Annotated in this window: 55 protein-coding genes; 27 read left to right on the forward strand and 28 right to left on the reverse strand. The window is 57.2% G+C overall.

The window, feature by feature from the left end; all coding sequences use genetic code 11:
- Window positions 1-107: 107 nt before the first annotated feature.
- From E5J99_RS16120 to E5J99_RS16130, 3 genes are all read right to left on the reverse strand, one after another.
- Window positions 108-440 (reverse strand): hypothetical protein, encoded by a 333-nt coding sequence (locus E5J99_RS16120; protein ID WP_135498848.1) that lies wholly within the window; start codon window positions 438-440, stop codon window positions 108-110.
- Between the two features lie 84 nt (window positions 441-524).
- Window positions 525-1,118 (reverse strand): Crp/Fnr family transcriptional regulator, encoded by a 594-nt coding sequence (locus E5J99_RS16125; protein ID WP_135498849.1) that lies wholly within the window; start codon window positions 1,116-1,118, stop codon window positions 525-527.
- Between the two features lie 388 nt (window positions 1,119-1,506).
- Complete coding sequence (locus tag E5J99_RS16130) at window positions 1,507-3,432, reverse strand: DNA topoisomerase IV subunit B (RefSeq protein WP_135498850.1); 1,926 nt, start codon at window positions 3,430-3,432, stop codon at window positions 1,507-1,509.
- A gap of 195 nt (window positions 3,433-3,627) precedes the next feature.
- Between E5J99_RS16130 and E5J99_RS16135 the strand changes: the two genes are divergently transcribed.
- From E5J99_RS16135 to E5J99_RS16155, 5 genes are all read left to right on the forward strand, one after another.
- Window positions 3,628-4,812, forward strand: a complete 1,185-nt coding sequence (locus E5J99_RS16135; RefSeq protein WP_135498851.1) for an AI-2E family transporter — start codon at window positions 3,628-3,630, stop codon at window positions 4,810-4,812.
- Between the two features lie 212 nt (window positions 4,813-5,024).
- A complete protein-coding gene (locus E5J99_RS16140) occupies window positions 5,025-5,495 on the forward strand; it encodes a ferritin-like domain-containing protein (RefSeq protein WP_135498852.1) in 471 nt (156 codons plus the stop codon).
- A 298-nt stretch (window positions 5,496-5,793) separates the two neighbouring features.
- Window positions 5,794-7,308 carry an exonuclease domain-containing protein gene (locus E5J99_RS16145; protein ID WP_135498853.1) on the forward strand — a complete coding sequence of 505 codons (1,515 nt, stop codon included), beginning with the start codon at window positions 5,794-5,796 and terminating at the stop codon, window positions 7,306-7,308.
- 160 nt (window positions 7,309-7,468) lie between these two features.
- Complete coding sequence (locus E5J99_RS16150) at window positions 7,469-7,888, forward strand: hypothetical protein (protein WP_135498854.1); 420 nt, start codon at window positions 7,469-7,471, stop codon at window positions 7,886-7,888.
- 208 nt (window positions 7,889-8,096) lie between these two features.
- A complete protein-coding gene (locus E5J99_RS16155) occupies window positions 8,097-8,522 on the forward strand; it encodes a hypothetical protein (protein ID WP_135498855.1) in 426 nt (141 codons plus the stop codon).
- Between the two features lie 49 nt (window positions 8,523-8,571).
- Here E5J99_RS16155 and E5J99_RS16160 read toward each other — a convergent pair whose 3' ends face one another.
- Window positions 8,572-10,182, reverse strand: a complete 1,611-nt coding sequence (locus E5J99_RS16160; RefSeq protein ID WP_135498856.1) for a hypothetical protein — start codon at window positions 10,180-10,182, stop codon at window positions 8,572-8,574.
- Between the two features lie 153 nt (window positions 10,183-10,335).
- On the opposite strand from E5J99_RS16160, the gene E5J99_RS16165 reads away from it, so the two are divergent.
- Window positions 10,336-11,922, forward strand: coding sequence for a hypothetical protein (locus tag E5J99_RS16165; protein ID WP_135498857.1), 1,587 nt, complete (start codon window positions 10,336-10,338; stop codon window positions 11,920-11,922).
- Between the two features lie 92 nt (window positions 11,923-12,014).
- Here the strand turns inward: E5J99_RS16165 and E5J99_RS16170 are convergent, their stop codons facing one another.
- From E5J99_RS16170 to E5J99_RS16185, 4 genes are all read right to left on the reverse strand, one after another.
- Complete coding sequence (locus E5J99_RS16170) at window positions 12,015-13,133, reverse strand: DNA topoisomerase IB (RefSeq protein WP_135498858.1); 1,119 nt, start codon at window positions 13,131-13,133, stop codon at window positions 12,015-12,017.
- 154 nt (window positions 13,134-13,287) lie between these two features.
- Window positions 13,288-13,818 (reverse strand): DUF6705 family protein, encoded by a 531-nt coding sequence (locus E5J99_RS16175; RefSeq protein ID WP_167852183.1) that lies wholly within the window; start codon window positions 13,816-13,818, stop codon window positions 13,288-13,290.
- Window positions 13,819-13,905: 87 nt separating this feature from the next.
- A complete protein-coding gene (locus E5J99_RS16180) occupies window positions 13,906-14,433 on the reverse strand; it encodes a DUF6705 family protein (RefSeq protein ID WP_135498860.1) in 528 nt (175 codons plus the stop codon).
- An 11-nt stretch (window positions 14,434-14,444) separates the two neighbouring features.
- Window positions 14,445-15,854 carry a hypothetical protein gene (locus E5J99_RS16185; RefSeq protein ID WP_135498861.1) on the reverse strand — a complete coding sequence of 470 codons (1,410 nt, stop codon included), beginning with the start codon at window positions 15,852-15,854 and terminating at the stop codon, window positions 14,445-14,447.
- 535 nt (window positions 15,855-16,389) lie between these two features.
- Here E5J99_RS16185 and E5J99_RS16190 point away from each other — a divergent pair.
- On the forward strand, window positions 16,390-17,205 hold the full coding sequence (locus tag E5J99_RS16190; protein ID WP_135498862.1) for a M48 family metalloprotease: 816 nt from the start codon (window positions 16,390-16,392) through the stop codon (window positions 17,203-17,205).
- 141 nt (window positions 17,206-17,346) lie between these two features.
- Window positions 17,347-18,513, forward strand: a complete 1,167-nt coding sequence (locus E5J99_RS16195) for an App1 family protein (protein WP_135498863.1) — start codon at window positions 17,347-17,349, stop codon at window positions 18,511-18,513.
- Between the two features lie 488 nt (window positions 18,514-19,001).
- Here E5J99_RS16195 and E5J99_RS16200 read toward each other — a convergent pair whose 3' ends face one another.
- Complete coding sequence (locus E5J99_RS16200; RefSeq protein WP_135498864.1) at window positions 19,002-19,436, reverse strand: nuclear transport factor 2 family protein; 435 nt, start codon at window positions 19,434-19,436, stop codon at window positions 19,002-19,004.
- A 30-nt stretch (window positions 19,437-19,466) separates the two neighbouring features.
- The gene (gene mtgA / locus E5J99_RS16205; protein WP_135498865.1) at window positions 19,467-20,234 is read right to left on the reverse strand and encodes a monofunctional biosynthetic peptidoglycan transglycosylase; all 768 of its coding nucleotides are present in this window, start codon (window positions 20,232-20,234) and stop codon (window positions 19,467-19,469) included.
- Between the two features lie 110 nt (window positions 20,235-20,344).
- Here mtgA and E5J99_RS16210 point away from each other — a divergent pair, with 110 nt between their 5' ends.
- Both E5J99_RS16210 and E5J99_RS16215 read left to right on the forward strand, forming a co-directional pair.
- Window positions 20,345-20,980, forward strand: coding sequence for an LON peptidase substrate-binding domain-containing protein (locus tag E5J99_RS16210; RefSeq protein ID WP_135498866.1), 636 nt, complete (start codon window positions 20,345-20,347; stop codon window positions 20,978-20,980).
- Between the two features lie 106 nt (window positions 20,981-21,086).
- On the forward strand, window positions 21,087-22,373 hold the full coding sequence (locus tag E5J99_RS16215; RefSeq protein WP_135498867.1) for a metallophosphoesterase: 1,287 nt from the start codon (window positions 21,087-21,089) through the stop codon (window positions 22,371-22,373).
- Here E5J99_RS16215 and E5J99_RS16220 read toward each other — a convergent pair.
- Both E5J99_RS16220 and E5J99_RS16225 read right to left on the reverse strand, forming a co-directional pair.
- Complete coding sequence (locus E5J99_RS16220) at window positions 22,324-23,229, reverse strand: diacylglycerol/lipid kinase family protein (RefSeq protein WP_135498868.1); 906 nt, start codon at window positions 23,227-23,229, stop codon at window positions 22,324-22,326. The genes E5J99_RS16215 and E5J99_RS16220 overlap by 50 nt on opposite strands.
- Before the next feature lie 106 nt (window positions 23,230-23,335).
- The gene (locus tag E5J99_RS16225; protein ID WP_135498869.1) at window positions 23,336-24,145 is read right to left on the reverse strand and encodes a M48 family metallopeptidase; all 810 of its coding nucleotides are present in this window, start codon (window positions 24,143-24,145) and stop codon (window positions 23,336-23,338) included.
- A 186-nt stretch (window positions 24,146-24,331) separates the two neighbouring features.
- Between E5J99_RS16225 and E5J99_RS16230 the strand changes: the two genes are divergently transcribed.
- Entirely contained in the window at window positions 24,332-24,526 is a 195-nt protein-coding gene (locus E5J99_RS16230) for a hypothetical protein (RefSeq protein WP_135498870.1), read from the forward strand.
- A 505-nt stretch (window positions 24,527-25,031) separates the two neighbouring features.
- Here E5J99_RS16230 and E5J99_RS16235 read toward each other — a convergent pair.
- The 4 genes from E5J99_RS16235 to E5J99_RS16250 all read right to left on the reverse strand — a co-directional run bounded on the left by E5J99_RS16235 (window position 25,032) and on the right by E5J99_RS16250 (window position 28,025).
- Window positions 25,032-25,955 (reverse strand): IS3 family transposase, encoded by a 924-nt coding sequence (locus tag E5J99_RS16235; RefSeq protein WP_135498871.1) that lies wholly within the window; start codon window positions 25,953-25,955, stop codon window positions 25,032-25,034.
- Entirely contained in the window at window positions 25,952-26,329 is a 378-nt protein-coding gene (locus E5J99_RS16240; RefSeq protein ID WP_135498872.1) for a transposase, read from the reverse strand. The genes E5J99_RS16235 and E5J99_RS16240 overlap by 4 nt, the downstream gene beginning before the upstream one ends.
- A gap of 170 nt (window positions 26,330-26,499) precedes the next feature.
- Window positions 26,500-27,033: a GNAT family N-acetyltransferase gene (locus tag E5J99_RS16245; RefSeq protein WP_135498873.1), complete on the reverse strand. Its 534-nt coding sequence runs from the start codon at window positions 27,031-27,033 to the stop codon at window positions 26,500-26,502.
- Window positions 27,034-27,218: 185 nt separating this feature from the next.
- A complete protein-coding gene (locus E5J99_RS16250; RefSeq protein ID WP_135498874.1) occupies window positions 27,219-28,025 on the reverse strand; it encodes a murein L,D-transpeptidase catalytic domain family protein in 807 nt (268 codons plus the stop codon).
- 145 nt (window positions 28,026-28,170) lie between these two features.
- On the opposite strand from E5J99_RS16250, the gene E5J99_RS16255 reads away from it, so the two are divergent.
- Window positions 28,171-28,596 carry a hypothetical protein gene (locus E5J99_RS16255; RefSeq protein ID WP_135498875.1) on the forward strand — a complete coding sequence of 142 codons (426 nt, stop codon included), beginning with the start codon at window positions 28,171-28,173 and terminating at the stop codon, window positions 28,594-28,596.
- 107 nt (window positions 28,597-28,703) lie between these two features.
- Here the strand turns inward: E5J99_RS16255 and E5J99_RS16260 are convergent, their stop codons facing one another.
- Together E5J99_RS16260 and E5J99_RS16265 are read right to left on the reverse strand one after the other, a co-directional pair.
- Window positions 28,704-29,105 (reverse strand): hypothetical protein, encoded by a 402-nt coding sequence (locus tag E5J99_RS16260; protein WP_135498876.1) that lies wholly within the window; start codon window positions 29,103-29,105, stop codon window positions 28,704-28,706.
- A gap of 244 nt (window positions 29,106-29,349) precedes the next feature.
- The gene (locus E5J99_RS16265) at window positions 29,350-29,820 is read right to left on the reverse strand and encodes a DUF4199 domain-containing protein (protein ID WP_135498877.1); all 471 of its coding nucleotides are present in this window, start codon (window positions 29,818-29,820) and stop codon (window positions 29,350-29,352) included.
- 366 nt (window positions 29,821-30,186) lie between these two features.
- Between E5J99_RS16265 and E5J99_RS16270 the strand changes: the two genes are divergently transcribed.
- Together E5J99_RS16270 and E5J99_RS16275 are read left to right on the forward strand one after the other, a co-directional pair.
- A complete protein-coding gene (locus tag E5J99_RS16270) occupies window positions 30,187-31,809 on the forward strand; it encodes an ABC-F family ATP-binding cassette domain-containing protein (protein WP_135498878.1) in 1,623 nt (540 codons plus the stop codon).
- Between the two features lie 17 nt (window positions 31,810-31,826).
- A complete protein-coding gene (locus tag E5J99_RS16275) occupies window positions 31,827-32,627 on the forward strand; it encodes a hypothetical protein (protein ID WP_135498879.1) in 801 nt (266 codons plus the stop codon).
- 88 nt (window positions 32,628-32,715) lie between these two features.
- Here the strand turns inward: E5J99_RS16275 and E5J99_RS16280 are convergent, their stop codons facing one another.
- The gene (locus tag E5J99_RS16280; RefSeq protein WP_135462063.1) at window positions 32,716-32,886 is read right to left on the reverse strand and encodes a lmo0937 family membrane protein; all 171 of its coding nucleotides are present in this window, start codon (window positions 32,884-32,886) and stop codon (window positions 32,716-32,718) included.
- A gap of 366 nt (window positions 32,887-33,252) precedes the next feature.
- Here E5J99_RS16280 and E5J99_RS16285 point away from each other — a divergent pair, with 366 nt between their 5' ends.
- Both E5J99_RS16285 and msrA read left to right on the forward strand, forming a co-directional pair.
- Window positions 33,253-34,143 (forward strand): 3-hydroxybutyryl-CoA dehydrogenase, encoded by an 891-nt coding sequence (locus tag E5J99_RS16285; protein WP_135498880.1) that lies wholly within the window; start codon window positions 33,253-33,255, stop codon window positions 34,141-34,143.
- Window positions 34,144-34,456: 313 nt separating this feature from the next.
- Window positions 34,457-34,996, forward strand: coding sequence for a peptide-methionine (S)-S-oxide reductase MsrA (gene msrA / locus E5J99_RS16290; protein WP_135498881.1), 540 nt, complete (start codon window positions 34,457-34,459; stop codon window positions 34,994-34,996).
- An 88-nt stretch (window positions 34,997-35,084) separates the two neighbouring features.
- Here msrA and E5J99_RS16295 read toward each other — a convergent pair whose 3' ends face one another.
- Window positions 35,085-35,903 (reverse strand): 2,3,4,5-tetrahydropyridine-2,6-dicarboxylate N-succinyltransferase, encoded by an 819-nt coding sequence (locus tag E5J99_RS16295; protein ID WP_135498882.1) that lies wholly within the window; start codon window positions 35,901-35,903, stop codon window positions 35,085-35,087.
- A 130-nt stretch (window positions 35,904-36,033) separates the two neighbouring features.
- Between E5J99_RS16295 and E5J99_RS16300 the strand changes: the two genes are divergently transcribed.
- From E5J99_RS16300 to mnmE, 4 genes are all read left to right on the forward strand, one after another.
- Window positions 36,034-37,176, forward strand: coding sequence for a glycosyltransferase family protein (locus tag E5J99_RS16300; RefSeq protein ID WP_167852185.1), 1,143 nt, complete (start codon window positions 36,034-36,036; stop codon window positions 37,174-37,176).
- Between the two features lie 101 nt (window positions 37,177-37,277).
- Entirely contained in the window at window positions 37,278-38,288 is a 1,011-nt protein-coding gene (locus E5J99_RS16305; protein ID WP_210114464.1) for a 3-oxoacyl-ACP synthase III family protein, read from the forward strand.
- Window positions 38,289-38,463: 175 nt separating this feature from the next.
- Window positions 38,464-39,123 (forward strand): metal-dependent transcriptional regulator, encoded by a 660-nt coding sequence (locus E5J99_RS16310; protein WP_135498884.1) that lies wholly within the window; start codon window positions 38,464-38,466, stop codon window positions 39,121-39,123.
- Between the two features lie 91 nt (window positions 39,124-39,214).
- Window positions 39,215-40,606 (forward strand): tRNA uridine-5-carboxymethylaminomethyl(34) synthesis GTPase MnmE, encoded by a 1,392-nt coding sequence (mnmE, locus tag E5J99_RS16315; protein ID WP_135498885.1) that lies wholly within the window; start codon window positions 39,215-39,217, stop codon window positions 40,604-40,606.
- Window positions 40,607-40,614: 8 nt separating this feature from the next.
- Here the strand turns inward: mnmE and E5J99_RS16320 are convergent, their stop codons facing one another.
- Window positions 40,615-41,511, reverse strand: a complete 897-nt coding sequence (locus E5J99_RS16320) for an aldo/keto reductase (protein ID WP_135498886.1) — start codon at window positions 41,509-41,511, stop codon at window positions 40,615-40,617.
- A 314-nt stretch (window positions 41,512-41,825) separates the two neighbouring features.
- Here E5J99_RS16320 and E5J99_RS16325 point away from each other — a divergent pair, with 314 nt between their 5' ends.
- Entirely contained in the window at window positions 41,826-43,115 is a 1,290-nt protein-coding gene (locus tag E5J99_RS16325; RefSeq protein WP_135498887.1) for a citrate synthase, read from the forward strand.
- An 81-nt stretch (window positions 43,116-43,196) separates the two neighbouring features.
- Here E5J99_RS16325 and E5J99_RS16330 read toward each other — a convergent pair whose 3' ends face one another.
- The 7 genes from E5J99_RS16330 to lepA all read right to left on the reverse strand — a co-directional run bounded on the left by E5J99_RS16330 (window position 43,197) and on the right by lepA (window position 50,297).
- Window positions 43,197-43,436, reverse strand: coding sequence for a hypothetical protein (locus E5J99_RS16330; protein WP_210114465.1), 240 nt, complete (start codon window positions 43,434-43,436; stop codon window positions 43,197-43,199).
- Window positions 43,437-43,847: 411 nt separating this feature from the next.
- A complete protein-coding gene (locus tag E5J99_RS16335; protein WP_135498889.1) occupies window positions 43,848-44,213 on the reverse strand; it encodes a hypothetical protein in 366 nt (121 codons plus the stop codon).
- 309 nt (window positions 44,214-44,522) lie between these two features.
- Window positions 44,523-46,472 carry an OmpA family protein gene (locus tag E5J99_RS16340; RefSeq protein WP_135498890.1) on the reverse strand — a complete coding sequence of 650 codons (1,950 nt, stop codon included), beginning with the start codon at window positions 46,470-46,472 and terminating at the stop codon, window positions 44,523-44,525.
- Between the two features lie 11 nt (window positions 46,473-46,483).
- Window positions 46,484-47,134: a 7-carboxy-7-deazaguanine synthase QueE gene (locus tag E5J99_RS16345; protein WP_394345955.1), complete on the reverse strand. Its 651-nt coding sequence runs from the start codon at window positions 47,132-47,134 to the stop codon at window positions 46,484-46,486.
- Window positions 47,135-47,274: 140 nt separating this feature from the next.
- The gene (locus tag E5J99_RS16350; RefSeq protein WP_135498891.1) at window positions 47,275-48,189 is read right to left on the reverse strand and encodes a bifunctional 5,10-methylenetetrahydrofolate dehydrogenase/5,10-methenyltetrahydrofolate cyclohydrolase; all 915 of its coding nucleotides are present in this window, start codon (window positions 48,187-48,189) and stop codon (window positions 47,275-47,277) included.
- 17 nt (window positions 48,190-48,206) lie between these two features.
- Window positions 48,207-48,404 (reverse strand): hypothetical protein, encoded by a 198-nt coding sequence (locus E5J99_RS16355; RefSeq protein ID WP_135498892.1) that lies wholly within the window; start codon window positions 48,402-48,404, stop codon window positions 48,207-48,209.
- Window positions 48,405-48,509: 105 nt separating this feature from the next.
- Window positions 48,510-50,297 carry a translation elongation factor 4 gene (lepA, locus tag E5J99_RS16360; RefSeq protein WP_135498901.1) on the reverse strand — a complete coding sequence of 596 codons (1,788 nt, stop codon included), beginning with the start codon at window positions 50,295-50,297 and terminating at the stop codon, window positions 48,510-48,512.
- A 147-nt stretch (window positions 50,298-50,444) separates the two neighbouring features.
- On the opposite strand from lepA, the gene E5J99_RS16365 reads away from it, so the two are divergent.
- The 6 genes from E5J99_RS16365 to E5J99_RS16395 all read left to right on the forward strand — a co-directional run bounded on the left by E5J99_RS16365 (window position 50,445) and on the right by E5J99_RS16395 (window position 56,317).
- Window positions 50,445-51,284 (forward strand): hypothetical protein, encoded by an 840-nt coding sequence (locus tag E5J99_RS16365; protein WP_135498893.1) that lies wholly within the window; start codon window positions 50,445-50,447, stop codon window positions 51,282-51,284.
- 478 nt (window positions 51,285-51,762) lie between these two features.
- Complete coding sequence (locus E5J99_RS16370; RefSeq protein WP_135498894.1) at window positions 51,763-52,170, forward strand: GlcG/HbpS family heme-binding protein; 408 nt, start codon at window positions 51,763-51,765, stop codon at window positions 52,168-52,170.
- A gap of 53 nt (window positions 52,171-52,223) precedes the next feature.
- Entirely contained in the window at window positions 52,224-53,417 is a 1,194-nt protein-coding gene (fdhA, locus tag E5J99_RS16375) for a formaldehyde dehydrogenase, glutathione-independent (RefSeq protein WP_135498895.1), read from the forward strand.
- 411 nt (window positions 53,418-53,828) lie between these two features.
- On the forward strand, window positions 53,829-54,689 hold the full coding sequence (locus E5J99_RS16380) for a carboxypeptidase-like regulatory domain-containing protein (RefSeq protein WP_135498896.1): 861 nt from the start codon (window positions 53,829-53,831) through the stop codon (window positions 54,687-54,689).
- Window positions 54,690-55,163: 474 nt separating this feature from the next.
- Window positions 55,164-55,454, forward strand: coding sequence for a transposase (locus E5J99_RS16390; RefSeq protein ID WP_135498897.1), 291 nt, complete (start codon window positions 55,164-55,166; stop codon window positions 55,452-55,454).
- Window positions 55,445-56,317: an IS3 family transposase gene (locus E5J99_RS16395; RefSeq protein ID WP_135498898.1), complete on the forward strand. Its 873-nt coding sequence runs from the start codon at window positions 55,445-55,447 to the stop codon at window positions 56,315-56,317. The genes E5J99_RS16390 and E5J99_RS16395 overlap by 10 nt, the downstream gene beginning before the upstream one ends.
- Window positions 56,318-56,471: the final 154 nt, after the last annotated feature.

The raw sequence follows: 56,471 nt of genomic DNA on the forward strand, positions 1-56,471 counted from the left end.
GCTGAGCCTGTCGAAGCATCTCTCCCGCTTCGTTCGCATGGTTGAGAGTACTGTTGCGGGAGAGATGCTTCGACAGGCTCAGCATGACGTCCTTTTTTCGTTTCGCTTTATTCAGGAACAAGTCTATACTCTTCCCCGCTGGCTCCCGGCGAACCACCAGCCCCGAAAACCTTGGCCCGCACCCCCACACCCAACCCGCGCCACGTGGCCGGTGCGACATAGAACGCCACCAGGAAATTACCCCCGGCGTTGGGCGTAAAATCATCGGCTCCAATGGCGGCCCGGAGCTTCTGCCGGATGTCGCCGAAAAACAGAGCCTGGCCGAAGCCCAGACCCACCTCGCCGTACACGGTTTGCTTGGTCTGGGTTTGGGCGTGGGCGCCGCGCGGCACAGCCGCCAACGTTAAGACAGTGGCAAGAAAAAATCGGGCAGTTTTCATGGCAAGCAAGGTTTTGGTGATTAGTTGGACTAAATGAACTGCCCAAAGTTCCGGTCAGGCCGGGGTCCAAAACGATGACTTGAGTTAAGAAAGCCGGCGGTTGTCCAGCAGCCGCTTACGAATCCGGCTCAGGCTTTCGGGCTTGGGGCCCAGGTGGGAAGCAATGTAGTGCTGGGGCACGCGCGCTACTACTTTGGGCCGCTCGGCCACTAGGCGCAGGTAGCGCTGCTCGGGCGTCAGATTCAGCAGCGCGTCGTTGCGGGTGCGCAAGCCCTGAAAGGCGTGCTCGGCCATGAGCCGCCCAAAACGCTCGAACACGGGCCGCTCGGCATAGAGGCGGTATAGGTCGGCGTGGGGCAGCAGCCACAGCCGGCAGGGCTCCAGGGCCTGAATGTTCTGGGTGGAGGGCACGTGGCGCAGGAAGCTGTCGTAGTCGGTATACCAGCCGTGCTCGAAAAAGAACTGCCCGGTATGCTCCTCGCCCTCTACGGTGTAGAAATAGCGCAGGCAGCCACTTTCGATGTAGGCCACGTGCTGGCAGATTTCGCCTTCGCGCAACAACAGCTCCTTCTTGCGGAGCTGCCGGGGCTGCAAGGCAGCGGCAAAGGCCGCGAAATCCTCCGCTGTCAGCGGAATCAGGGCTTGTAACTGAGCGTACAGGGATTCGGACGCGGGCATACTGCTAGGTCAAAAGCAACGGGTACTGGTCCTTTCTGAGAACACAACTTGCAGACAAAAAACGAATTGCGCACCGGCCACCTATGCTGGCTGAGATGGAGTGAGAATTTTATAAAAAGTCGATTCAGTCCCGCTTGATCTGGCGTCCGCTTGCCGAAGCCTCTCTCCCACTCCGTCAAGTGGTTCCTACGAAGCGGTAGAGATGCTTCGACTTCGCGGGCGCCAGATCAAGCAGGACGTTCTTTTGACTTTCTAAACAGCTTCATACGCTTTCCGCTATCCTGCTGCCTCTTGCAAGTATAAAAAACGCCCCACCCGACGCTAAGTCAGGTGGGGCGTTTGCTGTATCAGAACGGTGCACGGACGCAACGGTGCGTCGCTACATGTTTTAGGCGAAGGCCATATCCTCCTCGGCCACTTCGCTCACGGGCAGCACGTCGGAGGTTACCAGGTCTTTTTCCTGGCGCAGGTTGTCGATGATGAATTCCTGGCGGGCGGGCGTGTTCTTGCCCATGTAGTAGGTGAGCACCTGCTGAATCGAGCGGTCGGACTGCAGAATGACCGGCTCCAGCTTGATGTTGTCGCCGATGAACTTGCCGAACTCGTCGGGGCTGATTTCGCCCAGACCCTTAAAGCGGGTTACCTCGGGGTTGCGGCCCAGCTGGCGCATAGCGTTCTGCTTTTCCTGCTCGTTGTAGCAATAAATGGTCGTCTTCTTGTTGCGCACCCGAAACAGCGGAGTTTCGAGAATAAACACGTGGCCGTTACGGACCAGGTCGGGGAAGAATTGCAGGAAAAACGTGAGCAGCAGCAGCCGGATGTGCATACCGTCCACGTCGGCGTCGGTGGCAATAACCACGCGGTTGTAGCGCAGATTTTCGATGCCTTCCTCAATGTTGAGCGCGTGCTGCAAGAGGTTAAGCTCCTCATTCTCGTACACAATTTTCTTCTTGAGCCCGAAGCAGTTCAGCGGCTTGCCCCGGAGACTGAATACGGCCTCCGTCTCCACGTTGCGGCTCTTGGTGATGGAGCCCGACGCCGAGTCGCCCTCGGTGATGAAGAGTGTGGTCAGGGCTTCGGCCTCCTGCTTGCCCTCGCCGAGGTGGAAGCGGCAGTCGCGCAGCTTGCGGTTGTGCAGGTTGGCTTTCTTGGCGCGCTGGTTGGCCAGCTTTTTCACGCCCGCCATGTCTTTGCGCTCCCGCTCGCTCTGCTCGATGCGCTTTTTGAGCGCCTCCTTCACGGCCGGGTGCTTGTGCAGGTAGTTGTCGAGGTGCTCCTTGATGAAGTCGAGGATGAAGCCGCGTACCGTGGGCCCATCCTCGCCCATATTCAGGGAGCCGAGCTTGGTTTTGGTCTGGCTCTCGAACACCGGCTCCTGCACCCGCACCGAAATGGCGGCGATGATGGAGGCTCGGATGTCGGTGGCGTCATACTCTTTGCCGTAGTGCTCACGCACGGTCTTGACCACCGCCTCGCGGAAGGCCGCCAGGTGCGTACCACCCTGCGTCGTGTACTGACCGTTGACGAAGGAGTAGTATTCCTCGCCGTAGTCGTTACCGTGGGTCAGGGCCAGCTCAATGTCGGGGGCCTTGAGGTGAATGATGGGGTAGCGCAGGCTGTCGGCATCGGCTTTGCGGGAGAGCAGGTCGAGCAGGCCGTTTTCGGAGTAGTACTTCTGGCCGTTGAAGTTGATGGTGAGCCCCGCGTTGAGGTATACGTAGTTCCAGATCTGGTTTTCGAGGTACTCCGGAATGAAACGGTAGTTCTTGAAAATCGTCTCGTCGGGCTGAAACACCATCAGCGTGCCGTTGCGCTGGGAGCTTTTCACCGGCTTGGGGTCTTGCACGAGCTGGCCCTGGCTGAACTCGGCGGCCTTCATGATACCCTCGCGCACGCTCTGGACCAGAAAGTAATTGCTCAGGGCGTTAACCGCTTTGGTACCGACCCCGTTTAAGCCCACAGACTTCTGGAAGACTTTCGAGTCGTATTTGCCGCCCGTATTGATTTTGCTCACCACATCCACCACCTTGCCCAGCGGAATGCCCCGGCCGTAGTCGCGCACCTGCACGCGCTGGTCGGAGATTTTGATATCGATGGTACGGCCGTGGCCCATCACGTGCTCATCAATGGAGTTGTCAATGACTTCCTTTACCAGCACATAGATGCCGTCGTCGTAGGCCGAGCCGTCGCCGAGCTTCCCGATATACATGCCGGGGCGCAGCCGGATGTGCTCACGCCAGTCCAGGGAACGGATGCTGTCCTCGGTGTAGCCGTGGTCGGGAATAGCAGCAAGGAGTAGGTTTTCGTCAGCCATGGAATGTTGCGGAATTCAAATTTGAGGTAAAATAACGCAGAAAATAGAGCTTTCCCGCGCGTTTCTTTCGCTACTCAAGTTAGCAACCAGACGCTTCACAACCTATTACCCAAGCCCAAGGTTCCGGCAAAAATCAGCATTCCTTACTTTCAAGCACTCTTTTTACCCTCTTTCCTCTCCAATTACTTTAGCACTATGCTCCCTCCCGCTACCCAACACAACCTGCCGCCCTCGGGTCACAGACCCCAGCCGGAAGTAAAGCAGCGCCCCATCGTGCAGTTCACGGTTATGCTGCTGGCCGGGGTGTTGCTGGTCTACACCCTCAAAGTGCTTGACGACGTGCTGCTGCCGCTGGCCTTCGCGGCCGTATTCACGCTGCTGCTGCTGCCCATCTGCCGGTGGCTCGAAGCCAAAGGGCTGGGGCGGGTGTGGGCCATCATCATTTGCCTGCTCCTGCTGATGCTGCTGTTCGCGGGCATCATCATCGGTTTTGGCTCCCAGCTCACGCAGTTTAAGGACGAATTGCCCAAGCTCCAGGTCAAGTCCATGGAGTTCTTCGACCAGGCCCAGGAGTGGGCCCACCGGCGGTTTGGCTACCAGCCCATGACCATTGCCGACGTAAAGGAATCGACGATAAAGGCGCTGAAGAAATCGGGCGGCACCTACCTGGGCACCACCCTGAACGTGACGACCTCGGCCATCAGCAATCTGCTGCAGGTGCTCATCTACATCTTCTGCTTGCTGCTCTACCGCGACCATCTGCGCCAGTTCATGTTTCGCTTCGTGGCTCCTGATAAGCGCACGGGCGTGCTGCATACCGTCGATAGTATTCAGACCGTGGTGCAGGCGTATATCTCGGGGCTGCTCAAGGTTATCGTTATCGTGGCGATACTCAACGGCGTTGGGCTGCTGGTGCTGGGGGTAAAATTTGCCATCTTCTTCGCCATTTTTGCCTCGGTGCTGGCCGTCATTCCCTACATCGGCATCCTGATCGGGGCCACTATTCCGGCCATTATTACCTTGGTCGAAACCGGCTCGCCCTTGCAGGCCGCAGGCGTTATCGGGGTATTTGTGGTGGTGCAGTTTCTGGAAGGCAACTTCATTACGCCCATGATTACGGGCTCCCAGGTGAGCATCAACCCGCTGGCCGCTATTCTGGCCCTGATTCTGGGCAATGAGCTGTGGGGCACGCCCGGCATGATTCTGAGCATTCCGATTATCGCCGTTATTAAGGTGGTGCTCGATGCCAGCAAGACGACGGAGCCCTGGGGCTTCCTGCTCGGCGACACGGCCGAGGGCGAAGACTCGACCAAAGCCAACCCCAAAGAGCTGAGCTGGTGGGACCGAATCATGGGCCGCAAGACCAAGGAAGCCGGGTAGCGGGGCGTTGCGCCCCGCTTCTTCCGCACCCCTGCCGACTAGTGTTAGCAGGGGTATTTTTTTGGGTAACAGGCTAATGCCTCCTTCTCTAAGCAAAATTTTATAACCCGCTTTGGGCAACCCCACTGCACGGCGGAAAGTATACAAGTACAGACCAGCAGCGCACCGCTGGTTGTCTGCACTCTTACTTTCACCTAACGTCTTCTTGTTTTATGGCAATAATCACCGGAGAAACCGCCCGCGCGTACAATGACCTCGTAGAAATCAACAAAACCGCTTCCAAAGGCTACCAGGAAGCGGCGGAAGGCGTCACCAGCCCCGACCTGAAGTCGAAGCTGAGCCAGTTCAGCCAGCAGCGTGCTCAGTTTGCCTCGCAGCTCTCGCAGCACGCCCAGCAGCTCGGCATCAATACCGACGATACCAATACCGTGGAAAGCGTGCTGACCGATGCCGCCGCGGCCTTGCACCGGGGTTGGATCAACATCAAATCGACCGTGACGGGCCAAAACGACTCGGCCATTCTGGGCGAGTGCGAAACTGGCGAAGCCACGGCCCTGACCGCCTACGAAACGGCCCTGAAATCGACCGAAATACCGGCTGAAGCCCGTACCGTTATCGAAAAGCAGCACAGCGAAATCCTGACGGCAAAGAACTGGGTAACCCAGCAGAAAGGCAGCCGCTAGGCATTTGAGACTTCCTTTCAGTGAAAAGCCCGCCCGCAATGGCGGGCTTTTTTTGCGTTTGAGATACCCACGGTACTAGCGCAATCCGATAGTGCGGCGCTACCGTTTACCTTGTCTCTGCCGCTGTCTTAGCAGCACTGGTTCGGCAAACTTCCCGGCGTGCAACCATCGGGTATGTTATCTTTGTTAGTAATCTTGTTAAAGCCGTTTTGGGGGCAGGGCGCGGTAGCGGGCCCTGTGGCTATGCTGACTTCGAAACCGCCGCCGCATCTTATTTTCTCCTGAATTCGCCCCGCTTTTGTACGCTATAATCGACCTTGAAACTACTGGGGGACAGCCTGCCCAGGACCGCATCACGGAAATAGCCATCTTTATTCACGACGGCGAAAAAGTCGTTGACCAGTATGATACGCTACTGAATCCGGGCCGGTCTATTCCGTTCTTTATCACCCAGCTCACGGGCATTACCGATGCTATGGTGCGCGACGCGCCCAAATTTCACGAAGTAGCCCGCAAAATCGTGGAGCTGACCGAAGGCTGCGTGTTCGTGGCCCACAACGTGCGGTTCGACTACTCCTTTTTGAAGAAGGAATTTGCCGACCTGGGGTACAACTACTCGCGCAAAACGCTGTGCACGGTGCGCCTGAGCCGTTCCCTGATTCCGGGCCAGCCCAGCTACAGCCTGGGCAAGCTGTGCCAGAACATCGGGATACCGCTGGAAGGCCGGCACCGTGCCGCCGGCGACGCGGCCGCCACGGCCATCCTATTCGACCGGCTGCTCAAAATCAGCCAGCAGGATGAGGACCTTCGCAACCAGGCGTTGTCGCCGGCCGATACGCTGGCCTCCGTCGATGCTCTGGCTCCATCGGGCCGCCCACCCAAGGCGGCCCCGGCAACCCAGCCGGGGGCGGTGCCCGTCAAGCAGCCCAGCCCTAGGCGGCTGGCGGCGGTGCAGGAAGCAATTCGCACGGCTCTGCTGCCGCCTAATATTACACCTGACAAAGTAGCCTCCCTGCCCCAAACGGCCGGGGTGTACTACTTCCACAACGAGCAGGGCGAGGTGATTTACGTGGGCAAGAGCATCAACATCTATAAGCGTATTCAGCAGCACTTCGCCGTCGACTACAAGTCGCGCAAGTCGCTGGAGTTTAAGAATAGCATTTCGGACATCACCTGGGAGCTGACCGGCTCGGAGCTTGTGGCCTTGTTGTACGAGTCGGCGGAAATCAAGCGGATGAAGCCACTCTATAACCGGGCGCAGCGGCGGTCGGTGTTTCCGGCGGGCATTTTTCTGCGCACCGATGAAAACGGCTACAAGCGCCTGTACTACGGCAAGGCCGACGACCACGCCGAGTCGCACCCGCTCATTGCCCTCGGCAACCAGTACAAGGCCAAAGGTTTCCTGTTTCACAAAGTGGCCAAATTCAACCTCTGCCAGAAGCTCTGCGACTTGTATAAAACCCCGGGGGCCTGCTTCGACTATCAGGTGCACCGCTGCCTGGGCGCTTGCCTGGGCCTGGAAGCGCCCGAGGAATACAACAAGCGTGTGGAGGAAGCCGTGGAGAGCTTTACGTACGAGCACGGCTCGTTTGTCATCATCGGCCAGGGACGCCGGGAAGACGAAAAAACCGTCGTCGTAGTGGAGCACGGCCGCTACCTGGGCTTCGGCTACGTCGACTCGGACTTCTCGGCCCGCAAGCTCAACGACTTCAAGGAAATCATCGTGCGCTACAATGACAACAAGGACGTGCAGCAGATTATTCGGCAATATCTGCGCACCAAACACAAGGACAAAGTCAAGGTATTCAGATAGTTGCAACCCTTTCGCATCAAAAAGTCTACCTCGTGAGGGGGCAGGCTTTTTAGTTTTTACGGCGTAAATTTTACGTGCCAGACCCGGATGTTCATATAATATTAACTATATTAATTGAGCCGTTTTTCCGTCCTTTCCGCTCTCGTAAACTCCTACTGCTATGCAAACACTGTTTACAACGCCCTACCTGCAGATTTCCCATGATGGCTTCGCTCACGCCCTCGAGTTGGAGTGGCTGGACTTTGCCAACAGCGCGGAGCTGCGCACCGGCCTGGATACCGGCCTGCGGCTGGCTGAGCAGTACCACGTACGGGCCTGGATCGGCAACCTGAAGCTGATGCGCGTTATCCGGCCCAAGGATCAGGAGTGGATCAATACCGATTGGTTTCCCCGGTTTTCCCAGCTTGATATTCTGAACATGGCCGTCGTAGAATCCGATGACGTGCTCAACCGGCAGGGCGTAACCCATGTGATGCACAACGCTACGGGGCTGGCTCCGCTCAGCACGGCCTATTTCAGTCATGTAGAAGACGCCCGTCATTGGGTGCGCACCCATGCCTACGCCTTCCAGCCGCACTAAACCGGCCCGTGGGCCCGGCAATGGAGCCGCCCTCCAGGAGCGGTAAGCGGCGGGCTCTAACCCGAATAATCTCCGCAAAATAAAAAGCTCAAGCCGCGCTTTAAGCTCAATAATTACCCGTATACTGGTTTCCCGCTCTACCCTCCTTCTGTACAGATCTATTGCACCTGCCGAATTTTTGTTTCGTTCCTTTCTGCACCGTGCATTTATGGCTAATTTACTGTATCCCTCTAACGCGTCCCTGTACTTTCACAACGAGCTGGCCACGGTTATCGAGCACGCCGACGGCTATGCGCGCATCGACTGGAATCCGGTCCCGATCAGCAGCAGTTCGTTGCGGGCCGTGTATGAGCACGTGTTGCGCCTGTTGCGCAGCCGGGGTTTCTCCAAAGTTCTATCCGACCATTTGCTGATGCCGCCCATTCAGCCCGACGACCAGCAGTGGCTCATTCAGGACTGGGCCCCGCGGGCGGTGCGGGAAGCTGGCTACCGGCACTGCGCCATCATTCAGGCATACGCGGCTGCCAACCGACTCGCCACCACGCGTGTCGTGCAGCAGCTGGAGCCAACGATGCTGACAGTGCGGTATTTCGACGATAACCGGGCAGCCGAACAGTGGCTCTGCTGCGCCTGAACACCCTGAGTGCAACTACTTGAAAGTGAGGCGCAGCAGCGGTTAGCCTTTAAAACAGCCGGTGGCGTAGCAGCCAGCCCGCCGCGTCAAATTCGGTGGCAGCAGGCACGTAGCTTTCCACCTTCACGGGTTTAGCTACGCTAATGGTATTGCCGTCGCCACTATCGTACACTACCACATTGGTAGGCCTATCGGCTTGCCCGGCAACGCTTTTCAGCTCCACTATGTCCTGGCCGGCTCCGTCGTAGATTCCGACCGTCAGGCGATGATCGGGCAGACCGCGCAGCTCAAATACATCGTTGCCGCCCAACCCGAACACCTTGATGGAGCGCGTTTGGCGATAATCGAACGTGCGCTGGCCCACGAGGCTATCGGGGCGGCCTGCGTGCAGGCTGAAGTGGCTGACGCGCACCATGCCCGGCCCGGTGGGCTCGATGATGAACCGCTCGGGCTGGTCGGTGCCCGGGATTTCAATTTCCTGGGCCAGCAACTCGTAGAACCGGGCGGCTACGGCCCCGAACTGGTCGCGGCGACCCCGCAGATTTTTGTCAAACTCTGCTCCGGCTTCCGCATACACTTCCTTGGGCCACACAGCCAGCGCGTTCCGAATTACCTGGTCCGAGAGGCTGCGCTGCATCGAGTCGGCTACCTGCTGAAAGTCCTGGGCGGTGAGGTACACCAGCAACGACTTATCCAGGGGACGGGCTGCGCGGTTGAGGCCTTCCACGTCGGCCAGGCGGATTTTCTGGTGGAAGCTCTGGTAGTTAGACTTCACCCAGCCGATGATGTGGGTCAGTAAGCCGTCGTCGAACTTAAAAAAAGCGTGGTCCCGGTCGCGCGGAATGGCGCGGTAAACCGTGGCCCCGCCGGCCGCCGGGAAGCCAGCCCAGCGCCACTGATCCTCGCGGCGGCTCCAGTCGCCGAGCCACATATCGAAGAGGCGCGCCCGCAAGTACCACCGCGCATCGACTCGGTGCCGGGGGTTATAGACCAGATTGGTAAATACTTTACGGGAGCTTTCCACCTTGGCCGAGCGGCCGAAGCTGCTCACTGCCCGCTGGTCGCCCTCAGGCCGCTCCTCAAAAAGGTAAAGCGCGTTGGCGAAGCTCTGACGGAACTCGCCCAGGGCCGGGTCGTCGCCCACATACACCAGGCGCGGGTTGGTGTGGTACACGCCGGCGGCGGCGGCCAGCGGCGCCACAATGTAGGCCCCGTAGGGATTTATTACGCTGGTCTGGTCTTTCATGAGCCGGCCAATGACTCCGTCGCGCATTCCCTCGGGCAGCGCTTTGGTCGCGTCTTTGTCGACGGAGCGCAACACGTATTGCACGCCGTTGGGAGCCAGCAGGCGCAGGTTTTTAGTCTGGAAGCTGCCTCCTTCCTGCAAGGGCTTCAGGCCCCCGGGCACGGCCGTGCCCAAGTTGAAGACGGGTGCCTCCACGGGCACGGCCCAGACGCGGCGGTAGTGCTTGCCCCAGAAAAACCGGTGGATGGGCCCGCGCATATACTGCGGGCCGGCCGCCACGCGCACCGTAGAGTCGGGGCCAATGACGGGCGGGGACCCAGCGGGCGCGGCCGGAGCCGAGCAGGAGGCCAGCAACAAGACACCGCCTAGCGCAGTGGCAGCCGCGCTAGGGCTTACGAAGTGAGAAAGACGCACGTATTGAGAAGGAGAAGGAGCAAAAGAATGACTGGCCGGGGCCAATCCTGACCTTATAGCGCAAACCAGCGGCCAGCGGTTGTGCTGGCTTGGCTGTTCACCTTTATGGCGCAGCTTCGTTCAAGGATTCGAGCCGCGCCTTTCCCCGCCCCTATGACCTACCGTTTAGCTTGCTTTTTGCTCCTCTTGTGCTCTTCTGCCTGCGTTCGGCCAAGCTATTTTCAGACCGACGCCCGAGTCGACCCCGCCACGGCTACGGCACCCGACAGCGCCCGTGTGACCGTGGGGCGGCACTACCAACGTAAAGGAATCCATACTTTTTTCTGGGGCAAGCACTACCGCCACGTCTGGGCCGCGCCCGTCACGCTGCCCGTGCTGGACCTGGGCACGACCGTACCCGGGGGCTTGCGGGCCGGCAAAATGGGAGGCGGCTTCCAAAGCATCAGCATAACAGTACTCGGGCTACAGGGCCGGCAGTATGCCCTGCGCACCCTCGACAAAGATCCCTACAAAACGTTGCCGAAAGTGGCCCGCAAGTCGTTTCTGCTGAACATCGTGCGCGATGCGACGTCGGCGGCCAATCCGTTTGGGGCGTTCGTGGTGCCGCCGCTGGCCCAGGCTGCCGGAGTGCTACACACCAACCCGCGCGCCTACTATGTGCGCCCCGACGAAACCGGGCTGGGCGCTTCGGGCGGGTTATTTCAGGGTAAAGTGGTGATGCTGGAGGAAAAGTACGAAGGCCGGGAAAACCTGACGCCGGCCTTCGGAGCGGCCCGCGACTTAGTTGATAGTGACAAGATGCTGAAGGAGCGCTACGCCAACCCAACGCACCAGATCGACCAGCTGGCGTTTGCGCGGGCCCGCCTGCTCGATATCTGGCTCGGCGACTGGGACCGGCACGAGGGCCAGTGGCAGTGGGCTGTGTATGAGCAAGCGAACCGTACGCTCTACCGGGCCGTGCCCAAAGACCGGGACCAGGTTTTCTATCGGTTTAATGACGGCGTGATTCCGTGGCTGGCCAGCCGACGCTGGGCGGTGCGCAAGTTTCGCACTTTCAAGCCGCAGTACGAAGACGTGGGCGGGCTGGTAAAAAACGCCAGCTTCATCGATGAGCGGGCGCTGTCGGGGGTGAACCGGGCCCAGTTTCAGCAACTGGCGCAGGACCTGCAGAACCGTCTGACGGACGAGGTAATCGACCAAGCGATGCACCGGTTTCCGCCGGCGGTATATGCCTTGGAAGGAACACGCACTGCGGCAGCCCTACGGGCGCGGCGCGCCAACTTGCCCAAGGCCGCCGACACCTTCTACCGACTACTGGCGCAGCACGTAACGCTAGCCGGCACCGACAAGGCCGAACGCTTCGTGGTGGAGCGCCGCACCGATACGACGACAATCGTGAGCATGTACCGCCTGGTCGACAAAGACGAGAAGGCTCCTACGGATACGCTCCTCTACCAGCGCACCTTTCGCTCGGCCGAAACCAGCCGTATTACCCTGCATGGTCTGGAAGGCGAGGATATTTTTGAGGTGCATGGTGCGGTTACGCGCGGCATTCGGGTCGACATATATGGTGGCCCGAACGAAGATACGGTCGTTAACACGTCGCGGGTGCGGCACGGCGGCAAACGGACGTTTTACTACGATACGAAGCGCGGCAATTTCATCGAGCCGGGCCACGACTTCAAGGATAACACCACCACAGGAGTCGAAATGCACGCCTACGACCGGGAAGGCTACTAACGCCCGCGCATTGCCGGTCCCATAACGCAAGAGGCGCTGCCAACTACGTAGTTGGCAGCGCCTCTTGCGTGTAGTGCCTCGGAGCTACTATGCTAGCTGGCGACACTTAGCTCCTGCAGCATATCCAGCACCATGTGTTCGGTAGGCGTGAGCAGGTCGTTTTCCTGGGGGTCAACGTCGTGGCGGCGCAGGTATTCGATCAGCTTATCGGAGTGAAACAGCTCGACTACCTGCGGATGGATGTAGTATTTGCTGCACACGGTGGGCGTATTGCCCAGGCCCGAGGCCACATCTTTCACGGCCTTTTTCAGCACTTTGTCTTTGGGCAAATCGGGCTCCTCATGCAGCACGGCTTCCAGGCACTCCACCATTTTCACGGTGCCGCCCCAAGTACGAAAGTCCTTGGCCGATAGGTTCAGACCGGTTACGGTGCGCAGGTATTCGTTTACGTCCCCCGATTCCAGCTCCTGGCGGTGGCCATCGGCGGCGTAGTACTGAAACAGGTGCTGGCCCGGAATTTCCTTGCACTTCTGCACCATGCGGGCCAGCTTCCGGTCGTGCAGGCTCACATCGTGGGGCACGCCTTTTTTGCCCACGAAGCTGAAATGCACCTCGTCGCCGGCTACCTGCACGTGCCGGTCGCGCAGCGTGGTGAGGCCGTAGCTCTTGTTCTTCTTCGCATATTCCTTGTTGCCGACCCGGATAAACGACTGATCCATGAGCGTGAGCACCAAGGCCACTACTTTCTCCCGGTCCAGCGTGGGGCGCTCCAGGTCCTGCTGAATATGCTGGCGCAGCTCGGCCAGCTTCTCCCCAAAGGCCCGCAGCCGGCTGAACTTGGTCAGGCTCCGGGCCTGGTCCCAGGTAGGATGATAGATATATTGCTTGCGGCCCTTGGCGTCGCGCCCCGTCACTTGCAGGTGAGAGTTGGCACTGGGTGAAATCCAGAGGTCGTTCCAGGCCGGGGGAACCACGAAGCTGCCGATGCGGGCCAGGGTTTTCTCGTCGGCTATTTTCTCGCCCTTGGCATCGAAGTAGCTGAATGTGCCAGTGCGGCCGGCTTTGCGGGTAATGCCGGCTTTGGTATCGGGCAGGTAGCGCAGGCCGGCCAGCTCGGCCTGGCGGGCGGGGTCTTTGTAGAGGATGTGCGCCTCTTCCTGGGGCGGCAGGTGTTTTTTCTTGGTTTTGGGGCGGGGAGCAGTAGTGGGCATGCTGGCACGAAATGAGCCGCCAGCCGAAGTTGGCGCGACGGGTTTCTGTCTACGCAGAAACCCCGTCCCAGGCTACACCGCTGCATTTAACCCCGCGCTCTATCTTTGAAGCTGTTTAGGAAGTAGCTAAAATCCAATAGAACAGGAAGAATACTTACGGAACCCGAGTAAGGGTCATTGCAGTGGGAATGGTGAATCCTACTACATTTGGAGTGTTCAGTGAAACCGTGCCCATAGTTTCTTTTAAAGAAAAGCTTAGCTGATTGGGTGTATTTGGATTAATAATAAGTTCCGCACTACCGCTCTTCTGTTTCGTTTGATCCATGAATCCCATAACTAGCCTCCATTCTTCCCGCGGAATTGTTAACAGAGACCATTCCTTAGGAACGCTGGGTGATTTCGTGAACGTCTCTTCTATAACTACACCATTCTTCGCATACGAATGACGCCCTAAAATAACAGAGTAAAGTTTCCCATTTGGGGCCGGATAAGCGTTGTCACGAGTGAGAACAATCCGAAAAACATCGGTTCCGGAATGCCATTCCCAGGTTCCCAGAAAGGATGAGGCAAGTGGCAGCACCTGATTTCCCCCTCCAGGCGCTGCTTTGGCAGCCGAGTTTCTTTGAGCGAAAGAACTCGCGCTTAGCGCCAACAACAATGCTAGAAGCAGTGCATTTTTCATCATATTATAGCTATTACTGATACCGCCCATTTTTATTTATTTTCACCAATAGCTCTCCCAATTTTGTTTAATACGTCTAAAACTAAGTTATTATGGAACCCGAGTAAGGGTCATTGTAGTAGGAACGGTGAATCCTCTTACATATTCGGTGTTTAATGAAACAGTGCCCGTTGGTTCTTTTAAAGAAAAACTCATTTGATTAGGGGTAGCAGGATCAATAATAATTTCTGCTTTTCCACGTTTATCCTTTTTTTGATCCATAAATCCCATAAATAGCCTCCATTCTTCCCGAGGAATTGTTAACAGAGACCATGCCTGCGGGGTATTGGGTGATTTCGTGAAAGTCTCTTCTATAACCACCCCGTTCTTCACGTACGAATGCCGGCCTAAGATGACAGAATAAAGTACACCATTTGGAAATGGGTATGACGTGTCACGCGTAAGAACTAGCCGGAACACGTCGGTTCCGGAGTGCCACTCCCACGTTCCCAGAAAAGCGGAAGCAAGGGGCAGCGCTTGCCCTCCTCCTCCAGGCGCTGCTTTGGCAGCCGAGTTTCTTTGGGCGAGAGAATTTGTGCTCAGCACTAATACCAATGTTAAAAGCAATATATTTTTCATCGAGTCGTGTGTTATAAGCAAGGAGTTGAGACTACTTCGTTTTGATCATTCACGCTGAGCGTGGTCCAGGTATCCGCTGCTCTGTCATGCTTCAATATTGTTATACCGGCACCGTTCTGATCTAGCATACTTAGAAATGCTTTTTCACTGGCAGATACGGCACTATTTTTGTACCCAATTCCTCCTGGCCTATCATAGTAATACAAATTTTCAAGTGAAATGACTGCATCTACATCGTGCAACCAAATACTTCCGAAATTTAAAAATTGATTATAATTAGTAATCATTATTGAATAGTCAACGCCATTTTGAGTAAACAAAGAACTGGTAAACGCTTTATCATCTCTCATATGCCCGTCCTTCATTATATCAAACATTGCTTTTAAATCACCACCCGAATGCACATCTAAGCATTCAACATAATGATTATGGCTGATCCCATCTAAAGGAATGCTTTTATCATAAATCATGCTTACAACGGGCTTACCTGGAATACCAGGAGTGCCTACATATGTTGAAAAATCGTGCTTGTCATTAAAGGCGTAGCTATATTCTGCATTTCCAGATGTTTTGGCTATCAGCTCATTTTGGGCTGCTTTGAAGGCCGGTATCTGGTTCTGCGCATTCATGCCTTCGCAAGGGGGAAGAGGAGGATTGTTGTCATCATCTGGATCAATATCACCATTATCGTCTCCACCATCTCCGTCTCCATCTCCATCACCTTCCCCACCATCGCAGAGCCTGTAGGTATTCCAGGCTCCCAGATGATAGACCGTTTCCGTTCCGCAGGAAAGCGTAGTGCCCCAAGGCTCTATACAAGTACCTTCTCCGTCGTTATGCACTATCTGAAACTCCGGAAATGAGTATGGGCGAGGGCAGGTCAGAAGCCATGAGCAAGCACGATATTCCACACATTGAGTGGTGCCTTGCGGAGAGGAAGCCGTGTTGCCGGTGAGCGTACGTTGCCCTGGTCGTAGGCTGGTGCCTCCGTTACCGTACGTGTGCTCTCTGCTTCCATTTTTATACTTGTATAACACTACCCGCCCCGTACCGAGGTAGCCAATGAGCACGTCGCCGCTGTAGGTTTTCAGAAAACCAGGCATACCGGGCGTAGCCGCTGATCCACGCAATTTATTTTGTGGCGCACGGTAGAAGAATGAAAGCAAGCTGCACTCCCAACCGCTATAGGTACGCTTGAAGCGCAGATACCTTTTTTCTCCAACCGTTTGTAGTGCATACGGCTGGCTGGGCAGCTGTGGTCTTACCGGAACAAAAACGTACCCTTCAGCTCCCGGCTTCGTTTTGATTAGCGCCTCCTGCCACATCAGCTTCCAAGCCAGCGTGCCCGTAGCTTGGCCGGTTCCGCCTATAAAATCAGCGAGAAGCACTTCGTACTGTTTTGCTGCAACAAGAAGCTGCAACTCTTCTATAGTCGCTCTTTTTGCATCTACTCCACTTACCAACGGGGAAATTTTTCATCGTCTGGCAGGGTGCAACCAGGGGCTACTATACAGGCAAGGCCACCAATGAGCAGCAGATTGCGTAATCGCAAGAGGAAATTAAACATGAAATAGAGTAGAGCAAAAGGGATGATGCGACCAGCACGAGCGCATATGTATAGACACCTACTAGAGGAAGGAGCCAATAAAAAATTATAGGTCAAGCCAGAGCGGATGGGCACAATAAGGCACGACAAACTTAGTGAATATGCTCTATAAACTGGTAGAAGCGCAAACATGTCGGAGCGGTCTTCGGGGGCCAGCTTACATGTTTTTGCCCCAACGCTAAGCGCCCGAAAATCAGCGCTGAAAACGGCCTATATCGTTATGAACGGCCTAAAAACGCGGCCGGAGGCAACGCGGGGCGGTTTGGGGGCGTATCGGAGCCAAAGACTTTTGGCACCGTTTTTTCTTTCGCCTGTCTATTCCCGCTTCTCTCCTTCCTAATTTCTGTCCTATGCATCGCTCATTCCGCAAGTCTTGGCTTCTCTTTAGCCTCGCGGCAGCTTCCCTCGGCTCGGTTTCCTGCTCCAAAGACGGCGACGGCGTCTTGCTATTCTCCATTGAAGACGACCGCACCCTCGGCGACCAGGTAGCCCGCCAAACCGACTCGCTGATGCGCGTGAAGCCCAACGAATACGGCCGCCTGCTTACCCGCACCCAGAATCCTGCCGCCTACGCTGCCCTCGACCAAGTGGTGAACAAAGTGCTGGACTCGGGCAAGCTCACCTACCGCACGGAGTTTCCCTGGGATGTAAAAATTGTGGAAAAGGAAGACAAAAATGCCTTTGCCACGCCCGGCGGCCATATCTACGTGTATACCGGCCTCATTAAGTACCTCGACCGGGAGGCCGAGCTGGCGGGCGTTATCGGGCACGAAATTGCCCACGCCGACCGCCGCCACACCTCCAAGCAGCTGCAAAACGACTACGGCATCAGCCTGCTGCTGAGCTTGCTGCTGGGCGACAACCCGAACCAGCTCGTGCAGATTGCCGCCGGCTTGGGGCAGCTCAAGTTTGGCCGCGAGTTCGAAACCGAAGCCGACGACTACTCGGTACGCTACCTCAGCGGCACGCAGTATGCCTGCGACGGGGCGGCGGGTTTCTTTATCAAAGCCCAGAAGGAAAGCCCCAGCAACCAGCCTACCTTCCTGAGCACCCACCCCGACCCCAACAACCGGGTAGCGGCTATTCAGGCAAAGGCGCAAGAGCTTAACTGCCAGAACAAAACCCAGACGGATACCAACCTGATTAACCTCAAGAATTCGCTGTAACTCCCTCAGCACTATCGTGACAAAGGCCCGCTACCTGGTGTAGCGGGCCTTTTTGTTTGGGCGCTGGCCACCGCTGCGCGCAACTTGCCGGGGGCCTGTCTGCGTACTACGTAGCCACAGTATGCTTTCTTTACGCGCACTATGTCACTTCTAAACCACCTCGGCGACTGGGCCGAAAAAGCCGACGACCTGATGCTGCGAGCCCGCACCCGCCTGGGCCTGCTCGACCCCATCCAGATTGTTACCTACCGCAGCTACGGCACGCCCACGCGCCTCTACGTGAAGGGCCGCCTGCTTACCGATAAAGGCATTGGGAAAGCCGATCCGAGCGACTCGCGCTGGCACAACCTGATGAACATGTATCGGCGATTCGAGAGCAATGAAATTGCCGGCGCGCAGGTTGTCGTGCGCCCCACCGACAACTCCGAGCATACGATAGTAACGGATGACGAAGGCTACTTCACTTTGAATCTGGAGCCGAAGACGTTGCCCGAGCCCATCGATTTTATGTGGTATCCGGTCGATGTGCTGCTCAAGTCAGTACCCGCGCCGCTGCCGCTGCCCGCTGGCCTGTCGGCCCAGGCTCCGGTGATGATTCCGCCCGTCGACGCCGAATATGGCATCATCAGCGACCTTGACGACACGGTGATTCAGACTTCGGTAACGGATATTATGCGCATGGCCCGCACCGTGCTGCTGCGCAACGCCCGCTCGCGCCTGCCCTTCAAAGGCGTAGCCGAGTTTTACCGGGCTCTGCAGCTGGGCCGCAATGGCAAGCGCAACAACCCTTTCTTCTACGTCAGTAGCAGCCCCTGGAATCTCTACGACCTGCTGGAAGACTTCCTGACCCTGAACCAGATTCCGCCCGGCCCGCTCCTGCTGCGCGATTTTTCCGTAGTGCGCAAGTCGGCCAAGGACACGTCGGAACACCACGGCCACAAGCTGCGCGAAATCGACAATATCCTGCTCACCTACCCCAAGCTGCCTTTCGTGCTCATCGGCGACAGTGGGCAGGAAGACGCCAACATTTACCGCGAAGTGGTGCGGCGTCACCCCGGCCGCGTGCTGGCCATCTACATCCGCGACGTGCTGCACCCCGAGCGGGCCATGCTGGTAGAGAAAGTATCGGAAGAGCTGCGCGGCGACAACGTGGAGATGCTGCTGGTGCAGGACACCGTGCAGGCCGCCGAGCATGCCGCCCGCACCGGCCTGATTTTCCGCGAAGCTATTCCGGCCGTGGTGGAGGAAAAGCACAAGGACGAAACCACACCCGCCGACCCCGGCGAAGCCCAGGACCAAGGCGCGTAAATCCTTCAACGAGCCAAACTGAGCGTTTTCGGTAACCTGTTGCAATGCCTCAGATAGTCTTTAGCAGCACAAGTGGACCGCTCGTTCTCGTGTTACGCTGATCTTTTTTCTTGTCTTGCCTTATCTGGCGTCCGCTTGTTGAAGCATGACTGCCGTTTTGCCAAAATAGAGTTTCCAGACACAGCCTGGAGCGGTTTCGAATTCAGTGTACGGGGCAACAGTAGCGCGAACTGTGTAGTTCGCATCCCCGCTCCGATAATACGAATGCGAACAGCGCGGGGACGCGAACTACACAGTTCGCGCTACTGTCCATTGACCTCGAAACCACTCTAGTGTGACAGTAGAGATGCTTTGAAAGCGTGGACGACAGAGCAAGCAGGACGCTCCCGTAGCTTTTTTATTCAATTTCAAACCCGCGTTACCTGCTAAGCCCTACTGCCGGCACCGATAGTAGGGCTTGGTAGGTAACGCGGGTTTGAACTACTTTTTTAGCTCGAATGGTCGGCGACGATAACCCACTGGCCGTTGATGCGGCGAAACACCAGCAAAAAATGGCCCGTCAGGTCGCCGGCGGCGGGGCGGGCCAGGTGCCAGCGCCCTACCACCTGCGCGGCCTGGGCGCTGATGGGCGTGATATGCAGACCCGAAAACGTGAGATGGCCCATAGCGGCGGCATCGGGGTAGCTACGGCGGTAGTTGTCTAGCGTGGGCTGCCACCCGTAGGTCAGTCCGCGCTTGCCGATGAACACCAGCGAATCGGACTGCCAGTAGCCCTGCATGAAGCTGGCCACGTCGCCCCGGTTCCAGGCAGCCGTTTGCGTGGCCAGCACCTGCTCAATAGTGGCGCGCGTGTTGATAGGTGCCGTAGTAGCACAGCCCCCCAAGGCGGCGCTGAGCAGGATGGCCACAAACAGTTTTTTCATGTGCGAGAGACCTATAGTAAGCAGTTAAAATCAGTCGGCAACCAACTCGCGCACGTAGGTCGTGCCGCCCAGGCGGCGCATGTTGCGCATCACGCGGCGCTGCTTGGCGCGGGCTGCCGGGCCGGGGTTGCTGGCCCGAAACCGCAGCGGATTGGGTAGCACCCCAGCCAGTAAGGCCGCCTCGGCCGGCGTCACGGCACTGGCCGACTTGTGGAAGTAGCGCTGCGATGCCGCCTCCACGCCAAAGATACAGTCGCCCATTTCGGCCACGTTCAAATACATTTCCATGATGCGGTGCTTACTCCAGAGCAGCTCGATGAGCATGGTGAAATAGGCCTCGGCGGCTTTGCGAACGTAACTGCGGCCATGCCACAAAAACACGTTTTTGGCCACCTGCTGCGATATTGTACTACCGCCTACCAACTGCTTGCCATCCTGCATATTGGTTTTTACGGCTCGTTGCAGCGCGTTGAAATCGAAGCCGTGGTGGCGCAGAAACAGTTGGTCTTCGGCCGCAATAAGAGCCAGCGGCACGTGCGGCGATACTTCGTCGAGCGTCAGGAAATCGTAGCTGATGCGGCGCTCTTCTTCCCGAATACCATAGTAGCCTTTGCCCACCGGCGCGTGCGCCCGGCGCTCCAGCATAAGCCAGGTAGCCGGCGGCGACACCCAGCGGTAAATCAGCACCCAGGCAATGGACACCAGAAATAAAGCTACTCCTACCTGCAAGGCCACCCGCCAGGTTTGCCGCCAATACCGTTTATAGTCCGTCACGCTCTCCGAAATAGGCTGATTCATCGGGAGCTTTCTTACTGGCTCCTCGCGCAAAAATAGCGGAATTATGTCCGTGCCGCCGTACCCAACTGGCTTTTAGCCGTACTTTTCGTTGGTTTCTCTGTTGTGTCTCTATGTCCCGTACGTTAGCCCTGTTTCCGTTGAGTCTGGTGGTTTTTCCCGGCGAAAAACTCAATCTGCACATTTTTGAGCCCCGCTACCGCCAGTTGGTTCGCGACTGTCTGGAGTCGGATATCACCTTTGGCATTCCGCCCTACCTGAACGAAGGCGTTAGTGAGTTGGGCACCGAAATGCGCCTGCTCGGCGTCGATAAGCACTACGACAATGGTGAGCTCGACATTCGGACCAAAGCCGTGGGCGTGTTCCGGATCAGGGAGTTTCACCGCCAGGCCCCCGGCAAGCTCTACGCCGCCGGCACCGTAGAAGACATTCGCGACGACCCCAGCCAAGACCTGACCATTAAGGACCGTATCACTGAGTATGTGCAGCAGCTCTACACTGCCCTGGGCTTGCGCAAGCTGTTTGTGGACTTGCCGCCCAACTACCGCATCTACGACGTGGCCCACAACCTGGGCCTCTCCACCGACCAGGAATACCAGCTGCTGGCCGCTACGAGCGAGCAGGAGCGCCAGGAAATAGTGCTGGAACACCTGGAGCATATTTTGCCCGTAATCATGGAAACCGAGCGGCTCAAGGACCGGGCGCGACTCAATGGGCATTTCAAAAACCTGACGCCGCCTAATTTTTAGCCTTTCTCTTCCTGGTCCTAGCATAAAGCCGCCCGGTTTCAGTCGGAGCACCCAAACGACATCAGCCAGAAACCCGTACCCCTACCGCCCTTCTTCGTCCCGCCACTTGCCAAGTCCTCCTTCCCTTCTGCTGTACCTGCTCGTGGCCGTCTCGGCGGTCGTCGTAGCCTGGCTGTTCCAACGGTATCGGCAGGAGCGCCGGTATCGGCGGCAGGTGTACGTGGCGGCTGCCGCCGCCGATTGGGCCTCCCACCAGCCCGACCCGACCAGTGCCCTGCGCTACCGCCTGGCCCTGGTCGGCGACCTGGGGGCCGTGGCCACCGACGGCCACGACCCGGTTCTGAATCTGTTGCAGCAGTGGCTGGGAGAAGCCGGCGAGGCCAGCGGCGTCGTGATTCTCGGCGACAATGTGTACCCGACGGGCATTCCAGCACCTACGCACCCCGGTCGGGCGGTAGCCGAGCGCCGGATGAATATTCAGTTGGATGCGTTCCGGAGCTACGCCGGAAGAGTCGTTTTTCTGAGTGGCAACCACGACTGGAACAAGGGCCGCCCAGACGGCTATCAATACCTGCTGCGCCAGGAAGCGTATGTGCTCCAGAATCTGCCGGCTGCTCATTACCTACCCCCCAAAGGCTGCCCGGGCCCCGTGACCTTGCAGTTGGCCGAAGGGCTGTTGCTGGTGGTACTCAACACGCAGTGGTGGGTGCAACACGGCCCGCGCCCCCTCGGCCCCGAGTTTGGCTGCACGGCCCTCAACGAGACAGAGCCGTTCGAGCAGCTGCACGAACTTCTAGAGCATAACCGCCACCAGCAGATCGTCATTGCCGGGCATCACCCGCTGTATTCCAATGCCCTGCACGGTGGCAAGTTCACGGCCAAGCAGCACTTGTTTCCACTAACGGCCGCCCACAAAAGAGCCTATGTGCCGCTCCCGGTGCTGGGCTCCCTTTTTCCGGTGTACCGCCAACTCATTGGGGCCGAGGAAGACATGGCACACCCGCGCTACCGCAAAATGCGCCGCCGGCTGCTGCGGGTGTTGCACCAGTTCCCCAACATCATCTACGCCGCCGGCCACGACCACAACCTGCAGTATTTTCACTACCGCAAGGGGCATTATCTGGTAAGTGGGTCGGGAAGCAAAACGGCTTTCGTGCAGCACGGCGGCAAGTCTACGTTCACCCACGAGCACAAGGGCTTTTTCGGGCTTGAGTTTTACCAGAACGGAGATGTGTGGCTGCGCACGTACGAGCCGGGTCTACCCGCGTCCGACAGCCCGGCCGCAGCCGAGGTATTCCGCAAAAAGCTGCTCAGCGGCGCGGCTGTGCCCGCAACAGCAGCCGCTACGCCTGCAGCGGCTGCAGCACCCGCAAGCTCCGCGGCTGCATCGTGACCTGAACCGGCGAAGGCAGTTGCAGGGGCTCGCCATCTACCTGCACCAGCACTTGCGTTTGGTCAACTACCTCCACCGTGGCTCGCCGGCAGCGCAGGCGCCGGGTGTAAACGGACGCGTCGAAGTCCTCTGTGTAGAGCTGGTATAAAATGCCCAACGAAGCTGTACCCGGAAACGGTTCTATCAGGCAGATTTCGAATTCGCCGTCGTCCAGCCGGCTATCCGGATTGATGACCATGTTACTGCCAAACGTGTTGGCATTGGCTATTGTGACCATAAACACGGCTCCCACAAAGGTTTCCCGGTCGGTGGTGATGCGGTACACAGCCGGCTCATAGCCCAGATATTCCTGCATGGCGATGCGCACGTAGGCACCAGGCCCGCGCGTATTGCCCTTGCAAAACTGCTCAACTATCAGGGCATTGAACCCCAGGTCGGCGAGGTGGGCGCAAAAAGTACCGCCTACCTGCAACGTGTCGATGGCCCGGACCTGGTGCTCCCACACGAGGCGGAGCGCCTCCTCCTGATCCTGCGGAATTCCGAGGTCTTTCGATAAGCCGTTGCCGGAGCCCAGCGGCAAAATACCCAGCGGAACATCAGTAGTTGCCAGTGCAGAAGCCACCAGACTCACCGTACCATCGCCGCCTGCGGCGAATACTGCGTCGTAGCGCTGCTGTCCGATGTGGTACCGCAGCTTCTCCTCGTCGTGCTCTCCGGTGGTGTGAAAAAAACTTGCCGTGCGTCCCCGCTCGGCACAATAGTGCTTTATGGTTGCCTCCAGCGAAGACTTATCAATATCCCCGGAAATGGGATTCAGGACGAAAAGCAGCTGGTATAGTACGGGGGAGGAAGACATGAGCGGGAGTAATAAGAAGCGGCGTCAACGTCCGTTTCTACGGGGCCAAACGCACTGTGGCCGGACGTATGCCCGGCCACAGGTGAAAATCAGACGAACGTACCGGCTATTCCTTCAAGCCGGAGGGCAAGCCCTGCGGAAACTGGGCGGCAATATCCTTCTGCAACTCTCCGATGCGGTTGCCGGGGTTGGGGTGAGTGCTCATAAATTCCGGTGTCCGGCTCTCGCCACCGGCCTTTTCCAGGATTTCCATCACCTGAATCATGGCCCGGGGGTCGTAGCCGGCCTGCGACGTAAAATCGACGGCAAGCTGGTCGGACTCCAGCTCATCCTGCCGGCCAAAGCGCATAGTGACCAGCTTAGCAACCATAGCAGTGGCAGCAGCGGCGGCGGCCGTACTGGGCCGTTCGGGGTCATAAATAGCAATGGCGGCAGCGCCGGTTAGTCCCTGCGTCAGGCTGGACTTAGCCACCTGTTCGGCCGAGTGGCGGCCTACTACGTGGCCAATTTCGTGGGCCAGCACGCCAGCCACTTGCCCTTCCGTACGCAGGCTCTTCAGAAGGCCCGCCGTGATGAATATTTGCCCACCCGGCAGCGCAAAGGCATTAATCGTGCTTTCATCGGCCAGCAAGTGAAACTGAAACTTATAGGGCGTCTGCCCCGCTTTGGTGCTGCGCACCAATTGCTGACCAATTTCCTCGACCCGGGCCGCCGCCTGGCGGTCGGGGTGCAGGCCGCCATACTGCTGGGCCATTTCGGGCGCGGCTTGCAGGCCCAGGGCAATTTCCTGGTCCGTGGTCATATCCACGTGCTGCACCTCACCCGTGACTTCGTTGGTCGAGCGTTTGCAGTAGTACGTTATTAGCGAAAACCCGGCAATTATCAGGGCAATCAGGTAGCGAAGTCCTCCTCTCATGGGGTGTGGCTGTAGAAAATGGGCGGATGAAAAACGGCCCGTACAGGCCCTTGCGCTTGTAACGCGTAGCCGGAAGCAGGGTTGTGCCAGAGGCGGCATACCCAAATTCGAGGTATCTGCGTATCAGGCCTGCACCGCTTTTATGCGGTTTCGGATTTTCTTCTTTTACGCTACTCCTCTTTTCATATGAACCAGAAACGCGCGTTCGGCTCCATTCTGACAATTCTGGGCATCATCGGCATTATTGCCGGGGCCCTGGGCTTTTTGCAGATTGGCGGTATCGGCCTCAGCAAAATGAATTCCCTGGTGCCCTTCGCCGTGGGTCTGATCTTCTTCTTTGCCGGCATCAACCTCGTGAAAACCACCAGCGACCGGGCCTGATTTCCACGATACGGCAACCCCTGGCAGCAAAAAACCCAGCCAAATGGCTGGGTTTTTCTGTGAACACAAATCTGGCCTTGGTTAAAAGTCTGGTCCAAATGTTAATTGGCGAGCTTGTTAGTAGCCTTACTAGCCCAGGATTATCAAGACATTGACACCACAAAACCAATCATTTAGCAACATCACTTAACCGTTTTCAGAAGCAAAGTACAGATTCTGCGTCGCGCTTGTCGAGTTAAATGCACTTTGATTGCTGAACAAGTTTTCTGTACAAAATTGGTCTGTTTCCCATCCAATGTGCCCAGTTGCAGATGGTCTACAGAGTTGTACAGAAATAGGGATGTTTCACTGAACAAGTAGCCCTGAGTGACTCGTCCTGAAAAAAGTTGACCGTTTGGTGGTAGTCCGTCTCTGGGTTGACCAATTGTCCAATCCTGAAAAAAAGTTGTCAGTTTCTGCGTGAGAAGAAAAGGGTTGATTCTAGTCCTGATAGCAGATTGTCAAGTTAGGCTATATCGGTTGATGTTGGGGTCTGAGCAGTCTTGTACACTTTGGGTTTCCAGTGCTTTTGCAACGGCTCGGTACTGGCGTGGGCGGCTGCCGGCGTGAGATACCCGCAACTCATGTGAGGACAAAGGTGGTTGTAGTTGCGCACGCTTTGCTCGACCGCACGGGCCGCTTCGTCAAAGGTGGTAAACACGCGGTTCAATCGGAAATCCGCCTTCAAGATGCCGTTGACGCGCTCGGCTACCGCATTCTCGTACGGGTCGCCGTGTTGCGTCATGCTGATGGCAATCCCCGCTTGGCGCAGCCGCTGAATGTAGGCGAAGCTGCAGTACTGACTGCCCCGGTCCGAGTGATGAATCAGGGAATCGGGGCGGGGCTGCTCGCTTTGCAGGGCCATTTCTAACGCTTTCAACGAGCCCTCTACTGCAAGCAGGGGATGCAAGCAGTAGCCGACAATGAGCTTCGAATACGCATCGGTCAATAAGGATAAATAGCCAAAACCCAACCCGATGCACAAGTACGTAATGTCGCAGACCCACGCCTGCTGTGGTGTTGTAAGCGCGATGTCCACCAACAAGTTGGGATACTTACGCAGGCTGTGCGCAGAATTCGTCGTTTTCGGCACTGACCGCTTTTGGCGCAGAATCAAGTCGTGCGTTTGCAAAAGCTGATGCAGTTTGTCGCCGCCCATTTGAATGCCACTCGCCGCGAGTAGTTGTTGCAGCAACAGATGCAGCTTCCGGGTACCCAGACCGGGAATCTCCCGGCGAAGGGCGAGGACCAGGTCCAGCACGAGCAAGGAATGGCCACGCACCCGTTGGGCGAAGTGCTGGCGGTGATAAAAGGCTTGTCGGCTTACACCAAACAGTCGACACAGGTGACCGACGCTCACCCGCACGATTTCATTTTCCTGAAGTCTCAGGACTGTTTGGTGCCAGACTTTTTTCGGATGGGCAGTTGCAGCTCTTGCTCGGCCACCGCAATCATGGTGTGAAGGGCTAAAATCAGTAGGTTGGCTTGCTGGAGCGCTTCTTCCAGCTCGCCGTTGCGCTGTTTTAAGGCCTGCACGTCCCGTTTTTGCGTTCGTGTCATAGCCGGGTTAACGAACAAGCCGGTCTGCACCTTGCGCTGGTAAAGGCTTACCCAGTTACGCAGCGTGTAGCTGTTGTGGATATCCAAGTCGGCCATCACCTGGCTGGGCGATTCGCCCCCAAAGACGATGCGGAACGCCGCCGTTTCTTTGAACTGCTCGCTGTACTGAAAGCGCTGAAGTAGCGCGCGAATATGGTCTTCCATGAGACAGTTTTTAGGCCAAAAACTGTCAACTTATTTCCGGACAAGACAGAGTACCCGCTGAATGCAGATAAAAGGGTAGGCCAAAAATCGCATGTGGAATAGCTTCCCATCGGTCGGCGAATAGCGCACTTGAATGCGCAGAATGTCCTCCCACTAATGTCTCGGCGGTGCTAGTACCCTTGTGCGCCTTGCGGCTGCCATTCTGCTTTTAACACGGACATCACAATTTTATCGTGAAATACGCCTTGCCGACAAGCAGCCTGTCGTAGACGCCCTTCCACGACAAAGCCAGCTTTCGTGTAGGCTTTCAAACCACCCGTATTCGATTCGGAAACCGTGAGCATAATCCGATTGAGTTGGTGGCTGGTGAAGGCGATGTCAACGATTTGCTTCGTTACGGCCGTACCCACGCCCTTCCCCCACGATGCTTTCTCGCCGATAAAGATGAAGTACTCGCCCGATTGATTCGTTACGGAAATACCCGAGAGGCCTGCATAGCCAATCAACGCGTTGGTTTCCTCCAAATAGATACCTAAGTTCAGGTTGCTCGCCTGCTGTAAGGTGGCCGCAAACCACTGGTCAATCTGCTCCGTGGTCTTCATGCGTTGGAAAGCCGAGAGCGAATACTCGATGACTTCGGGGTCGCGGAGCCACGTGTAAAAGTGCGCAACGTGTTCCGGTTGCAAAGGAGCGAGCTTCACCATAACCCTGTTCTATCAGTTACTTGCCGTGGAGTAGGCAGGCGCTAAAAGTAAGCATGCTATAAACCCAAATTTGACTCTCGGACCAAAGAACCAATTTTATCGTGTGGCTGCCCTGTTTGACAGCTGCTCACTTAACTTCTGTACCAAACTTTTAACCAAGGCCAAATCTGTTGCGGTTTGCCAATCTACAGCTGCGCTAGGCCCTGACTGCGGGCAAAAGCTGCCAGGGCGGGGTCCAGCTGCAAAAATGAGGAGGTATAGTTAACGGCCGCCGGCGCGTGGGCGTATATCACCGAGCCGCCCTTGATGACCCGGATAATGTCGCTGGCCTGGCTGGCTGGCAACGCGGGGCAGCCCTGGCTACGGCCCAGGCGGCCGTGCTGGCGCACGAAGTCTTCGCATACGTACTCGGCTCCGTGCACCACCACGGCCCGGCTGCCGGCGTTGCTATTGTAGCGAGGCTCCAGGCCCCGCAGCTTCAGCGACAGGCCGTGCTTGCCGTTGTAGGTATTACCGGTCAGATAGAACCCGATGCTGCTCTGCTCCGAGCCATTCACGTTCGAAAAAGCCTGGGCAAATTCCTCACCCGTGTTCTTACCGTGCGCTACCAGCGTATGAAACAACACCCGCTGCTGCTTCAAGTCTATCACCCAGAGGCGCTTGAGGCGACTGGAGCGACTGAAATCGATTACGGTCAGCACTGGCTTGGAGGCCGAGGCCAAGCCGCGCTGCTGCAAGTTGTAGTACCCGATAAGCGCCTCCCGAAAAACATCTACCGGCATTCCGGTGGCCGTGAGGCCGCTTTGTGCGTACGTCAGCAGCATGCGCTGCTCAAATGCCGCCGTGTAAAATGCCCGCCGAGCCGCGACAGTAGCCGACAGCGTATTTTTTTGGGGCCCGCCCGGGTTATCAGCGGCAGGAACCAGGGTTGGGAGCAGAATCGTAAGTGCGGTCAGTAGTACGCCCGCGAAGGCAGTCCGTGTAGTGGGCATGGGCTGAAATAGACCTATCAGGAGAACGAAAACAATTGACCGGAAACGCGGCTATACAAATCTAGTACTTTAGCACTTCAGTATCATCTTTCTTGGCGCTTCTAACGCGTCTCACCCGCCGGCGGTTCCCGACCTTTTTTCAGCCATGACTCTTCGCCACATATTGCCTGTTTTTTTTGGCACTCTGCTTATAAATGCCTGTGGTCATTCCTTGCCCGAGCTGCCTGGTTTCGACGCTGCTGCCTGGCGCCGCGACCCGTATGCGTGTACCGACCAGCGCCGCAACCAGCTGCCGGCGCTGCAGCAGCATCGGGAGCTACTGTACGGCACCCGAGCCGACGCAATCGGGGCTTTATTTGGCCGCCCCGATGAGGAAGAGCTGAGCGAGCAAACCGAAAAAACCTATTTCTATTACCTGGAGCCCGGTTCGCAGTGCGCGCCGAGCCACCAACGCTCCACAGCCAACAAGCTGATTCTGCGCTTCGGCCCGCTCGGCACCGTGACGGAAATTCTCTACGAGCGGCCCGCCATCATGCAACCGCCTGCTGACGCTACTCCATCAGCTAAGTAGACAACAGCGCAAAATTTCGGACCAGACACAAAAAAAAGAGACCCCAAACGCGGAGCCTCTTTTTTTTGTGTCATGCGAAGAATGCGCCAGTCAACTGGTGCTGATAGTTAGCCAATACCGCCCTCGTTCGTGGGCTGCGTCGGCACCGAGTCGCGCTGCTGCTGATTGCGGTACACGCTCAGCTGAGTAGGCGTCAGAATCCGACTGCATTCGGCTTCGTACTGGGCTTCCAACTCCGCTATTTTGGAGTGCTGCTGACCAGGATTGGCTTTGTATTCCCATTGAATCTCATCCAAACGGGCCAGCTTGATTCGGTTAGCGGCTCGCAGGCGAATGTACTGGGCTTCGTTGAGGTGCAGTTGCGTGACCATCTGACGGGTCAGATCGACAACGCGGGCTTCGGAAACATCCCCGGAACCCGGCATCTCGGCGTATTTATCCCGCATTTGAGCTTGAGCCGAAACGGCTGCACTCAAAAACAGAGACAGGGCAAGCAATAGGGATTTCATAGTAAGCGTAGTGAGGAGTGCGTGGAAGGGAAGCAGACGTAAAAGGTGGACAAAGAGGCCAAGACAAAAAATCTTAGCGAACTCATTCACTATATATTGTCCAAATATATATTCATTTAGTCAAACTTACAACTCTATTATTAACATCCTCTTCTTGGTACTAAGTTCCTATCAGATATAAATAGGACATAAAAAAAGCCGGTTTCAAAGGCTGAAACCGGCTTTCCTAAAGCGTTAGTTTGTTTTACTCTATTCCTTCGAGTGGTTTGTGGTCGGCGCTCTTATAGTACTGCATGGCTATCAGCGAAATTATCATGCCCGACATCACGCTTTGCAGCAGTATGGCCAGAAAAGCAATGGTCACCGACAGGTCGAAGCCGAACAGATCCAAGGCGCGCAGCCGGTCCATGATGCCGGGATTGATGACAGTGTAGATGACGAAAAACAAGCCGAATATGACCGAGGCCACCATGGAGGTAATAATACCGGTACCAAAGCCGTGCAGGTACGGCATCCGGTCGTTGCGGACACGCTTGTAGTGCGAAATAGCCATGCAAATGCCGATAGCCAGCACCGCGCCGTTCAGGAAGCTAAACTCGACCCGGTCGGTCAGGTGCAGCAGCGAGGCCACCAGGAAATACAGAATCATGCCGCCGGCCGTGAACATACCGTAGCGGACGCCATTTCTTTCGGGAGTCAGGGTCACTTTGTTCATAAAACAGGAAGGGGAAAAGAAGTAGGAGGAAGACAACTGCGGCGGCGGAACTGCCAGAAGCCATGGGCTGTTGAAGAAGCACACCTCCTGATTCGGCCGGGCTGGTTGTACTTTATATACTTGATTCTGTACGGGGATGTTGTGTGAGTACTTATTTTTCCGAGTTCCCGCTGGTTCGTTCACGCAGCTTTTTGGGCGCTGGCAGGCACGCCGGCGCAGCCAGCGGTTCAGTTATCACGCTTTAGAATGCCGCATTGGGTCTGGGAAATATAATGCCCCACGCATTTTGCGTATTTTTGCGGGCCGCTAGATATTTTTACCTGCCACTACCCGGCGCTTTCCCCGTTTCTTCGCTTTTTCCTCTGTATGATCAGTACTTCCAACGTCAGCCTGCGCTACGGTAAGCGCATCCTTTTCGAAGACGTAACCATTAAGTTTTTGCCCGGCAACGTGTATGGCCTTATCGGGGCAAACGGAGCGGGTAAATCAACTTTCCTCAAAATACTCTCGGGCGAGATTGAGCCCAACACGGGGTCCGTGGTGATGCCCGCCGGGGCCCGCCTGTCGGTGCTGCGGCAGGACCAGTTTGCCTACGACCAGCACCCCGTTCTCCAGACCGTCATCATGGGCCACACCAAGCTCTGGAAGGTGATGGCAGAGAAGGACGCGCTGTATGCCAAGCCCGACTTCTCGGATGCCGACGGCGAGCGGGCCGCGCAGCTCGAAGGCGACTTTGCCGACCTCGAAGGCTGGAATGCCGACTACGAAGCGGCCGAGCTGCTGTCGGGCCTCGGCATTGGCGAGGACAAGCACTTCACGATGATGGGCGACCTGGGCGGCTCCGACAAAGTGCGGGTGCTGCTGGCGCAGGCCCTGTTCGGCAACCCCGACGTGCTGCTGCTCGACGAACCAACCAACGGCCTGGACGCCGAAACGGTGCTGTGGCTCGAAAATTTCCTCGACAACTTCCAGAATACGGTAATTGTGGTCAGCCACGACCGCCACTTCCTGGATGCCGTGTGTAACTACATGGCCGACCTGGATTTCTCGAAAATCACGATGTATCCCGGCAACTACTCCTTTTGGTACGAGTCGTCGCAGCTCGTGCTGAAGCAGCGCCAGGACGTGAACAAGAAAACCGAGGACAAGCGCAAGGAGCTCGAAGAGTTCGTGCGGCGCTTCTCGGCCAATGCTTCTAAGTCGAAGCAGGCTACCTCGCGCCAGAAGCTGCTGCAAAAGCTCACGCTGGAAGAAATTAAGCCCAGCTCCCGCAAGTATCCCTACATTGCCTTCAAGCCCGAGCGCGAAGCCGGCAACCAGCTGCTTACCATCGAGAACCTGGGCAAGGCGGTAGACGGGCAGCCGGTGTTCCGTAATGTGTCCTTTTCGCTCGACAAGAAGGACAAGATTGCCATTATCAGCCGCGACGACCGGGCTGCTTCCCTCCTGTTCGACATCCTGTTTGAGCAGATTAAGGCAGATGCCGGCGACGCGAAGTGGGGCACCACGATTACGCCCTCCTACTTCCCGCGCGAAAACGCCGAGTTCTTCGACACCGACCTGAACCTCGTGGACTGGCTGCGCCAGTATTCTACCGAAAAGGACGAGAGCTTTATCCGGGGCTTCCTGGGCCGCATGCTCTTCTCGGGCGAGGAGTCGCAGAAGAAGTCGAACGTGCTGAGCGGAGGCGAAAAAGTGCGCTGCATGCTCTCCAAGATCATGATGGAATCGGGCAATGTGCTCGTGCTCGACGACCCGACGAACCACCTCGACCTGGAAAGCATTACGGCGCTGAACAACAGCCTGCGTGACTATCAAGGCACGCTGCTCTTCTATTCCCACGATTTGCAGTTCATTGAAACCGTAGCCAACCGCATCATCGAGCTCACGCCCGACGGCATCATCGACCGGCGCATGACCTATGAGGAGTATCTGGCCGACGACCAGATCAAAGCTCTGCGGCAGCGCAAATACCAACTCGTATCCTAAGTACGTTCTAGCTCTCTATGAAACGCATCCTTTTAGTGCTGGCTCTTGGGAGCACCGGCTTGTGGCTGGCTCCGGCTGCCCAAGCCCAGACCGATACGACCCGCACCACCGTCAAGCCGCAGCTTAATACGGCTCCTCCTGGCAGTGCCGTGCCACGCCCCGCGCAGCCCTCTAGCCGGCCGGCGGTGCCCGTACCCGCGCCACCACCGGTAGACCAGCCGCTACCGCAGCCGCAGCCGGGCTCCAACTCTCCTTCGGGCTTAGAGCTTCCGGCGGGGACCAGCTCGGCCGAGCAGCCCAAGCCGGTGTACAAGCTTTTTCTGTACGGCAATGTCGGCTTGGGCTATTCCAGCTACAATGGCATTGGGCAGTTTAGCGCCAGCATCGGACCCTCGATTGGCTACCGAGTCACCGAGAAGTTCGCTATAGGGCCGGGGGTGAGCTACTCCTACAACAACTACTCCTTCCAGGGGGCAGGAAACCTAAAGCTGAACAGCGTGGGGCTGAAGGTTTTTGCGCAGTATATCGTCTACCAGCAATTCTTCGCGCATGCTGAGTACGAAGCTACCCGAAGCGAGTCTTTTGATCTGGTACCGGTGAGCGCTACGCAAGCCGCCATCGTGCCCGTCACCCGCAACTACCGCACTCCACTGGCCGGCATAGGCTACCGTACTCCGATTGGCGACCGGTTCGCAGCCGATATTGTCGTGCTCTACAATTTCAATGATGGCTACACCGCCGATGGCAGTCCGCTCTCACCGTATGGACAGCCGGTTATCCGCTTCAACTTTTTGTATAACCTGAAGTGGAAGCTGTAAGACTGCCGCTATAGCCCACAAAAAAGGCGGCTCCCCATTACGGGGAGCCGCCTTTTTGTTTTTCAGACTAAAGTAGGGCTGGCCGTAGTTACACTACGCGGCCACCGCGAATAACGCGCAGCAGAATGGCGATGATGGCAATGACCAGCAACACGTGAATCAGGTTATTGCCTGCCATACCTGCGCCGAGTACGCCGAAGAAGCCCAAGGCCCAAATGATGATCAGAATTACAGCGATGATATACAGTAGGTTTCCCATGGTGGTGGTGATTGATTGGGTTGGAAGGAAGGAAAATGAAAGAAGAAAACACTTCAGCTTACTGGCAGTTGTAGTGGGTTGAAAGTTGCTGGTAAGGTGATTTTCGGATTTGTACGCGCGCCTTTTCAAAAGGATATATTGTGATTCAAAAATTTACATAATTCCGGCTTATTTCCCTTGCAAAACCTGCTTCACAGTCTGCAAACAGCCATTTGCGAGCCGTGCATTTTTTTTACTTCTGCTACTGCCGCAACCCCTGCCAACTTGGGCTGCCGGTTATTTCAGAGTAGCTTTGCGGGCGCAGGCCGGCTGTTTTTGGTCGGTTGTTGTTTCCTTCTTCTTTCCCACCCTCCTTTTCCGCTTTGCATGATGAACGTCGCCGTTATTGGCTCGGGTACGATGGGCAATGGTATTGCTCACGTATTTGCCCAGCATGGTTTTGCCGTGGCCCTCATTGATATCAATCAGCCGGCCCTGGATAAGGCGCTCGGCACGATTGGCAAAAACCTCGACCGGCAGGTAGCCAAGGGTAGCCTCTCGGAAGAGGAGAAAACGGCCACCCTCGGCCGCATCACTTCCTATACCAGCATTGCCGAAGGTGTGCGCGGAGTAGCGCTGGTGGTGGAAGCTGCCACCGAAAACGTGGAGCTGAAGCTGCAAATTTTCCGCGACCTGGACCAGCACGCGCCCCAGGAGGCTATTCTGGCTTCTAACACGTCGTCGATTTCGATTACCAAGATTGCCGCCGTCACCAAGCGCGCCGATAAAGTCATCGGCATGCACTTCATGAATCCGGTGCCGGTGATGAAGCTGGTGGAGGTAATCAGGGGCTACGCTACTTCCGACGCGGTAACGACTCGCATCATGGAGATTTCGCGGCAGCTGGGCAAAACCCCGACGGAAGTAAATGACTACCCCGGCTTTGTGGCCAACCGCATCCTGATGCCGATGATAAACGAGGCCATCATCACCCTGTTTGAGGGCGTGGCTGGCGTCGAGGAAATCGACACCGTCATGAAACTGGGCATGGCCCACCCGATGGGGCCGCTACAGCTTGCCGATTTTATCGGGCTCGACGTGTGCCTGGCCATCCTGCGGGTGCTGCACGAAGGCTTGGGCAACCCCAAATACGCGCCTTGCCCACTATTGGTAAATATGGTAATGGCTGGCCGCCTGGGCGTCAAGTCCGGCGAGGGCTTCTACTCCTGGGGCCACGGCACCAAGGAGCTGGTCATAGCCGAGCGGTTCAAGAAATAAGCATGCCGTAGCGCCAACTTTGTAGTTCGCGTAGCCCGCGCCAGTTGAATCGTTTTCCTACGCTAACTACAGCCAACGAGCGGTTTCATTGTCCTTTGCGCTACTAATAAAAGTCCTTCCCGAGTACTCGGGAAGGACTTTTGTGTTTGCATAAGTCCCTGGTGCCCAATCAGGAAGCACATGTATAGTACAGGAAGCGCCTCCCGAGTAGAAGCAGAGCATTTGCGGTGTTTATAGGGCGCTACCTGAAACCTTCGGGGCCGGAATACGCTTATATAATTTCTGTTTTTACGTAGACTTTTGCTATAACCTGATGGAACAAGCCACATTTGGCGGCGGGTGCTTTTGGTGCACCGAAGCCGTATTTCAAAATCTGAACGGAGTGCAAAAGGTAGTGTCGGGCTACACCGGCGGGCGCAATGCTAACCCTACCTACAAGGAAGTATGCAGCGGCCTGACGGGCCACAACGAAGTCATCCAGATTACCTTCGATCCGGCCGTGATTAGCTACGAGGAGCTGCTGGAGATATTCTGGAAAACCCACGACCCGACGACCCTCAACCGGCAGGGCAACGATGCTGGTACGCAGTATCGCTCGGGAATTTACTTTCACAGCGAGCAGCAGCAGCAGCTGGCCGAGGGCTATCTGCGCAAGCTAACCGCCGCCAACGCCTTCGACCAGCCCATCACAACCGAAATCGTGCCGCTGAAGGAGTTCTACCCGGCCGAAGCGTACCACCAGAACTACTACAACCTGAACGGCTCGCAGCCTTATTGCCAGTTTGTAGTAAAAAGCAAAGTAGACAAGGTAAAAGCCGTATTTGGCGACAAGCTGAAGAAGCCGGTGGCGTAAGCCTCCCCGCTTTCGGAGACAAAAAAGCCCGCTGCTCAGCGGGCTTTTTTGTCTCTAGCAGAACTGATTGTTACTTCACTAACACTTGCTACACCGCCACGTTATGCTCACGCAGGACGTCGTTGAGCGACGTTTTCAGATCGGTGCTGGGCTTGCGCTGACCGATAATCAGGGCGCAAGGCACGTGGAACTCGCCGGCGGAAAACTGCTTGGCATAGGAGCCGGGAATGACCACCGAGCGGGCCGGCACGAAGCCTTTGTACTCCTTGGGCTCGGAGCCCGTCACGTCGATAATCTTGGTGCTGCCGGTGATGGTGACGCCTGCGCCAATCACGGCTTCCTTGCCCACGTGGCAACCCTCAACCAGAATACTGCGCGAGCCGATGAAAGCCCCATCCTCGATGATAACCGGAGCCGATTGCACGGGCTCCAGCACACCGCCGATGCCCACGCCACCGCTCAGATGCACGCCCGCGCCAATCTGGGCGCAGGAGCCCACCGTGGCCCAGGTATCGACCATCGTGCCCTCGCCTACCCAGGCACCGATGTTCACGTAGCTGGGCATTAGGATAACACCAGAGGCCAGAAATGCGCCGTAGCGGGCCACGGCAGGCGGCACCACGCGCACACCCTGGCTGGCGTAGTCAGTTTTGAGGCGCATTTTGTCGCGGTACTCGAAGGGCTTCAGCTCGATGGTTTCCATCTGCTGAATAGGGAAATAGAGAATAACGGCTTTTTTCACCCAGTCATTCACCTGCCACTGGCCGTCGGCGATGGGCTCGGCTACGCGCAGACGGCCTTTGTCGAGCTCCTCAATTACGGCGTGAATGGCATCGGTGGTAGCAGCTTGCTGGAGCAGGCTGCGGTCGGCCCAGGCGGCCTCTATGATAGCGCGGAAGTCGGTCATGCGGAAGGGTTACAGAAATGAATGCCGCAAAACTAGCACCTTATTGGTGCGAAACAATTGCCCGGCCCCCACGAAAAAGCCGAAACAATTTCGGGAAAACACGGCAGAACTAGCATCTTTGAGGACAACGATGCAGCCCACTACCTTTCTGTTAGCCTCCGTCCTGAAGCCGCTGGACGACACGCGCATGTACGGCAAGTTTGGCCGCACGCTCGTGTCGCGGGCCGGGGAGCGCCACACGGTGCATGTTGCCGGCCGTCAGGCCACCTTGCCTCCCGATGCGCCGCCTGGCCTGCATTTTCACTCGCTGCTGCGGGGCAGCCGCCTGAGCTGGGAGCGGCTCGGCGCGCAAGGGCGCTATTGGCGACTGCTGCAACGCCTGCGGCCCGATATAGTTATCGTGCATGCCCCGGAGCTGCTCCCGCTCACGCTGCTCTGGCAGCTGCTAAACCGCCGACGCGCTTTTCTCTACGACGTGCGGGAAAATTACGCCCTGAATATCCGGACCCAGCAGGTGTACCCTGCCTGGCTACGCGGCCTGCTTGTCGGGGTCGTACGCGGCTTAGAAACGGTAGCCGCACGGCGGGCGGCGGGCATTTTGCTGGCCGAGCACAGCTACGCCGATGAGCTGCCTTTCGCCGAATCCTCCCGCACGGTGGTTCTGGAAAATAAATTTCAGCCCGAACCCGGTCAGTTACTTGCTGCCGCAGCCCATGCGCTGCCCCCGCGCCACGCCCCACTGCACCTACTGTATTCGGGGACTATTTCGGCGCTGAACGGCGTTTTCGAGGCCGTTGCGCTTACGCACAAACTACGGCACTTCTGGCCGGCGGCTCACCTCACCATCATTGGTTTCTGCCAGCGCCCCGAGGTGCTGACCAAGCTGCGCACAACGGTAGCAGCCAGTCCGGAAACCGTCACGCTTGTGGGGGGCGACACGCTGGTGCCTCATGCCCAAATCGTGGCGGCCATTCGGCGCAGCCACCTGGGCCTGCTGCCCTACCAACGGCACGACAGCACATGGCGCTGCGTGCCCACCAAGCTGTTCGAGTACCTGGCTAATGGCTTGCCGGTGCTGGTGCCCCACAACCCGCGCTGGGCCGCGCTGGTACAGGCCCACGGAGCTGGTTTGGCAGTGTCCTTCCCGGATGAGCCAATGGCTCAGCTGGCCGACCGGCTCACGGCTTGTTTCTATTCCCAAGGCATTCCACAGGATGTTTTTTGGGCATCCGAAGCCACTAAATTATGGGAGCTGCTGGATACTATCCGGTAACTACCGACCTTTGCCCGCCGTTAGCGGGAATGAGTAGCCGATTTTAGTATCTTCGCCTCCTTTTTTTCCGCTCCCAGTTCTGCACATTCCCACAACCCAATATGAGCACATTGCGTCATTCCGAAATTGCCGGCGTCGGCCACTACGTCCCCGACCGCGTCGTTACTAACGCCGACATTACCGAACTCATGGAAACCACCGACGAGTGGATTCAGGAGCGCACCGGCATCCGGGAGCGGCGCTGGTTCGAGGAAGGTAAAGACACCACGGCTAACATGGGAGCTAACGCGGCCCGTAAGGCCCTGGAAATGGCCGGCCTGCAGCCCGACGACGTGCAGATGATTGTGTTTGCCACGCTTTCTCCCGACTATTTTTTCCCCGGCTCGGGCGTGCTCTTGCAGCGCGAGCTGGGCATCAAGGCTCCTATTCCGGCCTTCGATGTGCGCAACCAGTGCTCGGGCTTCGTGTACGCTCTAAGCATGGCCGATCAGTTTGTGAAAACCGGCATGTATGATACCGTACTGGTGGTGGGCTCCGAAATTCATTCTTCGGGCCTCGATATCACCACCCGCGGCAGGGGGGTATCGGTTATTTTCGGCGACGGCGCCGGGGCCGTGGTGCTGCGCCCCAGCACCCGCGAGGGTCATGGCATTTTGAGCACGCACCTGCACTCGCAGGGCGAGCACGCCGAGGAGCTCATCGTGCGGGAGCCCGGCTCGAACCGCAACAAGCGCGTGGAATACGTGGTAGCCAACGAGCTGGAAATGTACCCCTACATGAATGGACAGAATGTGTTTAAGCACGCCGTGGTCCGCTTCCCGCAGGTCATCAAGGAAGCTCTCGACCACAATGGCTTCCAACCCGCTGATATCGATATGCTGATTCCGCACCAGGCCAATCTGCGCATCACGCAGTATGTGCAGCAGAAAATGCAGCTGCCCGACGAGAAGATATACAGCAATATTCAGCGCTATGGCAACACTACGGCCGCCTCGGTACCTATTGCTTTGAGCGAAGCCGTGGCGGAAGGTAAAATCAAGCGGGGCGACCTGGTGTGTCTGGCCGCTTTTGGCAGTGGCTTCACCTGGGCCTCGGCCCTGATTAAGTGGTAATATCCCGACCCGGCGGCCGGCGCTGATGGAGCAGAGTGGCCGCAAGTTTCTACTTGCACGAGGTGGCAGACCAGCAGCGTCGGCCACCTCGTTTTTTGTGCCATGCGTCCCGACTGGCTCAAGTAATCAAACTTGAAGGCAGAATACATAATTTTGACTTTCAAAGTCTCCCATCTTGCCTAGCTACACCGAGGAAAATTACTTAAAGGCCATCTTCAAGCTGGCCGAAGCCGAGCCGGGCACCGACGTCAGCACCAACAGCATTGCTGAGGTGCTGCACACCCGGGCCGCTTCCGTGACCGATATGCTGCGGCGGTTGGGCGAGAAAGGCCTGCTCAACTATACCCGCTACCGCGGCGTGTCGCTCACGCCCGAAGGCCGGCGGCTGGCGCTGCTCACCATTCGTAAGCACCGGCTCTGGGAGGTATTCCTGGTCCAGAAGCTGGGTTTCAACTGGGATGAGGTGCACGAGGTGGCCGAGGAAATGGAGCATATTCAGTCGCCGCTGCTGGTACGCCGCCTCGATGAGTTCCTGGGCTTTCCGCAAACCGACCCCCACGGCGACCCTATCCCGACCGAGGAAGGCGCTATCCGGCGCCCCCAGAACCGGCTTGTCGCCGACCTCGCACCCGGTGCCGACGGCACTTTGGTAGCCGTCAAGAATACCTCGGCGGCCTTCCTGCAATACCTCGACAAAGTGGGGCTGTGCCTGGGTGCCTATATTGAAGTACTGGATAAGGTTCCTTTTGACAATTCCCTGGAAATCATAATCAACCGCAAGAAAACTACCCTGATTTCGGCCGAAGTAAGCCGCAATCTGTTTATCACCGGTTAGCCGTTTGTGAGCCGGGTTGGCCGCTGCTCTGTTGGGCTGTGGGCCGGTTACGTACCTTTAGGCTTTCCCTTATCCGGCTTTCCCGCTTCCCGTGGCCCTTCCGCTTCCTCCCGCTCTTTCCGACACCATCATTGCCCTCTCTACGCCGCCCGGAGCAGGAGCCATAGCCATGCTCCGCCTTTCCGGACCCGCCGCTGTTGCCCTGACCGATGCAGTCTTTGCCGGCAAGCGTCTGCGCGAGCAGGCCAGCCATACGCTCCACTTTGGTACCATCCGCGACGGGGCCCGCATTCTGGATGAGGTGGTGGTGTCGCTGTTTCGGGGGCCTCATTCCTACACTCGCGAGGATGTGGTGGAAATCAGCTGCCACGGCTCCGACTATATCGTGGCGCAGATTCTGGGGCTGCTGGTTCGCAACGGGGCCCGCCTGGCTGAAGCCGGCGAGTTTACCAAGCGCGCTTTTCTGCACGGAGCATTCGACCTGGCTCAGGCCGAGGCCGTAGCCGACCTCATTGCCGCCGACTCGGCCCTCTCGCACCAAGTGGCCCTGCAGCAGATGCGCGGCGGCTTTTCCCAGGAGCTGCGCGAGCTGCGAGGGCGGCTGGTAAAGTTCGCGGCGCTACTGGAGCTGGAGCTGGACTTCGGGGAGGAAGATGTGGAATTTGCCGACCGCACGGGACTGGTAGCATTGCTACAGCAGGTGCAAACACTGGTGCGGCGTCTGTTGCGCTCGTTCGAGTTGGGCAACGTCATCAAGAACGGCGTTACCACCGTTATTGCCGGCCGGCCCAACGCGGGCAAATCTACGCTGCTCAATGCCCTGCTCAATGAGGAGCGCGCCATCGTTTCGGCCGTGGCGGGCACCACCCGCGACCTGATTGAAGATGAGGTAAGTATTGAAGGTATTCGGTTCCGGTTCGTAGACACGGCCGGCTTGCGCGAGACGGCCGACGTAGTAGAATCTATCGGCGTAGAGCGCACCAAAAAGCGTGTCCTACAGGCTGCGTTACTTCTCTATCTATTTGATATTACGACCACAACCCCAGCAGACCTTGAAGCTGAAATTGAGGCCGTAAATCCTGGGCGAACCATTCCGGTGCTGGCCGTAGGCAACAAGCTGGACGTAGCATCTGACCCGGAAATCGCCGCCTTCCACAACCACCCCGACACGCTGCTGATTGCCGCCGCCCGTGGCGACGGCCTCGACGAATTACAGGCCGCCCTGCTGGACCGAGTGCGTGGCGAAGGACTGGACCGCATCGGTCACAGCACAATTGTCACCAACCTGCGCCACGCCCGCAGCCTCGAACAAACCAATCAGGCGCTCGATGCCGTGCTGCTGGGAATCGAAGCGGGCAGCGGCACCGAGCTGCTGGCCGCCGACCTGCGGCAGGCGCTGGCGGCGCTGGGCGAAATAACGGGTGAAATCTCCTCCGATGATTTGCTGACCAGCATTTTCACCCAATTCTGCATCGGCAAATAAGCGTTAGCTTACCGATGCTGCTCATAGGCGTTCGGGGGCAAGAGCTGGCGAAGCGCTTGCAGGTCGGCCGCACTCAAGGGCAAGCGTCGTGCGGCCTGTAGCGCGGCGCTTAGCTGTACTGCGGTGCGAATACCGACTACTGCTGACGCTACCACCGGCTCGCGCAGCACAAAATCAACGGCCACTTCTGCCGGGCTACGGGAGGTACCAGCTACTTCTACTACCAAAGCAGCCGCCTGCCGAACCTGCGCTTCCGAGTAGTTGAGGTATTCTTTAGCCGGCTTGCCCGCCAGCAAGCCCTGCGCATAGCTGCCCCGCGCCAATACGCTGATCCGATGCTCGTGCAGCAGTGCCAGGCAGCTTTCCTCCGGCCGCCGGTCTAGCAGACTGTACTGCATCATCACGGTGGCCATGTGGGAGCGGCGCACATACTCCCGAATGACGCTAGGCCGGATAGATGAAATTCCATACTGCCGGATTTTGCCCTGTTCCACCAGCCGCTCAAAGGCCTCAATGGCTTCATCCAGTGGGTCGTCGAGCGTCCCGCCATGTAGCTGGTACAGGTCGATATAGTCGGTCTGGAGCCGGCGCAGGCTGTGGTCCACGGCCTGCAACAGGTACCCCTTGCTAGGGTTCCAGTCCCAGCCGCTCCCATCAGGCCGCCACTGATTCCCTACTTTGGTGGCCAGTACCACCTGCTGGCGCATCCCTTTGAAAGCCTTGCCGACTAGTGCTTCATTTTCGCCGTGCTGGTATAAGTCAGCCGTATCAAACAGCGTGATGCCCGCTTCCAAGGCGCGGTGCAAAAGCGCGGTAGCCGCCGCCGGGTCGCGGCCCAACGACATGCAGCCAAAACCGACTTCACTGACGCGCACCGCTGATTTGCCCAACAGATTGTACTTCATGCCGTATAGGTTAGTATCTGATTAACAGGAAAAGTAGGGTTTCCTATGCTACTGACTTCGCGCTCCTTGGAGCAAGCCGCTGGTAGCGTCGCCGCCTACGAAACGAAACGGGACCAAAACTGGCCCGGTAACTTTTCCTCGATATTAGAAACTAACCCATCTAGGGCGTAATTTGCGCGGCGGCCCATGCTGAGCCGCCTTGTTTCCAAACAACATTCTGGGGCAAGCTGTAGTGTAGTGTTTCTCTCCCACACTTTCCGGCCTGCCGGTTATTCTTTAGTTTCGCCCCGCAACCACCTCTCTAACCCAGTCCTATGGCAGAGTCTGCTGAACTGATCCTCGACGGCAAGTCCTACTCCTTCCCCGTTACTGAGGGCACCGAACACGAAAAGGCAATTGATATTGCCAAGCTACGTGACCAGACCGGTTACATCACTATCGATTCGGGCTACAAAAACACGGGAGCCACGAAAAGCGCCATTACTTTCCTCGATGGTGAGGAAGGTATTCTGCGCTACCGTGGCTATCCTATTGAGCAGTTGGCCGAGCAGTCCAGCTTCCTTGAAGTGGCCTACTTGCTGATTTATGGCGCGCTGCCCACCCAAGCTGAGCTTGACGACTTTCAGCATCAGATTACCAAGCATACGCTGGTGCACGAAGATGTGCGCAAGATTTTCGACGGCTTCCCCTCGGCGGCCCATCCGATGGCTATCCTGAGCAGCCTTATTTGCTCGCTCACGGCTTTCTATCCTGAAAGCGTAGCCCCCGACCTGAGCAAGGAAGAAATTGACCTGAACGTAATCCGTTTGATGGCCAAGATTTCTACCATTGCGGCCTGGACGTACAAGAACAATATGGGTCATCCGCTGAATTATCCGCGCAATGACCTCGACTATTGCTCCAATTTCCTGTATATGATGTTCAGCTTCCCCACGGAGAAGTATGAAATCAATCCGGTAGTAGTTAGCGCCCTCAACAAGCTGCTCATCCTGCACGCCGACCACGAGCAGAACTGCTCTACCTCGACGGTGCGTTTAGTCGGCTCGGCCAATGCGTCCCTGTATGGCTCCGTTTCGGCCGGTATCAACGCGCTGTGGGGCCCACTGCACGGCGGCGCCAACCAGGAAGTGGTAGAAATGCTCGAATCGATTCAGCGCGACGGTGGCGACACCAAGAAGTGGATTGACAAGGCTAAAGATTCCAACGACTCATTCCGTTTGATGGGCTTCGGCCACCGGGTGTATAAAAACTTTGACCCGCGCGCGACGATCATCAAAAAAGCCGCTGATGAGGTGTTGAAGGCTTTGGGACTGGAAGAAAGTCCGTTGCTGAAAATTGCGCAGGAGCTGGAGCAAGCCGCCCTCACCGATGAGTACTTCGTGAAGCGTAAGCTGTATCCGAACGTTGACTTCTACTCGGGCATCATCTACCGGGCCATCGGCATCCCAACCGAGATGTTCACGGTGATGTTTGCCCTGGGTCGCCTGCCCGGCTGGATTGCCCAGTGGAAAGAGATGCGCGAAAACAAGGAGCCTATCGGCCGTCCCCGGCAGATATATACCGGCGAGCTGGAGCGCGACTACGTTGGCATACAGCAGCGCTAGTAGCGCAAGAACCCCACAAAAAAAAGACCCGCTGGCCAGCGGGTCTTTTTTTTGTGGGGTTCTTGCGGGAACATGGAGCACTTACCGGCCATTGAAAGCCGTCACATTCAGCTTGGACTGAGTGTAGGCAGCCATTTGCCGGGGCCACAGAATAGAGGCCAGATCCCACTCGTAGCGAGCCTGGGCCTGGGCCATTTGCTCGTCCAGAGCGGCCGTGCCAGTGAAGCGGGCTTTGAGGTCGGCCACTTCGCTCAGCATACGCATATTGAGCTGCTTGACCTTCAGATATTGTCCCTCATCCAGGCGCGTCGTTTCCGACATGCGCCGCGTTAGAGCAGTGGCGCGGCCTTTTAATGATGGTTCGTCGCCATGGCCTGCTTCCGCTAATAGAGGAGCTACAAAACCCGCGAGCAGCAAAGCAAAAAAGTAAAGCTTTTTCATAACGGTGAGGATGGTTGAGGAGGTGGGAATGAGGTTACTGAAAGCAGTTCCTAATAGCCTGACTGACAAACGATATGGAATATGCTGACTAGTACATAAATATACTCTTTATATTAAATAAAAACAATAAAATATCAATATTGTCTTGTAGTTATACATAGGCCAGTAAATGTGTATTCCTACTTAATATGGTGGAGCATTCACTAGTTGCTCTCTGGCACAGCAACTACGGGAGTGTATCCTGACCATAAAAAAAGCCTGCGTTCAGCAGGCTTTTTTTATGATAGTAAGCTAGCGCGAACCACCCAGCGCCGTCATGCTGGTGCGGGACTGCTGGTAGACGGCAAACTGCGCGGGCCGTAGCAAGGAAGCCAGTTCCATTTCGTAGCGCGTCTGCGCGGTAGCCAACTGCTGGTCCAGCACAGCGGGGTCGGCGGCGAAGCGGGTCTTTAGGTCGTCCAGCTCTGTCAGCATACGCAGGTTGAGCTGCTTTACTTTCAGATACTGTCCTTCGTCCAGATGTGCCTTGCCGGCCATCGTACGAGTCAGGGTGGTAGCCCGGGCCTGGATGGCCGAAGGGCCATCGGTGTCGTTGGCTGCCAGAGCTACACTTTGTGCGCTTAGAGCCAGTAAAGCGAGAAAATAGACTTTTTTCATTTTCGTAACGGTGAAGGAGGTAAGGAGTAAGTGCGTAGGCAAAGCATCCTTTCCATTCATGAGGTGAAATGAATAAAACAGCTGAATTACTCATCCCACACAGTTTCCTGGAAGGATGATCAAACATAACCTATATTATTTAATAATACAATGATTTTTTATAACTATTTTATTCAAATGCTTTTATGACAACCGACTATTCCTCTGGTTATCAGACTCCTAATAATGCAATGAAAAAGATATACTACAATAGAAAAAGCCTGGCAGAATATCTGCCAGGCTTAGCCATGCTGACGCAATGCGTAGGAGTTAGAGAATCTTCAGCTCTATGCGCCTGTTTTGCTGGCGGTGCGCATCCGAGTCATTGGCTGCTAAAGGCTTGGTTTCCCCGTAGCCCTTGTAGCGCAGTCGGGAAGCCTTCACGCCGTGCTCCACCAAATAGCTGTACACAGCCCGGGCGCGGTTCTGTGAAAGCGTAATGTTGTCCGTATCGGCTCCTACGTCATCCGTGTGGCCCGATACTTCTACCTGTACTTCCTGATACTGCCGCATAAACTGAATCAAGCGGTTCAGCTCGGTGCGGGAAGTAGGCTTAAGGTCAAACTGATTGGTGTCGAAAAAAAGATTATTGAGCACAATACTCCGGCCCGACCGCAGCGGCTCCAGATAAATATCCAGCGTGAGCGGGTCGAAGGCGTGCTTGTCGGAGTAATCGAAGCTCAGGCTTTTCATCAGGTACTTATCGGCCGCAGCGTACATGGCATACTGCCGCCCTTCGTTCAGCACCACCGTGTAGTCGCCATTCTCCGAATCGGAGGTGACGTATTGCGTTAGCTCATCGGTAAGCAGATCATACAGCTGCACATCGGCCTTTATCGGTTTTTTGGTAATAGCATCGAATACCCGGCCCTGGGTATAGGTGCTGGTTTCACGGGCCTGCACGGGTTTTGGCACCTCAAAGGCGAAGAGCTCTACGGGCCGGTCGCGCTCGGCTTTCACCCCCGCTTCGGGGGCACGCGAGCGGGAGCAGAAGCCGCGCCGGTTGTCGGAAGAAATGAACAGCGAAGCCTCATTCTCGAACGTGTTCAGCGGATAGCCCAGGTTTTGGGGCTCACTCCATCGGCTGGCGGCTTGCAGCTCGCAGCGGTACACATCCAGCCCGCCCATGCCTACAAGCCCATCGGTGACGTAGTAGAGGGTGGTGCCGCTGGCGTGAATGAACGGCGCCATGTCTTTGCCAGGCGTGTTCACGGGCTCGCCCAGGTTCCGGGCTATACTCCAGGTGCCGTCCTCCTGTAGTGTCGTCACATACAGGTCTTCCTGGCCTTTGCCGCCACGGCGGGTAGAAGTAAAATACAGCGTCCGGCCATCAGCCGACAGCGTTGGCTGCGAGTCCCATTCCACCGAGTTAACGTTGCGACCCAAATTGAGAGGCTTACTCCAAGTGTTGCCCGTGCGCCGCGAGATGTAGAGGTCACAGTTGCCAACGGCATTGGGCCGGTCGCAGGAGGCAAAAACGAGGGTTTTGCCGTCACCCGAAATGGTACCGGCTCCTTCGTTGTACGATGTATTGATGGCAGCTGAAATGGGGGCCGGCGTTCCCAGCGACCCATCTTTGTTCTGTTTGGCGATGAACAGGTTTTCGTCGCTTTGCACCGTCGGGCGGGCCGTGTAGAGCAAAAACCGATTGTCGGCCGTCAGAGCCGGAAAATATTGGTAGCGAAAGGTATTGATTGGCTCCGCGAGCCGCGTCGGCGTGATGCCAACGGGGGCCGCCATAGCTTTGAGCGCAAACTCACAGTTGAGCAGCTGCCGCTGGGCTCGAAATACAAACCGCTGTCCCTTCGGAGCCGTCTTGACGAAGCGCTTATAATTCTCAGCGGCGGTGGTGTATTCCCCAAAACTCATGGCCAGATCGGCCAGCGCGTAGTAATCCAGGGCCCGGGCCGGGTCGAGAGCGAGTTTGGTCAGACCGTCGCGGTAGGCTTCGAATGCTCCCCGATTTTCGCCCATTGCTTTCAGCAGCGAGCCCTTCATCACATACGGCTCGCCCAACGACGGGAACTTTTGATTCAGCGAAGTCAGGGTTTCAATGGCCTTGTCGAACTGCCGGTCCCGGGCCTGCGCCTGCGCCTTGTCGTAGAGATTTTTAGCCTTGGTATTGGAGCTAGCCAGCTTGCTTTGCGCTACGGCCCGCTCTGGCAGTAGAATACCGATACCAAATAGCAGCAAAAGGGGAAGTTGTAGCAGACAGCGCATAGGGCAGGAAGCTACGGAATATCAAGGTATTTGTGCGTTTGTAAGGAGACTTGCCAGCGCGGATGTTGCTTCACATAATCTACTATCAGCGGCGTCATTTGGGCCGCTTTGCTCCACTCGGGCTGTAGGTAGAGACGCGTGTGTTCCCCCACCAGGGCGGCATGCTGCTCGGCCCAGGTAAAGTCGCTCTTGTTGAAGACTATTATTTTCAACTCATGCGCCTGCTGCAATACCGATGGCAACGGCGCCTTAAATTTCTTGGGCGACACGCAGATCCAGTCCCATTGCCCACTGAGCGGGTAGGCACCCGAGGTTTCAATCCAGTTGCGACAACCGGCTTCGTGCAGGGCAGCCGTTAGCTGCGTCAGGTCATGCATCAGCGGCTCGCCCCCGGTGATGACCACATTGCGGCCCGGATATGCCGTAACGGCCGCTACCATATCGGCAATGGTGACACGCGGATGAGCATCTACGTCCCAGGACTCTTTTACGTCGCACCACACGCAGCCCACGTCGCAGCCGCCGAGGCGCAGGAAGTAGGCGGCGCGGCCCGTATTATAGCCTTCACCCTGAATGGTGTAAAACTGCTCCATCAGGGGCAGGGCGGCCACCGCCGACCCGGAGGCCAAGGGTGCCGACGTAATAGGAAGTACGTGCAGCAAAACGAAAGAAAAACAAGTAAGTCCGGCTGCCGCCCAAGGCTTCCCGGCATTTTGCAATGCCGGCCCTGTGCCGCAACCGGACCTCAAAAGTACTATAACCGCCTGTATTTCGAAAGGTTGCGGTCCGAATTAAATACGGCTTAGCGCGGATATACCTCCCCCTTGGCTGCCCGTAACGTATTGAGCAGCAGCATAGCAATGGTCATAGGACCCACGCCACCGGGTACGGGAGTGATGTAGCTGGCCTTCGGAGCCACTTCCTCGAAATTAACATCCCCTTTCAGGGCCCAACCGGCCTTTTTAGTAGCATCTTCCACGCGAGTGGTACCCACATCAATAACCACAGCACCAGGTCGAACCATATCGGCTGTCACGAAGCCCGGTCGCCCCAGCGCGGCGACCAGAATATCGGCGGTACGGGTTATTTCGGCCAGGTTCCGGGTGCGCGAATGGCATAAAGTCACGGTGCAGTTACCAGGCTCCAAGTTCTTGGCCAACAGAATACTAACCGGCGTACCCACAATGTTGCTACGACCGATAACCACGCAATGCTTCCCATCGGTCACCAGCCCGTAGCGGCGCAGCAGCTCTACTATGCCCGAAGGCGTAGCGGGCAGCAGCGCCGGCAACCCGGCCACCATTCGCCCAATATTCATCGGGTGAAACCCATCCACATCCTTCTCCGGCCGAATAGTCTCAATCACCTTTTCCGAGGAAATATGCTTGGGCAAAGGCAACTGCACGATGAAGCCGTCGATGTCGGCGTCCTGGTTCAGCTCCTCTACTTTGGCCAGCAGCTCGGCTTCGGTGATGTCGTCCTCATAGCGCAGCAGGGTACTATCGAAGCCCACTCGCTCGCAGGCCAGCACTTTGTTGCGTACATAGGTTTCGGAGCCCCCGTCGTGCCCAACCAGAATGGCGGCCAAGTGCGGGGTTTTCTGGCCAGCCGCCTTACGCTGAGCTACTTCAGCGGCAATTTCCACCTTGATGTCTTCGGCAGTCTGCTTGCCGTCGATGAGGCGGTAGGTGGCGGGAGCTTCGGGAGCGGTGGTCATGCTGGGGTTGGGTTGAGTTATACTAGTCCTTGGTCGGGGTTCGGGGTAGCGGGGTGGGTTTCTTCGTGGCGGGCAATGGCGGCGGCACCTTCGGTTAGGATGGCCTGCTCCATTTGGGGCCAATCGTCCCGCCACCGGAACTTACGCTCTTGTCCTTTGCGGATTTTTTCTAACTGTGCTTCGCTCGTACAGTTCTTGGTGAGGCTAGTAGACATCTATTAGGGGGTAATCATACAACGCCTTTGCAAGAATGGTATGAGGTGAAAAATGAGGTACAGTCACGCGCAAAAAAAACGCGGCTCGGGGGCCGCGCTTAGTAATCAATCGAGTTTGAGGACGGCCAAAAAAGCCTCCTGAGGTATTTCGACGGAACCGACCGAGCGCATGCGCTTCTTGCCTTCCTTCTGCTTTTCGAGCAGCTTGCGCTTGCGCGAAATATCGCCGCCGTAGCACTTGGCAATAACGTTTTTGCGCAAGGCCTTCACGGTTTCACGAGCAATAATCTTCTGCCCGATCGAGGCCTGGATGGCAATGTCGAACATCTGGCGCGGGAGCAGCTCACGCAACTTTTCGCAGATTCGCTTACCCCAGTCGTAGCTCTTGGAGCGGTGTACAATGGCCGACAAGGCATCCACCTTCTCGCCGTTGAGCATGATATCGAGCTTCACCATATCCGACTCGCGGAAGCCGATCAGCTCGTAGTCGAGCGAGGCGTAGCCGCGCGAAATGGTCTTGAGCTTATCGAAGAAGTCGAACACGATTTCTCCCAGCGGCAACTCAAAGTTCATCTCCACCCGCTCCGACGTGAGGTAGCTCTGGCCCTTGATGATGCCGCGCTTCTCCATGCACAGCGTGATGATGGCACCCACGTACTCCGAAGCCGTGATGATCTGAGCTTTGATATAGGGCTCCTCGATGTATTTAATCAGGTTCGGCTCCGGCATTTCGGAGGGCGCGTTGATGGTCAGCAGCTGGTCTTTGGTGCCCGTGGCGTGAAACTGCACCGAAGGCACGGTGGTAATGACCGTCATATTGAACTCGCGCTCCAGGCGCTCCTGCACAATTTCCATGTGCAACATGCCCAGAAAGCCGCAACGGAAGCCGAAGCCCAGGGCTACCGACGTCTCGGGCTCCCACACCAGGGAAGCGTCGTTGAGCTGCAGCTTCTCCATGCTGGAGCGCAACTCCTCGTACTCGGTGGTATCGACGGGATAGATGCCAGCAAATACCATCGGTTTCACGTCGGCAAAGCCCTGAATGGCTTCGGCCGTGGGCCGGGCAGTATGCGTAATCGTGTCGCCGACCTTCACTTCGCGGGCTTCTTTGATGCCCGAAATCAGGTAGCCCACGTTGCCGGCGCTCATTTCCTGGCGCGGCTCCTGGTTGAGACCCAGAATACCGATTTCGTCGGCACCGTATTCCTTACCGGTAGCCATGAAGCGGAGCTTGTCGCCCTTGCGCATGGTGCCGTTCTTGATACGAAACAGCACTTCGATGCCCCGGTAGGAATTGTATACTGAGTCAAAAATCAGCGCCTGCAACGGCTCGTTCGGGTCGCCTTTGGGGGCCGGAATCCTTTCGCAGATGGCGTTCAGGATGGCCTCGATGCCGATACCGGCCTTGCCCGAAGCGTGAATGATATCCTCGATGTCGCAGCCGATGAGGTCCACGATTTCGTCGGATACTTCCTCCGGCATGGCGTGGGGCAGGTCAATCTTGTTGAGCACCGGAATGATTTCCAGGTCCGAGCCGATGGCCAAGTACAGGTTGGAAATCGTCTGGGCCTCAATACCCTGGGAGGCATCCACAATCAGCAATGCGCCTTCGCAGGCGGCAATAGAGCGGCTGACCTCGTAGCTAAAATCGACGTGGCCGGGGGTATCAATCAGGTTGAGCGTGTAGATTTCCCCTTTGTAGGGGTACTGCATCTGAATGGCGTGGCTCTTAATCGTAATGCCTCGCTCCCGCTCCAGATCCATGTTGTCGAGCAGCTGGGCCTGCATGTCGCGCTTCGAGACAGTGCTGGTAAATTCCAGCAGGCGGTCGGCCAGCGTACTTTTGCCGTGGTCGATGTGCGCGATGATGCAGAAATTGCGGATGTTCTTCACTAGTGGCTTATTTTCTAGATACAAAGGTAGGCAAAACCGCCCGCAAATGCTATTTCGGGCCGCTGTGCCCTTCTACAACAATCAGGACGGTAAGTGTGCAGCCGAACGCTTATTTTTAGCCCCACGCCCTTCTATAGCCCTCGTTTCATGTCTGCTCCCGCCGTTTTCGCTTCGTCCGGCCAATCTGCCAAAACCCATATTACGGCCCTCAACAGCGTGGTACTCTACGTGCTTACCTACCTGCTGATGCAGGGCCTGTACCAGGCAGCAACGGTTGGTATGGCCAAGCGCCTGAGCATTCCCGGGGTGTGGCACGTGAGCAGCATCAAGTTCACCATTACTGACCCGGAATGGTGGCGCACCGGCGTGCTGGCCGTGTATGGCGCGGGGCCAGCGGCCTGCACGATAGTGGGCGTGGTGGCGGGGCTGTGGTTCTGGAAACGGGCGCGGCTAAAGCGGGGCCTGCTCAAACTGTTTTTGCTGTGGGTGGCCTTACACGGCTGCAATCTGGTGCTGGGAGCCATGGTCGGCGACACCTTCACCGAGTCGGGCGCGTGGTACATTCCGAGCTGGCTGTTTTTGGCTGGCAACATCCCCAATATCATCGTGGCAGTGTTCTGCGGGCTGGTGCAGGTGGTTTTTGGCTATTTCGCTTCCATTGGTTTTCTGCAAAGCCACGATTCTATTACGCTGATGCGCTATAGCAACCGCCGGCAGCTGATTGTGGCTGCTATTCTGGTGCCCTGGATAGTCGGCAGCGCAGCAGTAGCCGCCCTGAAATGGCCCGAGCTGAGCCGCAACGAAGAGCTGCATTTTCTGACGATGGGCTTGTTGGTAGTACCAATGGCCGTGCGCAGTGCCAACGAACTATTCGAATTCACCATTCCTGCCCCGCAAAAAACCAAAATAGCCTGGAGCCTGGTACTGGCGGCCGGAGTAGCCGCCGTGGCATGGCGGTTGGTATTGAGTCCGGGCGTCGCCTTCTGATTCCGGATCAGGCGGGTATGCGGCGGGGCTTCCTGCTGGTCATTAGTTGAGGTGTTTGCTCTGCTCGCCGGAGCCGGGACTATACTTTACCCTAGAGACTTGGCCCTGAATTAGGAAGTAGACTTGTTCCCAAATACCCAAACATCCAAAAAACAGAACGTCATGCTCATCTGGCGTCCGTGCAGTCGAAGCATTTCTAATGAAGCAGTAAATCGGATTACCTGCGCGGTAGAGCTGCTTCGACTTTGCGGACGCCAGATGAGCATGACAGCCAAATTCACTTTTTCTGTATTTAACAACAAGTCTCAGCTGCAACGGGGCAACACCGACTAATGGCACTGGCAAGTGTAGCAGTGCGGGTATACAATCGTCGCAAAGGAGCTAAGTAATCGTCTCAATTTGCCGCGCGTCATTGGCCGAAGGCCGGAGAATGCTGTTGTTGGGGGAGTAATCATCTTTTCCCTCGATTTTTTCTCCTATGGGTATCACCCTCGAACAAGCGCAAGCCGCCGTACTGGCCGCCCACAAAAAGGCCCTGGAAATGGGCGTGAAAATGAACATTGCCGTGGTCGATGCCGGGGCAAATCTGGTAGCCTTCGCCCGTATGGACGACGCCTGGCTGGGCTCGCTCGACATTTCCATCAAGAAAGCCAAGACGGCCCGCTTCTTCGACATGCCTACCGGTGCTATTGGGGGGCTTTCGCAGCCTGGCGGCCCGCTCTACCACATCGAGCACTCTAACGGTGGCCTTATCACCTTCCCCGGTGGCATTCCACTCAAGGACGCCAGCGGCAAAGTAATCGGTGCCATTGGCGTGTCGGGCAGCACGGTAGAAGACGACCACGCCGTAGCCGAAGCCGGCGTCGGGGCCGTGAGCAGCCACTAGCCAGCTACCGTTCGGCGCATTTCTTTTTCCATCCACTTTTCATCCCGAATTCTATGACCGGCAACCGCGGCGTAGTGTATCTGAGGCCCGGCAAGGTCGAGGTCCAGAACATAGATTTCCCCGAGCTGAAAAACCCCAAGGGCAAGAAAATCACCCACGGCGTTATTCTCAAGGTGGTTTCGACCAACATCTGCGGCTCCGACCAGCACATGGTGCGCGGCCGGACCACGGCCCCGGCCGGCTTGGTGCTGGGTCATGAAATAACGGGGGAAGTAATTGAGGCTGGCGACGACGTGGAGTTCCTCAAGAAAGGGGACTTGGTATCGGTGCCCTTCAACGTGGCCTGCGGCCGGTGCCGCACCTGCAAGGAAATGAAAACCGGCATCTGCCTCACCGTGAACGAAGGTCGCGCCGGCGGGGCCTATGGCTACGTGGACATGGGCGGCTGGATTGGCGGACAAGCGGAGTACGTGATGGTGCCCTACGCTGATTTCAACCTGCTCCGGTTCCCGAATAAGGACCAGGCCATGGAGAAAATCCGCGACCTGACCATGCTGAGCGACATTTTCCCCACTGGTTTCCACGGGGCCGTGAAGGCCGGCGTGGGCCCCGGCACCACGGTCTACATTGCCGGGGCCGGACCGGTGGGCCTGGCGGCGGCAGCTTCGGCCCAGCTGCTGGGCGCGGCCGTGGTGATTGTGGGCGATATGAACAAGGCCCGGCTGGCCCACGCCCGCTCCTTCGGCTGCGAAACCGTGGACCTGACCCTCGACGCCACCCTGACCGAGCAGATCACCCAGATTCTGGGCGTGCCCGAAATCGACTGCGCCGTCGACTGCGTGGGCTTCGAGGCCAGCGGCCACGGCACCGACTCGAAGAAGGAAGTACCCGCCGCCGTGCTCAACTCCCTCATGGAAATCACCCGCGCCGGCGGCTCCATCGGCATCCCGGGTTTGTACGTAACCGATGACCCCGGCTCGAAAGACGCCGCGGCGCAGAAAGGCAACCTGTCCATTCGCTTCGGGCTGGGCTGGGCCAAGAGCCACTCGTTCCACACCGGCCAGACGCCCGTGATGAGCTATAACCGCCAGCTCATGCAGGCCATTCTATACGACAAGGTGCAGATTGCCAAAGCCGTGAACGTGGAGGTTATCACCCTTGATCAGGCTCCGGAAGGCTATGCCGAATTTGACAGCGGCGTGGCTAAGAAGTTCGTCATCAACCCCCACAACCTGATTCCGGCGTAGCTTCATTTTGAGCTTATGCGGGTTGAAAACAGCCGGACTGCCGCCAGGTGGTCCGGCTGTTTGCGTGTGGGGCATCGGGTTTTCTACTTGTGCCAGCGCCCTACTCCACACTCGTATATAGGTCGGGGCGAGTCGAGTTGAACCAGAGCCTCAGGCTGCTGCCGCCTCGCAAGTCTACCGCCCCAGCAACTACCGAAGACCCCTTGCTATGGCCTGCTGCAAGCAGATTGCGCCCCCTTTTGGCCGGTTTTTTTTGTTGGCAACATGGATTTCCATTAGGCTGCCCGCTTTTATAGCTGTCCGGCCTGCTTTCTGCTGGTGCCTGCGGCGGCTCCTGTACGTCCAATCTGCCTCCGGTAGCGTAGGTACGCTACTTTTGCGACCTCTTCCGCTTCCTCTTAGCCGGCTTCTATGCTTCCTCGCCTGTTGGCTGGTTTGTTTCTGCTGCTTTTCTCGGCTTCCGCTTGGGCCCAAACCGTAGCCGTAACCGGCCAGGTGCTGAACAGCCGCACCAATGAGCCCGTGCCGTTTGCTATTCTCGGGGTCCGGGGCAAAGCCATTGGCACCGCTGCCGATGAGCAAGGCCGCTACCTGTTGCGCCTGCCCCCCGACTTGCGCGATACGCTGGTCGTTTCCTGCGTCGGCTTTGAACCCCGGCTGGTACTGCCTGCTACCCTGGCCGCCGGGCAGCGCGTATTTAAGCTCCAGCCCCAGGAGCAGCTGCTGAAGGAAGTCACCATTCAGCGCCGCAAGGTGAGCTCGGGCCGACTGGGCCGCGCCAAAGAAACATATGACCTGCGCTGGATGGGCGGCAGCAGTGGCAAAGCCACCGTAGACGACGAATGGGGCTGGGAATTAGGAGCCCTGCTGCAGCCCGGGCGTCGCACGTATCTGGAGGAGTTTCACCTGTACCTCGCCGACAATAAGTACGAGCTACTGCGCTTCCGCATCAACCTCTACACGATGAAGAACAACCGCCCCGGCGAGCCCCTACTCACCCAGGATATCCAGCTCATCTGCCCGCCCACCCGCAAAGGCTGGCTCACCGTCGACCTGCGCCCCTACGACGTGGTGCTGGATGGCCAGCCGGTGGTGGCTACCATTCAATGGCTACAAAGTGAAAAGAAGGACCCGGAAGACAAGTACTTTTCCATCCCTGTCACCCGCCAGAAGCAGCTGGGCATGTTCGAGCGGGAAAATGGCCAAGCCGCCTGGAGCCTCCACAATATGCTCCCCAGCCTCTATTTCACTGTGCTGACGGAGCAGAAATAAGGTGCGCCTGCAAGGTCTACATACAGTATTACCTTGCAAACCCCGTGCGTTACCGCACTCTACTATTCACCTTGGCAGAGCATAAGAGGTAAATATTTGCCGTTCAATAGCTTTCGTAGCCAATGACGCCCTGACCAGGACGCCAACCACGGCGAAGACACAAAGGACCGCTACAAATTCCCCTTCGCCGACTTTAAAATCAGGTACTGCGACGGGCTGATTGCCGCCAAGGAACGGGCCGCCCAACAAGGCTACACCGACATCGAAAAAGCCGCCGACCAGCTATTCCAGGCCTTGGAGAAGAAGGCCACCAAGTAATTCAAGCTAGGCTGAAGACGGTGCAAGCAGCGGTCTGCTTGCAAGTGGGTCAGCCCTTTTAAGGCCTTGTCAACGTCAATGTTGCTTCGCCAGCCGCATTGCTTGTAGTACTCCCTAAAAGTTGGACAGTTTGTGGTGGCTATCTTAGTCAACGCCATGAACCCAAAACGTACCCGTCGCCGCTTCACTGCTGAGTTCAAGGCAGAAGTGGCCTTAGCCGCCCTGACGGAGCGGTACCCGCTGGCCGAACTGGCCGCCCGCTACCAGTTATCCGTGGCCCAGATCAGTCGCTGGAAGCTGCAGTTGCGCCAGCAGGCAGCCCAGGTTTTTACCGAAACGGCGGCCGTGCTGCCCGCGCCCCCCGACGTGGAACCGCTCTACGCGGCCATTGGGCGGCTGCAAATGGAAAACCAGCTGCTAAAAAAAAAGGGGCCGCCATGCGCGTAGCCCAGCAACGCACCTTGGTGCAGGCCAGTGGCGAAGGGAGTGTGCAAGCCCGCTGCCAGGCGCTGGGGCTGGCCCGCAGCAGCTACTACTACCAGCCCCGGGGCGAAAGCGCGCTGAATCTGGAACTGATGCGTCTGCTGGACGAGGAATTTACGCGCCACAACTTTAAGGGCGTGCTGGGCCTGCGCGACCACCTGCGCCAGCAGGGCTACGCCGTCAACGCCAAGCGCGTGCGCCGCCTGGTGCGGCTCATGGGCCAGGAGCCGGTGTATCCTAAACCCCGCCTGTCGGTGCCTGGCCAAGGCGTCACGCGCTATCCGTACCTGCTGCGCGAGCGGGTGCTGAGTGCCCCCAATGAGGTCTGGAGTACGGACATCACCTACGTGCCCATGGCCAAAGGCTTTCTCTACCTGGTGGCCGTGCTCGACTGGCATTCACGCTTTGTGCTCAGCTGGGAGCTGAGCAACACGCTCGACGTGGGTTTCTGCCTGCAAGCCTTGCACGGGGCCTTGCAGCAGCAACCGGCCCCGTTTATCTTCAACTCCGACCAGGGCAGCCAGTTCACCAGCCAGCCCTTCCAGCAGGCCCTGCTGGCCGCCGGTTGCCAGATCAGCCACGACGGCCGGGGCCGCGCCACGGACAACGCCTTCATCGAACGCCTCTGGCGCTCGGTCAAATGGGAATGCGTGTACCTGAATCCCGCCACGGATGGCCGCCACCTCTACGAGCAGCTCCAGGCCGACTTCACCTACTACAATCACCATCGCCCCCACCAAGCCCTGAAAGGCCAAACGCCCGCCCAATTCTTCGCCCAAACCCCTACCTTCAACCATGAGCAAATTTGCTTAACAAACCCCGCTTAAACTGTCCAGTTTTTGGGGAGTAGTACAAGTTGAGCAACACGCTCGACGTGGGCTTTTGCCTCACGGCCCTGCACACTGCGCTGGCCACCCAACCCGCCCCGTTCATCTTCAATTCCGACCAGGGCAGCCAGTTCACCAGTCAGCTCTTCGAGCA

The organism is Hymenobacter elongatus, from assembly GCF_004745955.1.
GTDB classification, from domain to species: domain Bacteria; phylum Bacteroidota; class Bacteroidia; order Cytophagales; family Hymenobacteraceae; genus Hymenobacter; species Hymenobacter elongatus.

Coding starts and splice junctions, on each gene's coding strand:
- E5J99_RS16270 (WP_135498878.1), top strand. CDS start 30,187: ATGATCAGTACTTCCAACGTCAGCCTGCGCTACGGTAAGCGCATCCTT.
- E5J99_RS16330 (WP_210114465.1), bottom strand. CDS start 43,436: ATGTCGGAAACGACGCGCCTGGATGAGGGACAATATCTGAAGGTCAAG.
- E5J99_RS16140 (WP_135498852.1), top strand. CDS start 5,025: ATGGCAATAATCACCGGAGAAACCGCCCGCGCGTACAATGACCTCGTA.
- E5J99_RS16380 (WP_135498896.1), top strand. CDS start 53,829: ATGCTTCCTCGCCTGTTGGCTGGTTTGTTTCTGCTGCTTTTCTCGGCT.
- E5J99_RS16170 (WP_135498858.1), bottom strand. CDS start 13,133: ATGCCCACTACTGCTCCCCGCCCCAAAACCAAGAAAAAACACCTGCCG.
- E5J99_RS16135 (WP_135498851.1), top strand. CDS start 3,628: ATGCTCCCTCCCGCTACCCAACACAACCTGCCGCCCTCGGGTCACAGA.
- E5J99_RS16395 (WP_135498898.1), top strand. CDS start 55,445: ATGCGCGTAGCCCAGCAACGCACCTTGGTGCAGGCCAGTGGCGAAGGG.
- E5J99_RS16210 (WP_135498866.1), top strand. CDS start 20,345: ATGTCCCGTACGTTAGCCCTGTTTCCGTTGAGTCTGGTGGTTTTTCCC.
- E5J99_RS16300 (WP_167852185.1), top strand. CDS start 36,034: ATGCAGCCCACTACCTTTCTGTTAGCCTCCGTCCTGAAGCCGCTGGAC.
- E5J99_RS16120 (WP_135498848.1), bottom strand. CDS start 440: ATGAAAACTGCCCGATTTTTTCTTGCCACTGTCTTAACGTTGGCGGCT.
- E5J99_RS16130 (WP_135498850.1), bottom strand. CDS start 3,432: ATGGCTGACGAAAACCTACTCCTTGCTGCTATTCCCGACCACGGCTAC.
- E5J99_RS16265 (WP_135498877.1), bottom strand. CDS start 29,820: ATGAACAAAGTGACCCTGACTCCCGAAAGAAATGGCGTCCGCTACGGT.
- E5J99_RS16295 (WP_135498882.1), bottom strand. CDS start 35,903: ATGACCGACTTCCGCGCTATCATAGAGGCCGCCTGGGCCGACCGCAGC.
- fdhA (WP_135498895.1), top strand. CDS start 52,224: ATGACCGGCAACCGCGGCGTAGTGTATCTGAGGCCCGGCAAGGTCGAG.
- E5J99_RS16305 (WP_210114464.1), top strand. CDS start 37,278: ATGAGCACATTGCGTCATTCCGAAATTGCCGGCGTCGGCCACTACGTC.
- E5J99_RS16285 (WP_135498880.1), top strand. CDS start 33,253: ATGATGAACGTCGCCGTTATTGGCTCGGGTACGATGGGCAATGGTATT.
- E5J99_RS16125 (WP_135498849.1), bottom strand. CDS start 1,118: ATGCCCGCGTCCGAATCCCTGTACGCTCAGTTACAAGCCCTGATTCCG.
- mtgA (WP_135498865.1), bottom strand. CDS start 20,234: ATGAATCAGCCTATTTCGGAGAGCGTGACGGACTATAAACGGTATTGG.
- E5J99_RS16260 (WP_135498876.1), bottom strand. CDS start 29,105: ATGAAATCCCTATTGCTTGCCCTGTCTCTGTTTTTGAGTGCAGCCGTT.
- E5J99_RS16390 (WP_135498897.1), top strand. CDS start 55,164: ATGAACCCAAAACGTACCCGTCGCCGCTTCACTGCTGAGTTCAAGGCA.
- E5J99_RS16225 (WP_135498869.1), bottom strand. CDS start 24,145: ATGAGAGGAGGACTTCGCTACCTGATTGCCCTGATAATTGCCGGGTTT.
- E5J99_RS16250 (WP_135498874.1), bottom strand. CDS start 28,025: ATGCCCACTACACGGACTGCCTTCGCGGGCGTACTACTGACCGCACTT.
- E5J99_RS16200 (WP_135498864.1), bottom strand. CDS start 19,436: ATGAAAAAACTGTTTGTGGCCATCCTGCTCAGCGCCGCCTTGGGGGGC.
- E5J99_RS16350 (WP_135498891.1), bottom strand. CDS start 48,189: ATGACCACCGCTCCCGAAGCTCCCGCCACCTACCGCCTCATCGACGGC.
- E5J99_RS16220 (WP_135498868.1), bottom strand. CDS start 23,229: ATGTCTTCCTCCCCCGTACTATACCAGCTGCTTTTCGTCCTGAATCCC.
- E5J99_RS16355 (WP_135498892.1), bottom strand. CDS start 48,404: ATGTCTACTAGCCTCACCAAGAACTGTACGAGCGAAGCACAGTTAGAA.
- E5J99_RS16255 (WP_135498875.1), top strand. CDS start 28,171: ATGACTCTTCGCCACATATTGCCTGTTTTTTTTGGCACTCTGCTTATA.
- E5J99_RS16195 (WP_135498863.1), top strand. CDS start 17,347: ATGTCACTTCTAAACCACCTCGGCGACTGGGCCGAAAAAGCCGACGAC.
- E5J99_RS16190 (WP_135498862.1), top strand. CDS start 16,390: ATGCATCGCTCATTCCGCAAGTCTTGGCTTCTCTTTAGCCTCGCGGCA.
- msrA (WP_135498881.1), top strand. CDS start 34,457: ATGGAACAAGCCACATTTGGCGGCGGGTGCTTTTGGTGCACCGAAGCC.
- E5J99_RS16245 (WP_135498873.1), bottom strand. CDS start 27,033: ATGGTGAAGCTCGCTCCTTTGCAACCGGAACACGTTGCGCACTTTTAC.
- E5J99_RS16150 (WP_135498854.1), top strand. CDS start 7,469: ATGCAAACACTGTTTACAACGCCCTACCTGCAGATTTCCCATGATGGC.
- E5J99_RS16280 (WP_135462063.1), bottom strand. CDS start 32,886: ATGGGAAACCTACTGTATATCATCGCTGTAATTCTGATCATCATTTGG.
- E5J99_RS16370 (WP_135498894.1), top strand. CDS start 51,763: ATGGGTATCACCCTCGAACAAGCGCAAGCCGCCGTACTGGCCGCCCAC.
- E5J99_RS16275 (WP_135498879.1), top strand. CDS start 31,827: ATGAAACGCATCCTTTTAGTGCTGGCTCTTGGGAGCACCGGCTTGTGG.
- E5J99_RS16180 (WP_135498860.1), bottom strand. CDS start 14,433: ATGAAAAATATATTGCTTTTAACATTGGTATTAGTGCTGAGCACAAAT.
- E5J99_RS16230 (WP_135498870.1), top strand. CDS start 24,332: ATGAACCAGAAACGCGCGTTCGGCTCCATTCTGACAATTCTGGGCATC.
- E5J99_RS16320 (WP_135498886.1), bottom strand. CDS start 41,511: ATGAAGTACAATCTGTTGGGCAAATCAGCGGTGCGCGTCAGTGAAGTC.
- E5J99_RS16175 (WP_167852183.1), bottom strand. CDS start 13,818: ATGATGAAAAATGCACTGCTTCTAGCATTGTTGTTGGCGCTAAGCGCG.
- E5J99_RS16335 (WP_135498889.1), bottom strand. CDS start 44,213: ATGAAAAAAGTCTATTTTCTCGCTTTACTGGCTCTAAGCGCACAAAGT.
- E5J99_RS16165 (WP_135498857.1), top strand. CDS start 10,336: ATGACCTACCGTTTAGCTTGCTTTTTGCTCCTCTTGTGCTCTTCTGCC.
- E5J99_RS16340 (WP_135498890.1), bottom strand. CDS start 46,472: ATGCGCTGTCTGCTACAACTTCCCCTTTTGCTGCTATTTGGTATCGGT.
- E5J99_RS16155 (WP_135498855.1), top strand. CDS start 8,097: ATGGCTAATTTACTGTATCCCTCTAACGCGTCCCTGTACTTTCACAAC.
- E5J99_RS16365 (WP_135498893.1), top strand. CDS start 50,445: ATGTCTGCTCCCGCCGTTTTCGCTTCGTCCGGCCAATCTGCCAAAACC.
- E5J99_RS16240 (WP_135498872.1), bottom strand. CDS start 26,329: ATGGAAGACCATATTCGCGCGCTACTTCAGCGCTTTCAGTACAGCGAG.
- E5J99_RS16325 (WP_135498887.1), top strand. CDS start 41,826: ATGGCAGAGTCTGCTGAACTGATCCTCGACGGCAAGTCCTACTCCTTC.